We start from the raw sequence: 48,847 nt of genomic DNA, 5'->3' as shown, positions 1-48,847 counted from the left end.
GTTGCTTATACAGGAGCCCTCTGCCTCGCGGAGCACGTTTCAGCAATGTAAGGGTAAAGCGCAGAAGAAGTGCGCATCTATAGAGAATTAAATAATAAGCGTGCGGAAGGAATCAGAATATAGGGCAGGTCGGCATAAAATCCCGAACTTGGATTTTGTGCCGGAAGTTGCTTATACAGGAGCCCTCTGCCTCGCGGAGCACGTTTCAGCAATGTAAGGGCAGTACGCAAATCGAACGTGCACTTTGAGCAAACGGAAAATAATCTCTAACGCCAAAAAAGTACCGCATCAACCAAAATATGTAACAAAAAATTGAACAACTAGTAATTTCCAACTGATCAACCCAGCCGCAAACACTAAGACGTCAATAATAAGCGCCAAAAATAAAAGTATCCTGTAAGCAAAAATCATCAGTCTAACAATTATCTCATTATATTTTAATAAAAACAATCGTGTTAGTCAAAATTCAGATACTGAAATATTGTTAATGACCACATCTTTGGCAATAACGTTGAAGAATATCACATCTCATTCCACAGAAAAAGGCCGAGAAGCCAAGTTCCCAGCCTTATCAATGTCATACTGTTTAGTTGTTATCTTTCCGAAACGGACTGTCGGTATCCGACATCGATGTATTGGCAATATCGGTCCGAACGACCAGCACGTCACAGGGTGCGTTTCGAGTGACAAAGTCAGTCACAGAACCGGTCAGTACCCGTTCCATGGCGGACATTCCGGTGGCGCCCATCATGACTAAGTCATTTTTATGATCCTTAATGAATTCCATGGCAATCACGGTTTTTGGATTACCGAAACGGATGTGGGTCGAAACATCCGTTAGCCCGTACTTTTCTTCAATTTGTTTGACGAGTGTTTCCAAATATTTGCGCGCATCGCCGACCAACTTATCAACGAGGTCGCTGGTCATCATGGAACCGAAGTAACTGGACGTTGAGCGTTGGGTATCAATAACGCTGAGCAGATCCAGGTGAGCGTCGTTTCGTTTCGCAACGGCCACGGCCTTAGCAAGCGCCAGTTCGGATAACGATGAGGTATCAAGCGGTACCAACACATTTTGGTATTTTAACATAGGAAAATCCCCTTCTCTTCGCGATTAAACGCGGCTTAGCACAATCTTGGTCGCCTGTGCCAAAACGTGTCCTTCGATAGCATCCCACAGTTCGTTGAGCCAGAAACCGTCTTTCAGCGGCAACCGATCGTCAAGGGCATAAACTGTGACGGTGTAACGGTGATCCTTGTCGGGCGGCAGCGGGCCAGTGTAATGGGTCCGGGAAATCTCGTCCGGATTATTGACCATGTGGCCGGCCTGAGAATTATTACCGTACGTCATTGGCACGGCTGGATCAAGACTGGCATTTTCAGGAATTTCAGTCAGTGACCCGTCGATGTTGGCGGCAACCCAGTGGATCCAGGTGAATCCCCCGACTGGAATGGCATCGTGGTCAATCATGGTAACAGCAAATGTTTTGGTGCCAGCTGGGACGTCGGTCAGCGTAATTGGAAATGACCGAGCGGGCCCCCCATCACGTTTGAATTCGTCGGCAGCGTGCTTCCCGTATTTATCGGGTAAGTAGCCGTTTGTAATTGGAATATCAATTTTCATAAGCACAACCCTCCAATGAATCTTTACTATATTATACAGCAAGAATGAATTAAACCGTAAGTAATTCAATTTTGTCTGAGATTCAGTTGATTAGATGGCGACAAACAGGGTATGCTAAAGTGAGCAGAAACAAATGAAGAACTGAGGGGACAAGTATGGAAACAACGACCATGGTGACCATTTTGCAACAGTTGATCCGAATTCAGTCGGTCAATGGAAACGAGGCCGAAGTAGCCCGCTACATTGCAGGGCTGTTTGCGCCGTACGGAAATCGGGCTGTGGTGGAGACGGTAACGTACGCACCCGGCCGCGATAACCTGGTCGTCACGATTGGCAATCAGGATGGGCCGCAATTGGGCTTTTCTGGACACATGGACGTGGTGGCACCCGGTGATTTAGCTGACTGGGATGGCGATCCGTTTGGCGGGGAGATCAAGGATGGCCGGTTGTACGGTCGGGGCGCTTCGGACATGAAGAGCGGTTTGGCAGCCCTTGTCATCACCATGCTGGAAATGCTGGAACAGGGTGAACCGACAACCGGCTCGATTCGGTTGCTGGCCACCGTCGGCGAAGAAACTGGTGAGTATGGGGCTGCACAACTGACGGATGCCGGTTACGCGGACTATTTGGCTGGTTTGGTGATTGCTGAACCCAGCGGAATGACGAAGCTGAGTTATATGTCACGCGGTGTGATCGACTACTACGTTGATTCTGTCGGTCGGTCGGCCCACAGCGCCAACCCGCAGAAGGGCATCAACGCTATCGACCACCTGCTGGCTTTTTATAATGAAGTCAATGCGTTAATGAAAACATTTGATAAGATGGATCCCGTTTTAGGCGGTCTGATTCACAGTGTCGACATGATTTCTGGAGGTGAGCAGATCAATAGTGTCCCCGATCACGCGAGATTGGCGGCAAATATCCGGACAACGCCTGCCTACCCAAACAAGGTCATTTATCAGGCACTAGAGGGGCTTATTGAGCATTTGAATCAACGGCCGGGGTTTCAGCTCAGCATCACGTACAGTTACCCAGAGGAGGCCATTCCGGGCCGTGTGGACGGACCAATGGTTAAACTGGCACAAAAAGTTGGCCACCGCGTTATGGGACGGCCAATTATGCCGGTCGGATCAGCAGGGGCGAACGATGGTGCGGAATTCAGGCGGGCTAAGCGACCGTTTGAAACAATCGTGATCGGTCCCGGCAGCAACACCTCACATGAAGCAAATGAATTTATCAGCGTAAAGCAATTTTTACTGAGTGTGCAATTTTATGAGCAGTTTGCTTTACGGTTTTTAGGGGAATAAAGTAATAATCGTGGTGATCTTCGTTTTCGAGGACTACCACTTTTTTTAACCAACCAAAAAACGCCCAAACCATTGTAGGCTTAGGCGTCGAATTAACCTGTTTCGGGGGTTTACTTTGTAAATTGTAACACGTAGTTACCCTGAGCATCGGAAGTAATCGTATAGGTGGAATATCCCACCTTTAACCATGAGGACTTCGTAGCTGAAGCCCACGCCTTCGCATCCGAGATGGAGGAGAAAGTGTGTGATGAGCTAAAGTTGTAGGATGAAGCATCGCTGTCTGTCGATGAGGAAGTCGATGCTGCTTTCGATGACTTTTTGGATGAAGATGTCGAAGATTTAGCAGTAGTATTTGATGAGGCCTTACTTTCTGACGAAGCTTTCTTTTTGCTTGCAGAACTGTTTTGCCCGCTGTCCTGAACATTTGATTCTGATGTTTGAGTGTCCGAACTTTGACGGCCTGAGGCTGGTGCCTCGCTAGTGCCGTCCTGACTAGTTGTATCTGATGAGTTGTTGCTATCGTGTGTCTGACTATCCGATGAAGTAGAAGCCTTATCGGAAGCGGATGAACTGTCACTGTCCTTTTTTGATGTATCATTTTTGCTGCTTGAAACTTGCGTTGTGTCGTCGTTTGTACCGACACTGGTCGAGCGATTAGCGAGCCAAACACCGATGCCGATAATAAGCGCTAAGATAACCAAGAAACTGACGAGGATCTTGCGGATCCGGTGCGGCTTCTTGGGACGTTTGCGGTTGGGACGCTTATTATTGTCCTCGGTGTTGAAATTGTAGCGTTGCATTCGCGATTGCGGTTCCTGATTATTCACGTGAAAAACCTCCAGTATCAAGAACGTGCGAGCTAACCCCACATGATATACTACTAAGCTTAAGCATACTTCATTTGCCCTAAAAGTTTAACCTTTTTTTCCTAATTTGTAAAATCAACTGCTGATGAAAGCGGGTATAATCAGCGTTTTACTGAATTATTAAATTTTCGGATTCGCACCGAAAATGGCGGCGATTTGAGATATTCGTTGGGTGAAGTCGGTTGGTTTTGAATACTGAAAATAGCGCCTAGTGGTCGGAGGCGGTATGCAACGAACGACTCGGCATGTACAATACAAAAACCTCAGAAAAGATCTGAGGTTTTTAAAGCATCATTGGTTTCAATGACGTACATATAAGGTGTAGGACAATTAAGCCTTGACTGCGTTGGTGATCAACCCGGCAACATAGTCGCCGAATTGACTAGTACCGAGAACGGTTGCGGTATCATCTTGGGCAAAGTCCTCGGTCACGTGGTGGGTGGCGATGGCTTGCTTAATGCCATCACGGATGAGGTCGGCAACCTGATGCCAACCGAGGTAATCAAACATCATGGCACCCGAGAGCATCAGTGAGGTTGGATTAAGCTTGTTTTGACCCGCAAACTGCGGTGCAGTACCGTGAGTGGCCTCAAAAACAGCGTGGCCGGTCTGGTAGTTGATATTACCGCCGGGGGCGATGCCGATGCCGCCAACTTGGGCAGCTAAAGCATCGGAAATGTAGTCGCCATTCAGGTTCATGGTAGCTACAATCTGGAAGTGGTCAGGGTAGAGGAGAGCTTGCTGAAAGAAGTTGTCGGTAATGACATCGTTGACAATGATCTTGCCAGCTTCCTTGGCCTCAGCCAGTTTTGCGTCGGCTGTTGCACTGCCTTCATCAGCCTTGATTCGGTCATATTCAGCCATAGTGAACGTTTCGTCATAGCTGTCGGCTAATTCATAGCCCCATTGTTTAAAGGCCCCCTCAGTCTTTTTCATGATGTTGCCTTTGTGGACCAGGGTCACAATGTGTTTATTGTTCGTTAGCGCGTAGTCTAAGGCCGCTTTCACCAAACGGGTGGAGCCTTCCTTGGAAATCGGCTTAATGGCATAAGCAGCTGTTTCTGGGAACCGGACCTTATCCAGCTGACCCTGTTTTGCTAAGAGGTCTTGCCATTCCTTAGCTTCTGGCGTGCCGCCCGGGGTGTCGATCCCGGCGTAGATGTCTTCGGTGTTTTCACGGAAAACGTCAATGTCGACTTTTTCAGGATGAACAACGGGTGACGGCGTCCCAGGATAGTAAGTGACGGGGCGGAAACAGGCGTAGAGATCGAGTTTTTGTCGGAGCGTAACGTTGATGGAACGGTGACCATGACCGATTGGGGTGGTCAGGGGTCCCTTGATACCAACGCGGTTTTCGCGCAGGGCAGTCAAGGTCTCATCAGGCAGCCATTGGCCCGTTTTTTTATGTGCAGTCTCTCCGGCCAGCAACGGCAGCCAGCTGACCGCCTTGTTGCCTTGAAAAGCTGTTTGAACAGCGGTGTCGAAGACTGTTTTGGCAGCACCCCAGATTTCTGGACCGATGCCGTCGCCTTCAATGAAAGGAATAATAGGATTATCGGGTACGTTAAGCTTCCCCGAATTGAACGTGATTTTGCTGGGTGTCATATGTTTGCCTCCGATTTCCAAAGTAGTGTTGGTTGGTGGGCCCGACGTATTCTGAGGATGGTCGGATCAAACAACCCTCGCGCTGTTGTTCTAAGATGTGGGCCAGCCAACCCGCTGTGCGGCAGGCCGCAAACAGCATGGTAAAGGTGGCTTTATCCAGACCTAAACAGTGGTAGATCAACGCCGTGTAGTAGTCGACGTTTGGATGCAGGTGTTTATTTTTGAGCATGTAATCGGCTAACGTGGCTTGCAAGTCATAGTAGTCGCTGTTGCCCGTTTGCGCAGCTAATTTTTCAGCGATGCCGCGAAGAATCTTCGCCCGGGGGTCGCCGTTTTTGTAGATTCGGTGACCGAAGCCCATCACTTTGTGACCGGCTGCGAGTTCTTGTTTGAGATACTCGGTCGGCGCTAATTCCTGTCCGCGAATCGTCTCCAACATATTGAAGACCCGTTCGTTGGCGCCACCGTGTAACGGCCCTTTCAGAGCACAAACGGCGGCGGTCAGGCATGAGTAATAGTCGGACTGTGTTGAGGCCACGACCCGCGCGGTGAAGGTGGACGCGTTAAATTCGTGTTCCGCGTGCAGGACCATCACGGTGTTAAACATCGCAGCTTGTTCATCGGTTGGTTCGTTACCGGAAAACAGGTACATGAAGTTTTTTGCAACGGACCAATCGGGCTGTGCGCGCAGCAATGGTTTGCCATCGCGAATCCGGATGATTGCTGCGATCGCCGTCAGCATTTTCCCGAGAATGGTCGGGGGATCATCGCGTTTGACGTTGTTAGTGGTGCCAAGCAACGAAACGGTGGTCCGAAGAATACTCATGGGATGCTGTGGTTCTTTCGCAATTTCATTCATTAATCGGAGTGTTTCGTCCGGCAGATTCATGTGGCCGACTAACGTGCGCTTGAAGTTGTGCAGCTCCTCTGGAGAGGGGAGGCGCGTGTACCACAGTAGGTAGACGACTTCTTCAAATGACGCGTTTGCCAGGTCTTCGATTCGGTAACCCGCGTAGGTTAGGATCGCATTTTTAGTTGAACTGATTTTTGTTTGGTCGACAACAACGCCGGCCAAGCCTTTTGGTAATGCCATTCAATCACCTCACAATGACTGACGACCGGAATTATCCGGCAAGTTTGTTTTGAACGATAAGCGGTAGAATCCCGCCGTGTTGGTAGTAGGTCCAGTCGGTTGGCGTATCGAAGCGGACATTGGTATCAAAGGTGGTCTTTTGATCGCCCTTAGTGGCTGTAACGTGGGCTGTTTGACCGTCTACGTTGATTTCAAAGGTTTCGGTACCATCGAGACCCAGCGTATCTGCGGTCTGACCAGGCAGGTATTCGAGGGGCATGACACCCATCATGACGAGGTTGGCGCGGTGGATCCGCTCGAAACTTTCAGCAATGATGGCTTTGACACCAAGGAGTTTGACACCCTTTGCTGCCCAGTCACGCGAAGAACCCATGCCATAATCTTTGCCGGCAAGAATAACCAGTGGCGTGTCGGATTGCTTGTAAGCTTCCGCAGCGTCGTAAATGGTCGTTTCCTTGTCGTCTGGTAAGTAGTTCGTGAACCCGCCAATTTTATCCGGTGACAGCTGGTTTTGCAGGCGGATGTTTGCCAGGGTTCCCCGAACCATGACTTCATGGTTCCCACGACGGGCACCATAGGAGTTAAATGACTTGATATCAACACCCTTGCTAAGCAGATACTTGCCTGCCGGCGTGCGGGCGCCGATAAAGCCGGCTGGTGAAATGTGGTCGGTAGTAATGGAACTGCCGAGTTTTGCCAAAACGCGCATGTTGGTGAAGTGCGGTTGTTCTGGTTGCGCAGCGTTGTGCGCAAATGGCGGTTCAGCGATGTAGGTCGACTTGTCGTCCCACTGATAGGTCTTAGTGGTTGGTGCTTCCAGTTTGTTCCAAGTGTCGTTTTGTTCGAGAATCGATGCGTAGTTTTCGGCAAACTGTTCCGGCTTAAGGTATTTTTGCGTCATGTCATCGATCGTTTGATCATCTGGCCAGAGGTCTTCCATATAAACCGCCTGACCGTTCTTGTCAGTGCCGACCGGTGTCGCTGTCAGATCAATATCACAGGTGCCGGCTAACGCGTAGACCACAACTAATGGCGGTGATGCCAAATAGGTATCCTTGACAAGCGGGTTGACCCGACCTTCGAAGTTCCGGTTGGCACTTTCAACAGCAGCCAGCGGATAGGCTTCTTTAGCGACCCGTTCTTGTAATTCGGGTTCAAGCTGACCAGAGTTTCCGATACAAGTGGTACAGCCGTAGCCGACCAAATTAAAGCCTAATTGGTCCATGTAACCTTGTAGACCGGCAGCTTTCAGGTATTCGGAAACGACCCGTGAGCCGGGGGCAAACGATGTTTTAACGTAAGCTGGAATCTTCAGGCCGAGTTCAACTGCTTTTTTAGCAATCAATCCAGCCGCAATCAGGACTTGCGGGTTAGAAGTGTTTGTACAGCTTGTGATAGCGGCAATGCCCAGTGAACCGGGACGCAGGTCAAAGTCTTGACCTGCAACGGTAACGGGGTAGGCTGGCATATCGCGGCGATCATCAAACTGCTTTGGCATCTCATCAAGCTTGATGGTGTCTTGCGGCCGGTTAGGACCGGCGACACTGCTGGTGACAGTGCCGAGGTCCAAGGCGTCGTCTTCTGTGTAGTGTTGTTGTTGCGTACCGTTATCATACAGTTGGTTGCGTTTTGCATAGGTGGTGACGAGATCAATCAATTCTTGGGGGCGGTTCGTCAATTTGAGATAGGCCAGTGTCTGGTCGTCAATTGGGAAGTAGCCGCAGGTCGCACCATATTCTGGGGCCATGTTGGCAATCGTTGCCCGGTAGGCAAGGGGCAGTGTGGCAAGTCCCTCACCGTAGAATTCAACGAATTTGCCGACAACGTTGTGCTCCCGCAGGAGGTGCGTCAGGGTCAGCGCCAAATCAGTGGCGGTCACTCCGGGCTGTAAACGACCGGTGAGTTTGACGCCCACCACTGCTGGCATTGTCATGTAGGATTTTTGTCTGAGCATGCTGGCTTCAGCCTCGATGCCGCCGACACCCCAGCCGAGGACGCCAAGACCATTGATCATGGTCGTATGGGAATCTGTGCCGACAAGGGTGTCTGGAAAGGCTAGGTAGGTCCCGTCAGCCTGTTTTTCGCTGCGGACAACTGATGCTAAGTATTCCAGGTTAACCTGGTGAATAATCCCAGTGTCAGGCGGAATGACCGTCAAATTCTTGAAACTATTTTGGGCCCACTTCAAAAAGGTGTACCGTTCTTTGTTGCGTGCGAATTCTTTTTTTACATTGTAGTCAAAAGCGTCATTAGAGCCGGCGTGGTCTACTTGAACAGAGTGGTCAACGACCAAGTGAACAGGGACTTCTGGGTTGATGCTTTCCACATCACCGCCAGCATCAGCCACAGCATCACGCATGGCGGCAAGGTCAACGATGGCAGGAACGCCAGTGAGATCTTGAAGAATGACCCGCTCTGGCTGGTGAGCAACGTCTTTGTCGTGGTTGTGATCCCAGTCGATAAAGGTTTCCAACGCTTTTTTGGTGTCGGGTTCCTGACTGGCCCGCCGAAGTGCTTCTTCTAAGAGAATGCGAATGGTATAGGGGTACGTGGTAATGTCTTGGCCACGATCGGTCAAGTAAGCTGCGATATCATAATATGTATACCGCTTACCATTTTGTTCAAAATCATGTTGATATGTTTGATCCATATAAAAACTCACCATCTTTCAAACTTTTTGAACCAACTGCAAAATAAGAAATAAATTAAATCTAGTATTTATTCTAATCAAATACTAATTAAGTTTAAATTTAGATGTTTTTACTTGCCTCGTCAAGACTTTTAATGAATTTTTATTTAAAAAGTGTTAGTTATTTCACTGTGATGTCACTTGAGTAATCGCGTCAAATCAGCTTAGAACCGGACAATTTGCGAAATAAAAAAGTTTTTTCAGAATTTAAATTTTTTTGTTGATTCCACGCAGATATTTATTTTATCTAGGCATCTTTCCCGTTACACCGCTAATCATTAACAGTTAATCCATTTTATGAATGCACTATTTGTTAGTGAGAAAAGCCGACCAATAATAACAAAATAATATATTTAAATTAGGATTTTATATAATGCATATTAATTATGAATATTCATTTTGTGTAAGTCATGGTCTCGTTACCAAATTGGTATAGAATTCAAAAAAACGTGAATATTCACTTTAATTATGAATATTTATCGTAAAATGAGGCTTATTTTATGACCAATTTAAAAAAACGACACCGAACCTCACAGGAGGACGATGCCGTTTTCATAGGTTTATATTTAGATAATCTGGCAGTGGACTGCCAGTTTGCGCCAAAATAAGTTGGGTTGAATACTTGACGTCAAAATGTAATTAAATTCGGTGTATTCATTTAGTTATTGAACTGGTAAACCTTGCTTTCGTAGGGTCGTAGTACTCTGGCCTGGTCGTCCGGATAGTTGCCGATCAAGAGGCTGTCGGCATGCTCTTGACCATAGTCACGGCTGACTTCATTAGCAGTAAAATTGCTAATTACAAGCAATGTTTGGCCATTATAGTGTCGTTTGTAAGCAAACACGTCACCGTCGTCTGGGTCAAGCAACTCAAAATCACCTAATTTAATCAAGTCGCTGTCATGACGTAACGCAATCAGTTTTTGATAATAGTAGAAAACTGAATCTTGATCGGCGAGGGCTTGTTTTGTGTTGATCTGCGGGTAGTTTGAATTCAGAGCAAACCACGGTTTAACGGTGGAGAAACCGGCGTTAGTCGAGTCATCCCACTGCATAGGTGTTCGGGCATTGTCCCGCGAAATGTGGGATAGATACTTCAACATCTTTTCGGGCGTGACCGCCTTTTCGTCATTCACGAGTGCTTGATAGGCATTGATCGATTCAAGATCTTCGTATTGATCAAGCGTCGAATAATGTACGTTGGTCATTCCAATCTCTTCGCCTTCGTAGACGTATGGTGTGCCTTGCATCATGTGCAGTGTGGTACCCAGCATTTTTGCTGAAATAACCCGGTATTGCGGATTATCGTTGCCAAACCTTGAGACCGTCCGCGGCTGGTCGTGGTTATTCCAGTAGAGGCTGTTCCAGCCCTTGCCGTCTAACGCAACCTGCCAGCGGGCAAAGGCTTGTTTGAGTTCTGGCAGCTTTACGGGGCTGGTCGTTCCACTTACCGAGTCGCGCGTCCGGGTTAGGAGATAGGTTCACGTGCTGAAACTGGAAAACCATGTTAAGTTCGGAACCATCCAAATTGGTGTAATGGGTGGCATCTTCTGGCGTTGATCCGGGCATTTCACCCACCGTCAAAATATCGGTGTACTGTGATAAAACTTCGCGATTCATTTCTTGCAGGTAGTCGTTTAATTTTGGACCGTCCGCAACGAGTGATTCGACGTTCCCATATTCGGCACCGGCAGCTTGCGGCGCATCCGGTAAATCGGCTGGTTTAGAAATCAAATTAATGACGTCCATCCGGAAACCATTGGCGCCCTTATCCAGCCAAAACTTCATGAGGCTGTAAACACTTTGCCGCACTTCAGGATTCTCCCAGTTCAGATCCGGTTGTCCTGGTGCGAACAGGTGCAGGTAGTACTGGCCGCGGGCAGGTACATAGGTCCAGGCTGAGCCGCTGAAGTAGGAGCCCCAGTTATTGGGTTCGTGACCGTCCACGGGATCACGCCAGATGTAGTAGTCAGCGAAGGCGTTGTCCTTACTTTTTTTGCTTTCCTGAAACCAACGGTGCTGATCAGAGGTGTGGTTCACAACGAGGTCCATCAGAAGTTTCATGCCGTTATCGTGCACCGCGTTCAGCAGAGCTTCAAAGTCAGTCATGTCACCATAAGCGGGCTGGATGGCTTCGTAGTCGGAAATATCGTAGCCATTATCTTTGTCCGGTGAACGATAAATTGGGTTGAGCCATAAAACGTCGACGCCCAGTTTTTTCAGGTAAGGCAACCGCTGCTGAATGCCCTTTAAATCACCGATGCCGTCGCTGTTGCTATCCTGAAAACTGCGCGGATAGATCTGGTAAACGACCTCGTCTTGAAATGAATGTGTTGCTGTCATAGTACGATCTCCCTTAAGTTAAATTAGTGTGTTGCAGATTTATCAAATTTTGAATGAACAATTTTAACTGAGGCGGCTGCCAGCAGGAGCGAGATTCCGCCGATGATGAACATTGCTGGCATGAATTCGTGAACCAGTGGAAACAGCCAGAAGCTGGCGACAGAGGCCACAATTTGCGGCAAACAGATGCTGCAGTTGAACAGTCCCAGATAGGAGCCTTCATTTTCACCGTTCAGTGCTTCGGTTAGTAATGAGAAGGGTTGCGTGTTCATGGTAATGTAGGTGATCCCAATCAGACAGAATGGCAGAATCAATAGGTATTTGTCGTGAATAAAGAAGATTGAGATGTACCCGATAGCACCAGCTACAAGGCCAAACTGATACCAGAATTTTCGGTGTTCTGGTTTGGTCCGCGCCTGAACCAGCATTCCCCAAATAACGGAAGCGATAGATTGCACGCAGGTGAGAACGCCGTACCAGTTTCCGGCAGCCTGATAACCGGCGGATGAGGCGTTGCTGGTGTGCCAGACGTTAATGGAAATGGCGCCGGTACTATAAGTCCAGAGGTAGAGAATCGCAAACCAAGTGAAGAATTGAACGACGGAGACTTCCCAGAAGACTTTAGGAGCCTTCTTTAAGAGTTCCCAGAGACTGGTCTTTGGCTGCTTTTCTGCTGTATCAATGTGGTGGTAGTCGGCGTAGGTCTTTGGATCGTATTCTCGGACTTGCGAAATGGTGTAAAGCGAGGTCAGCAGTAGTACTGCGGCTGCGAGGTAAAAGGCGATTTTAACCGTGGTTGGCACTTCACCCTTTGGGGCAACGTTGGCGACCCCCATAAAGGCTAAAACAAATGGCACCAAAGTTGCAAGCACACCACCCAAGTTGGAGAAGGATTGTTGCCATGACCAGGCGAGGTCCTTTTGGTCTTCGTTGACCATGTCGCCAATGACCATCTTGAACGGCTGCATACAAACGTTGGAGGAGACGTCCATAAACAACGTTGCGATGGCCGCAAACGTCAGGGCGGCCGCGGACCCGTAACCGAAGCCGAACGAGCCGGCATTTGGTAACAAGATTAAAACGATTGCCGCAATTGGTGCGCCAATCAGCAGGTATGGCATGCGGCGCCCAAATCGTTTCGACCAGGTCTTATCCGAATACTTGCCAATTAACGGTTGGATGACCATCCCAGCCAGTGGCGGCAGGATGAAAAAGAAGCCCAGCTTATTCGGGTCGGTCCCAATCGTTTGAAAGATCCGCCCCAGCTGTGATGATTGCAGTGAAAACGCCATGTTGACCCCGAAAAAGCCAAACGTCATGGCAAAAATTGTTGATAATTTCAGTGTCGGCAGCCCGTGTTCTTTAGGCTTCACGTCCGGCACATCAGAAGCGTTAGTGATAGGTTTTGCATTCATAAGGATGATGCCTCCCAAAATGTGTTCGTAACCGATTACATTTTCGATACTATCACGAAAAGTAAACGTTTACAATGCTTTTGAATCAACAACACAAACGTTTACATAGATAATCGACAGTTTTATGATAGAATGTAAGTAATGATTAACCGAAAAGGGGGCAGTCCTTTATGACAGTCACAATCAAGGACATTGCCGAAACCGCAAACGTATCCATCGCTACGGTCTCACGTGTTTTAGCCAACAAAGAGGGGTTTTATTCAGAAAAAACAGCTGCGAAAGTCCGTCAAGCTGCGGAAAAACTCGGCTACCGGAAAAACACGGCTGCGGTTGAGCTGGTCACACAACGCAGCAAGGTCATCGGCGTCATTGTTTCCGCGACCAAAACCAACTTCGCAAACGATATTATTGCAGGCATCCAAGATGAAGCGTTCAAACACAATCTGAGTGTCATCATCTTGTACGCGGGCGAGTCTGATCCTAATCAGCAGCACCGCGCTCTGCAGACAGTGATTGAGCGTTCTGTAATGGGCATTTTGATTCTTGCCATTCGGCCGGTTGACGACGACATCGCCATGCTGCGAGCAGCGAACATTCCACACCTTTTTTTGTCAACCTCATTTGATAGCCAGAATTTACCGTTTATTGCATCAGATGATTTTCGTATCGGGTACCAGGCGACTGACTTTTTGATCAAAAAAGGACACAAAAAAATTGGGATTGCTGCCATTGACCGCCACACCTACATTGGCACACAACGGGTCCTTGGCTATCAGCGCGCCATGGCGGACCATGATCTGCCAACTAAACCGGCGTGGATTCAGGATGGACACTTTACCTATGACGATGGTATTGAAGCGATGAAGACTTTTGGTGCTAAACCAGAACTGGACGCCGTTATTGGGACCAGTGACTTGGCAGCAATTGGTGTTATGAACCAAGCTGAAACGTTTGGACTGAACGTGCCCACTGATCTAGCTATCATGAGTATCGATGGCACGCAAATGGTCAAGATCGTTCGTCCACAGATCACCAGTGTGACCCAGTCGTTTTACGAAATGGGCAGTCGCGGCATGAAAATGATGCTGCAACGCGATATGACTAAATTTGAATCGCAGTACACGCCGTTTCGCATCGATGAGCGAGAGAGTACTTAATACCACTGGAAATTGGGCTCGAGATATTGTGGCATGCTATCCACGACCCGATATATCATAACTGAGCGCCATTTATTTGCGATTATCAGTCTAAAAAAAACAATCTTTTATTTTCGGGAGATGTTATTTTGAAGTTGAATCAATGGATGATATTAGGAGTATCTGGCGTGTTAATTGGGGCGGGTGCGCCGATTGGCGTGCATGCGAGTTCGCTGCCGGGATACGACTCGAGTTATTGGTTTAAATGGCGAACAAAACACGTCAGAAAATCAGTTTATGTGTATCAAATTAATCCAAGTACTTGGAAAATAAGGCAACGCAAAATTCTTTATAAAGGCACGAAGATACGGCTTTTTAATTCAGCTAACCTTAGTTGGACGATAAAAGCCTCGAAGCTGCATGCCACCCACGGTTACACTTGGGTTGTTAAAGGTCATTACAATACGAGTTGGCTTAGATAATGTTAACAGTGTGTGATTTTTCGTCGTTGCTGTTGCACCTATCTAACTAAGGTCAAAATTTTTGCTGACAATGCAGGATCTTATAGCCGCAAGCCGTCTTGCTGCCGTGCTAAATGACGAAATGCAACAACCCAATTCACCCTAGTTTACTGATTCGGTGCACATTGGAAATCATAGTGTTTGATTTGCTTGCCACACCTGACCGTAATCGTTAAAATTAACCTGTACTGATACACGCGTTCAACAAAATTCCGAAAGGTGGTTTTTGAACAATGCATAATGATATTCCTGATATTCCGTTAAATAATGGCAACACGATTCCGCAGTTGGGGCTTGGGGTGTTTCAAGTCGACAACGCGCAGGATACGAAAGATTCTATCAAGTGGGCGCTTGACGCCGGCTACCGTCACATTGACACTGCAAAGTTGTATGGTAACGAGCAGTGGGTGGGTGAAGCCATCCGCGAAAGCGGCATTCCGCGTGAGGATATTTTTGTAACCTCGAAGATCTGGAATGATGTTCGCGGTTATGATGAAACAAAGGCTGAATTTCAGGCTTCCCTCGACCGGTTGGGCCTTGATTACCTGGACCTGTATCTCATTCACTGGCCAGCACCCGGTTATGTTGATAACTGGAAAGCAATGGAAGACTTGTACAAAGCAGGCAAGATCAAGAACATTGGTGTGTCGAACTTTGTGCCCGCTCAGCTTGAAGACCTGATGAGCCAAACTGAAATTAAGCCAGCCGTTGACCAAATTGAAACGCATCCTTATTTCCAGCAAAAGGAACTGCACGCCTACCTTGAAAAACAGGGGATCGTGCACGAATCATGGAGCCCGCTGGGTGGCGGTCGCAACAACGCTATCAATGATCCGCTGATTCAAAAATTAGCCAAGGACCACGGCGTTACCCCGGCACAGGTTGTGTTGCGCTGGCATGTTGAACGCAACGAGGTGGTCATTCCAAAGTCCATTCATGAAGACCGTGTAAAGCAGAACCGTGATATCTTTGCGTTTGGTTTGGACGAAGCAGAAATGGCTGAAATTGCTAAACTGGACCAGGACAAACGGGTCGGTCCTGATCCGGAAGACCTTGCCTGGTTGAAAAAATCGCAAGAAAAATGAAGCATAGTGCATCGCGTTGGCCATTGGGCACAACGTGTATTGCACGGATAAAAAAGGCTGACCAACCGGTACGAATACCAGTTGTTCAGCCTTTTTACTTAGGAATGAATTGAAATCATGTTTGAAACAAATTAAGCCTTTAATACTTCAGCCAGGGCGGCGTCTAAAGGCACTAGATCGTGTCCCAAGATTTCTGACAGATCGGTTGACGTCTTGGCTAATTCGCCGTCAAGAATGAGTTGTTGAATCATCGTGACGACAGCGGCAGTGCCTTCGTCCAACCCAGCAGCTTGAAGCCCCTTGTTGAAGTCTTCAGTCGAAACGGCTTGGACGTCAAAGTTACCAGGCAAAGCGGCAGCCAGCTGTTTGTAGGTTAGCGGGGCGCCTGAGAATTCATAAATGTCCTTTTGGTTATCACTAGCCAAAACGGTGGCGGCGCCTTCTGCGTATTCGCGTTCCAAGGCCCAGCCAACCTGGCCGTCCCCACCAGCGTAAACGAATGGGCGGCCTGCTTGGGCACCCTTCAAGCTATCCAGTTCGTTTTCAAGATACCAGTTGTTGCGTAGAAATGAATGGGGAATGCCAGCATCTAGAATGGCTTTTTCGGTGGCCTTATGGTCAGCTGAAAGCGGCGACGTAGCGGTATCGGCGTGCGGGAAACTGGTGTAGGCAATGTAGCTCACACCGGCAGCCTTGGCAGCGTTGACGACGTTTTTATGTTGCTGTTCGCGGTCAACGGGGCCGCCCGGTTGCGAAGAAACGAACAGGAGCTTGTCAACGCCAGCAAGCGAAGCGGTCAGTTCGGCTTCGTTGTCGTAGTCGCCAGGACGGACAGTTACACCGGCGGGCACCAGTGCTTCAGCCTTTTTTGTGTTTCGTGCGAGCGCGATAATGTTTGTGGCGGGTACTAAACCAGCCAATGTTTTCAGAGCGGTTTGGCCAAAGTGGCCGGTGGCAGCAGTAACAGCGTATGTTGTCATAGATAAAAAACTTCCTTTATTTTTAATGTAGGTTGTTACTTTAATAGTAACTTGTGATATTAATTGTAACAGCAATTTTCGAAACGTCAACCATTAAATTAAAAAATACACCAAGAATTATCTCAAACAACAGATAATCCTTGGTGTATTCAGGTTCTTAGTTTAAAGTCGATGCGCGTTTTGCTAAATCATCAACCCGCGCAAAGAAAGCATCCTTATTGACGGTGGTCACCAGCGTGATTGGGCGGCCATCGGCGGTTTCAAAGGTCCGACCGGCACCCGGACCAGTCGTCAGGACATCACCGGTAACTTCCTTGGTTGTAACGACATCCGGGTACTCACTGGCGACTGTGTTCAACACGTCCCACAAATAGTAGGTCGAGTTGGTTTCAAAATGTTCCAGCGGCGGGACCAGCGCGTAACCCTGACCCATCAGGTCAATGGCAGCGTACCGACGCAGACCAGCCCAATGCTGCCGAGTAGCAGGTGTCAGTGGAATCTGGCGGGTCGATTCGAGGCCGACCATCTGAATTGGAATTGCGGTGGCAAATACCGTTTTAACGGCTTCTGGGTCCCAGTAGGCGTTCCACTCAACCGTGCCGTCTTGTTCGGGTTCCGCGACGTTGCCCACTTTATCCATGGTGCCGCCCATCCAGCACAGGCGGTCGATCTTATTCTCGATTGCTGGTTCGGCCTCTAAGGCTCGGGCCAGGTCAGTCAGCGGTCCAGTCATGACCAGCGTTGTCGGGCCATCGGCAGCCATGATTTTATCGACCATGTCCAAGTGGGCCGGCTTATCAGCAATCGTGGTCTTAACGGTGCCCCGTTCGTTCAAAATCGGGAAGGCATCAAATGAAAAGGTACTTAATCGCCACTCCTTTGGAAACTGGTTTACAGGGCGCGAATTGGACGCAGCCACCTGTAACGTATTGTCATGGCCAAACAGGTCAATGATCTTGCGGGATGCTGACACGGCCGGTTCAAGGTAGGAATCGGCACCGACAACGCCCACACCAGTTAGTTTGACGTCCGGCACCTGCATGAGCAACAGCAGGGAGACCAGGTCGTCAACGTTACCGTCGTGGTCTAAATACACGTTATGAATCATTATGAAACCTCCTTTAGTTGACCTCTATTATACCCATAAACCCGAATGATAACCACAAGAATGCGAAAAAATGTTTGTAATAGCACCGAAAACAAGGTTGAAATCGGTAAAATAAAAACGCATTGCTTGAAATTGCAACGCGTTGCAGTCATTGATTTACTTAAAGGGTGGAATCTCCTGTTCTTTTGCCTGCTTGATCAATTCATCTGATAGCCGGTTTAAAATGGCTAACGGCACTTGAACGATTGGACTGAAAATGTTTGGGTGATCCGGGTCAGGGACTTCAGCGGTGTTTTTTCGGTTAGGCACAATCGCCTCCAAATCACTGCGGTTCATCTGCAGCTTCTTAGCATAGTAAACGACTTCTTGGTAGGCCACGTTCTTAAAGTAGAAGTAGTAGGCGATCCCAGCCGCAGCGATGTACCAAAAGACGCTCCATGACCAGCCAATATCGGCCGGACGAAGGAGCTTGAAGATGATACAGATAACAACAAAAATGACGTACATTGCGATACTGAGCAACCGCCATTTCGTATGGTGAGTCATGCAATCAGTCCTTTATTTCTTGAATTTGTAACCGGTTAATATAATGACCAGTTTAATCGTTTGAAGGGCGCGTTTCAACTGGAATCTTGGGGTTTAGACAATGGTTCTGAGATTGGTAGTTTGAGCTTAGAGAGGTGCGCTTGATATGTTGATAGCCTTCTTGGACTGAATCTGTTGGTTTGTTGGGCTTTCTTGGCAACTGTGTGGAAACGAGTTAGAGGAAGCAGAGACCGGCCACGTCAGCATAATTAGTGACAAATCCAAGCCCAGAATTTCCCACTAATTGTGCTGACGTTCTGGTCTCTAACAGCTTTCTTTTACTCTCTTATTTGTCATCAGACCGGGAGCTAAATTCCGAACTGTTCTTTCTAGGTGACCTAGTGGAAACGAGTTCCACAAACCAAAGACTTGCACAGAAGCGGACTATTTTACAAAATCCAAGCCCGGGATTTTATATAATAGTCCGTTTCTGCTCCAGTCTTTAACCGGTTTGTTCCACTCTCTTATTTACAAAACTCTAATTCCCTTTTAATTGACCTTTCCCACCCCGGCATGTTACCCTGTTTATTGATTATTTGATAGTCAAATCAAGTAGTGTCTCATCTGAGTGTCAGGAAGTCGGTGGTTGCTGCGAACCGATCAGGGTGATGATTTCGAAATACTGATTATCAATCATACGGATAATAACTAGAACCGATATCATCTAGTGAGTGAGGGCCACAAGTGGGCTCTAAGTTGGGTGGTACCACGGTTTGCCAAATCGTCCCTGTTGCGAAAAAGTCGCAGCAGGGGCGTTTTTTTGTAGAGTGCGGAGCGAGGCGCTTAGAGGGCGGAGTGTAAGGCACCTTGTCCCGAAAAGTCCGGGCCTGACTTTTCGGGACAAGGTGCCTTACGCAGGAGCCCTCTGCCTCGCGGAGCACGTTTCAGCAATGTAATAATCAAAAAAGCAACACAATTCTTAGCAGCACAGCCAGAAAGCCAGCACACATTTCAACGGTTTTACCAGCGACAAAAGGCTGTTCAGCAAACGTTACAACATCACGCAGAAATCGAAACTCAACAAAGCAAACGACAGAAAAGGGGACATACAAGATGAAAGAAGCACCAAGAGTAAAGTTCGGCGAGGCTATCATGGTATTGCTGATGATGCTGGTCATTATGGGCGTCGGAGTGATTGGGTTTGGTATTAGCCCACAGATTCCAGTTTTACTAGTTATTGCGTTGGTCATGTTATGGGCGCGAATCAAACACTTTTCATGGGAGGAAATCCACAAGGGTATTACCGAAGGGGTTACGACTGGAATTGTACCGCTGTTTATCTTCATTTTGATTGGGGTGCTGATCAGTGTTTGGATTGCGGCCGGTATTATTCCATCATTGATGGTGGCCGGTTTTAAGATGCTGAGTGTGCAGTGGTTTGTGCCATCGGTATTTCTGGTTTGCGCTTTGATTGGTACGTCAATTGGGAGCGCCTTTACCACGATTTCAACGGTGGGAATCGCCCTGTTCGGTATGGGCACAACGATGAACCTGAATCCGGCACTGGTGGCCGGTGCAATCATCTCCGGTGCCATTTTCGGCGATAAGACGTCGCCGTTATCCGATTCAACTAACTTGGCCTCAGCCATTGCGGATGCCGACCTGTTTAAGCATATTAAGAACTTGATGTGGTCCACGATTCCGGCATTTTTGGTCTCATTGGTACTGTACGCGTTTCTCGGGCACAATACGTCGAGCGATACGCTGACCAAGGTGTCAACAACGGTAAACGTGCTCAACAGTCACTTCATGATCACGTGGTGGGCAGCGTTACCGATTTTGGCCATGTTTATCTGTGCCTTCTTGAAAATTCCGGCGATTGCGACGTTGATGATCAATATAGGCATCGGGGTGGTCATGATTTTCATTCACGACCCAGCCATGTTCGTTCAGAAGCTGGTGACGATGATGGAGAGCGGCTATGTCGCGCATACGGGTAACCAGTCTGTGGATACGCTGCTGAGCCGTGGCGGGATCACCTCGATGATGTCGACGGTCTCGCTGATTATTATGACGCTGTCACTGGGCGGCCTGTTAATGAAGTTTGATTTGATTCAGATTGCTATGGACCCGTTGGTGAAACGACTGAAAAGTGATGGCAGCTTGGTCACAGCCGGCGTCTTCGGCGGTATCGCCGTCAATTTATTCGTTGGGGAACAGTACTTATCGACCATTTTGCCGGGGAAAGCCTTCAAGGAGCCGTTCAACAAGCACGGGTTGGATAACTTGGCGCTGAGCCGGGTGTTGGAAGATGGCGGAACCGTCATCAACTACTTGGTGCCGTGGGGAGTGGCTAGTTCCTTTGCGGCTGGGACGTTAGGCGTGCCAACGCTAGCCTTTCTGCCATTCTGTTTCTTTAGTTTGTTGTCACCTGTGTTCTCAATTTTAAGCGGGTTTACAGGAATCGGTTTGAAACGATTACCACAGCAACCCGTAACAGAAGAAAGTTAACCTATAAAAAAGGACAGACCATTGCGCCTGTCCTTTTTTTATGGAATATGAATATTTTAAATGAGTCATCGAAACTGATGGCTGGACGAAAATAATGGCCAAGACGTTCTGACCATCGGCCTAGTGAAATGATACAGGCTAATCGTTACTATTAGTAATTATTTAAATAACAATGGCAACATTTTGCAATGCAGAAAACGCTTACTTTTGAGCAAAAGCCCTCGGTCAGGATAGGCTTTTAAACGTTGTATAAGTTAATTATAGTAAACATAATTTATTGATGATACGAGTAAGAAACTAAGCTTCAAAAAAAGCCTTATATAATAATAGAATACCATTTTAAAAGAATATTCATACATAAAATAATGCAAACACCCTATTTAAAATACTTATTTTTAGAATTGCTGATATCGTGCACAAACGTTGATATAAAAACGTTTCTAAGGGTTTTTCCTAATTCTGAATGCAGGCCACTCGAAAGCGCTTTTTTCGTGCTATATTGAGTTTGTAAACAAAACCAGTTAGGAGCGATTCATATGCTAAAAGAAGTTCACATGCCAAAATTAAGTCCCAAGTCAGATGATTATTTCTTCGGCAAATGGTTGAAGAACGTCGGCGACGAAGTTAAGGAAGGCGACGTTTTGTTTGAAGTGGAAACCGAAAAAGCCGTCAGCCAAGTTGAAAGCCAGGAAGCCGGCGTTTTGAAGGAACAGAACGTTGCTACGGGTGATGAGACAAAGGTTGATGATTTGGTGGCAACTATAGAAACAAAGTAGAGTGCGGAGCGAGGCGCTTAGAGGGCGGAGCGTAAGGCACCTGGCCCAAAAAGTCCGGGCCTGACTTTTTGGGCCAGGTGCCTTACGCAGGAGCCCTCTGCCTCGCGGAGCACGTTTCGGCAAGGTTGCCAGGAAAAGTCCGGGCCTGACTTTTGGGGCCAGGTGCCTTATGCAGGAGCCCTCTGCCTCGCGGAGCACGTTTCGGCAAGGTTGCCAGGAAAAATCAACAAAACAGCCAACCAAATGACCACAAACTAATAAAAAACATCCTACTAAAAAACATCAATAACAGAATTTAAAACAACCCAAAACAGAGACGGCCCAACACCATCTCAGAAAGCAGAGTGACAAACATGGCAAAACACGAACACGCAAAAGTTGCAGTTGCCGCTACCAAGCCAACTTGGTTAAAGGTGACCTATGATCAAAAGAAAGTCGACAAGATGGAGGACATGCTGAAAGGCATGAAACTCAACACTGTCTGTGCCGAAGCAAACTGCCCCAACTTAGGGGAATGTTTCGGGAGCGGGACCGCGTCATTTATTATCCTTGGCCCTAACTGTACCCGGGCCTGTCGGTTCTGCGACATTCCTCACGGCAATCCGCAAGAAGTTGATTTATTCGAACCATTGCGGGTCGCCCAAGCAACCAAGAAATTGGAACTCAGTCACGTGGTGGTTACCAGTGTTGACCGGGACGACTTGCCTGATCTAGGTGCCGACCAATTTGTGCGCACCATCAATGCCATTCGCGAACTGAACCCAGATACAACGATTGAAGTGCTGACCCCTGATTTCCAAGGTCGGACAGATTGCTTGGACAAGGTTATCGCGGCCAAGCCTGACGTGTTTAACCACAACATGGAAACGGTGCGTTCAATTACACCTAAGGTCCGGAACCGGGCCACATACGACTGCTCACTTGGCGTCTTGAAGTACGTCAAGGAACACGCGCCTAAGGAAACCTACGTCAAGACCGGGATCATGCTTGGTTTAGGCGAAAAAGACGAAGAAGTTTACCAATTGATGGACGATCTGCGTGCCGTGGATGTTGACTTCTTGACCATTGGCCAGTACGTCCAACCAGGTCCAAAGAACTACCGGTTGCGTGAATGGGTCCCAATGGAACGGTATCAAAAGTATTATAAGGAAGCGATGAGCCGCGGCTTCAAGTTCGTTGCCAGCTCACCATTGGTACGGAGTTCATACAAAGCTAAGGAAGAGTTGGAGGCCGTTTATAACAAATGATCTATCTGCCAGTGACGTCGCGAGATGTGTATCATAACTTCGCACTGGAGTATGACCTGATGACCCATAATCGGTTCACGGAGCCGGTGTTCATGCTGTGGACGACGACGCCAACGGTGATGCTTGGCAAGTACCAGGATGCGTTTTCGGAGCTGAATCTAAACGAAGTAGACGCGCACGGTCTCACGGTGGTCCGCCGGTATTCGGGTGGCGGTACCATCTATACGGATGAAGGCGGGTGCCAGTTTACCCTGATCATGCCGGATCAAGCCAACGATTTGGACTTCTCAGAAGGCTTGGCGCTCATTCAAAAAGCGCTGGTTGCTGTGGGAATCCACGCCTCCACTGATAGCCGCAATGATTTAGTCGTTGACGGCCTCAAGGTATCCGGGAGTGCCCAGTATGAGGAACCCGGCTATAAGCTGCACCATGGCAGTTTACTATTTGATTCCGATATGGCCGCCATGGCCAGCGTCCTTCGGGTCGACCCGGTTAAACAAAAGGCTAAGCACATTCATTCAGTTCACCAGCGGACGATCAATCTTAAGGTACAAAAACCGGAATGGACCGCTGACCAATTTCGCCAAGGCATCATTGAGGCCGTTGTGACGGCTAATCACTGTCGTACGGTGACCCTGACAGCTGAGGATGAAACGCGAATCGATGCTATTGCCAAAGCACGGTTTGCGGATCCCGCCGTGATTTACGGGAACCGGCAAACGTTTCAAACGACCCATAAGCGCTACATCAAGGGTGGCGGGCTCGTTCAGATTGATTACAGTTTGGCGGACGACCATTTATCGGCGGTGAAACTTTCAGGGGACTTCTTTAGCAACCTGGATGCCGTCCAGTTCGATAGAGCGTTGCTGGGTCAGCCATATCAACGTGGCACGGTGACCCAGACGATTGCCAAACAGCTGACCCGTACACCGATTTTAGGCATCGATGCTGAGCAGCTCAGTGCGGTATTATTTGAAGAGTAAGAGATAGGTATCGCTGCAGTCATGCGGTGATACCTTTTTCTATGGACGCAAAAAACGGCCCGGCTGTGGGTCGCTTTTTGTGTTCATTGCCATTTGGATTAATCGGGATAGTCGCCCTTGATCTTAAAGAACGACCCGCGAATCGTTCCTGCGAGTTTGGAGCGCTGGCGGGCAAATTTGAACTTGCCTTCAAAGACATCCGGAATCGCCATGCCGTCAGAGAGCTTGAAGCCAACGGCCCATTTGCCACCATCTGCTAAAGTGTAGAGCACGTTGATTGATAACCCATTCTCGTAGAAAACGTAGGTCCAGCGCACCCCGTCAACAACAAAATCCGAAACTTCCAGCGGTTTGTACGGCAGCACCATGTCACGTTCCTGAAGAATCGTGTTGACCCGGTCAAGCAATTCAGGATGGTCACCAGCAGGCTCAGTGACGTATTCATGTTGATACTTGTTCCAAAAATAACGCGCTTCATTCGCTCGAAGCCCAGCGAGGGCATCAACAACTGGAGAGGATTCTAAACCAGTCGTTTCCACAGTTTTAAAATTAACTTTATAGCTCATCGAGATTGCTCCTTAACGGATGCGAACTAACCGCATCCTTAAATTTAAGATATGAAATCGCCTTATTATACTGCTGAAAGAACTGAGCGGTTAGAATAATCGGTATTAATAGTAAAAACTTGCCAAAATTGGCAATGTTAATTTAGCGTTGACGCCACTTCAAATTTGATTATGTACGAAATATTTGTTTTACCGTGCAGTGCTGACGACAAATGCTGAGAAATCACTTGTATTAAGGATGACAGGCGGTCGAGTGTGACTTCTCTACAAACGCGTTTCAGCTGCATTTTGATATTTTAGAAGTGTTGGCAATTGGCTCAAAGTGAGCGGCATTGCAGAATGAACCTGAAATCAAAATCTGCGCCAAATTACCGCCAATCATTGCGTATAAAAGACACAAAAAATTGCAGGAATATTGACGGAATACCGTTATGACAGTTATTCCAAGGAATAATGGAATACCCAAAGGAAGGAATTCACTAATCATAGGGGAAAACGCAATGATAGCGCTATTTCAGAGATAGGGGAAATGCCTAATTCTTTTTGAACTGCCAGCAGACTATAATTTATTTATGTAAAGAATAAAGCCCGTTTAATCGCCTTTAATGTCGTATTCTAACAGGGATTATGAGAAAATTATGATTCTTGGGAATATTTAATTGGGCTTGATAATGTTCGTTAAAAGAGTAATTTAAAGATAATCACTTTCAGTGGAGGATGATAGATAATGGCTACTTTGGAAATTAAAGATTTACATGTTGAAGTTGAAGACGAAGAGAAACAAACGAAACGTGAAATTTTAACGGGTGTGAACCTGTCGATGAAGACCGGCGAAATTCATGCCATCATGGGCCCCAACGGGACTGGGAAATCAACCCTGTCGCAAACGATTATGGGCCAGCCAGCCTATCACGTCACGAAAGGCGATATTCTGTTAAACGGTGAAAGCATCATTAAAATGCCCGTTGACGAACGTGCCCGAAAAGGCCTGTTCCTCGGGATGCAATACCCCGCTGAAATCCAGGGGGTCACTAACGCTGAATTCTTACGGGCTGCAATGAACGCTCGCCGGCCACAAGATAACCAGATCTCCGTTATGGCCTTCTTGAAGGAACTCGATAAGAACTTGGAATTGTTGGATATGAGCCAAGAGATGACGGAACGTTACCTCAACGAAGGTTTTTCTGGCGGTGAAAAGAAACGGAACGAAATTTTACAACTACTGATGATCAAGCCATCTTTCGCACTACTTGATGAAATTGATTCAGGACTTGATATCGATGCCCTCAAAGTCGTTTCAAAAGGGGTCAATTCCCTGCGCGGCGACGACTTTGGCTCACTGATCATTACCCACTATCAACGCCTGTTAAATTACATTGTGCCTGACGTTGTACACGTCATGATGGGCGGCAGAATTGTCAAAACCGGTGATGCTGACCTGGCTCAGAAACTGGAAGACGAAGGGTACGCTGGTTTGCGTGACGAACTTGGCCTGGACGTTAACCTCGTTGACGAAGACTAAGGAGGCCCATTATGACAGAAGCAGTTCAAAACTATGAAACACTCAAAACCGATGTGGCGAGTGCAGCAAAGGCCCACAACGAACCGCAGTGGCTCGTTGACCACCGGGTGGCCGCTATCGATGACCTCGTTGACCTTGGCTTTCCCAACATGCAACGATTCCAGTACAGCGACTGGACACTGACACCAACCGACGAACCGCTAGAATTCAAGGATTCTGACAAGTCGTTAGCAGATAGTGTGCCGTTCGCTGATGACCGGATCCAATTTGTGCAAGCCGGCCAAACAACCGTTGCGGTGAACTTACCCGACGATTTAAAACAGCAAGGGGTTATCTTGACCGACCTCTTTACGGCGCTGCACGACCACGCCGAACTCGTTGAAAAATACCTGTTCCGCGAAATTAAACTCGGCGAAGACCGGTTAACCAGTTACCACGCCGCCTACCTGAATTCGGGACTTTTCCTGTATGTGCCGAAGGGCGTTGTGATCGACAAACCGATTGAAGCTTACCTGATTCAGGACAGCACCCGCAAGCAGCCCATGGTTTCCCACGTGTTGATCGTGGCAGACAACGATTCAAAGTTCTCCTATATTCAACACATGGCAACGGTTGGTGACGTCGCTAACGCCGCCAGCGCTGCCGTTGAAATGGTTGCCAAGCCAAACAGTGAAGTCCATTTTTCATCCCTTGATGAACTGGGCGAAAACACCACGTCATATCTGAAGCGTCGGGCCAACATTGGCGATAACGCAACCGTTGACTGGGCCATTGGCTTGATGAATGACGGAAAAACGGTTGGCGACTTCGACTCCGAATTGATCGGTAAGAGTTCTAAAGCCGATTCCAAAGTCATTGCGGTGACTTCCGGCGAACAACGGGAAGGTATTAACAACCGGGTCACGAACCATGGGAAGCGCTCAACTGGGTTTATCCTCCAACGGGGCGTGCTTTTAAAGAAGTCTGAACTAGTCTTTAACGGAATCGGCGACATCATTCACGGTGCTTCCGGCGCTAACGCTGAGCAGGAAAACCGGGTGCTGATGATGTCCAACGAAGCCCACGGGGACGCTAACCCGATCCTCTTAATTGATGAAAACGATGTGTTGGCCGGCCACGCTGCCAGTGTGGGTCAGGTCGACCAGGAACAAATGTACTACTTGATGAGCCGCGGAATCGCAAGACCAACCGCACAACGGATGGTCATTCGCGGATTCTTAAGCGCCGTTATCGGTGCCGTGCCGCTCCCAGAAGTGCGTCAACAAATGATCGATATTCTCGAAAGGAAGCTTGAAGATGGCCAACAACTTGAGTAAGTACGCGTCAGATTTTCCAGTGTTAAATCAAAAGGTAAACGATGAACGGCTCGTCTATTTAGACAACGCCGCCACCGCTCAGCGTCCCAATCAGGTTGTTGAGTCGTTAGTTCATTTCTATCAAAACGATAACGCCAACGTGCTTCGTGGTGTCCATACCCTGGCAGAACGTGCCACCGCTGAATACGAAGAAGCCCGGCGGAAGATACAACATTTTATCAACGCACCGGAACCAGAAGAAATCATTTACACTAAGGGCTGTACTGACGGGTTAAACCTCGTGGCCAGCACCTATGGTGAAGCCAATGTGAAGGCCGGCGACGAGATCGTCATTTCCATCATGGAACACCATAGTAACTTGATCCCTTGGCAGCAATTGGCCATTAAGAAGCACGCAACCTTGAAGTACATTCACCTCAAAGACGATGGCGAACTCGATTTGGAAGAAGCTAAAACGCTGATTACTGACAAGACCAAGATCGTTGCCGTGGCTCATGCCAGCAACGTGCTCGGCACTATCAGTCCCATTAAGGAACTGGCCGCCATTGCCCACCAGCACGGCGCAGTCTTTGTCGGTGACGGTGCCCAATCCGTACCGCACATGGCCATTGACGTGCAGGACCTCGACGTTGATTTCTACGCTTTCTCCGGCCATAAGATGATGGGGCCGACTGGGATCGGTATTTTATACGGCAAGCGCGAACTGCTTGAAGCAATGCCACCCTACCAGTACGGTGGTGAAATGATTGGCTTCGTCCACCAGTTTGAAAGTACCTGGGCCGAACTGCCTTACAAGTTTGAAGCCGGGACACAAAACATTGCTGGCGCAATCGGTTTAGGGACAGCCGTTGACTACCTCGAAAATATCGGGATGGATAACGTGCAGGCTCACGAACAGGAACTGGTCAACTACCTGTTGCCGAAACTTGAAGCGCTGGACGGTGTGACCGTTTATGGACCACAAGATCCTGCTAAACACACGGGCGTTATCGCGTTTAACCTTGATAACCTGCACCCCCACGACGTTGCGACTGCCTTAGATATGGAAGGCATCGCCGTTCGGGCCGGTCACCACTGTGCCCAACCTTTAATGGCCTACTTAGGACTGACCGCCACTGCCCGTGCCAGCCTGTATATTTACAACACCGAGGCAGATGCTGACAAGTTACTCAGTGCAATTCAGGAAACAAAGGAGTTCTTTAATCATGGGACTGTCAAAGCTTAATAGTCTGTATCGCGAGGTCATCCTGGATCACTCGGATCACCCGCACAATAAGCATTTACTCGATCACGCGGATAAGACCATTACCCTGAAAAACCCGACTTGCGGCGACGTGATCAACTTGGAAATTGAACTAACTGATGATGATAAAATTAAAAACATCGGCTTCACCGGCGAAGGCTGCACGATCAGCCAGTCTTCCGCCAGTATGATGACCGATGCCGTTAAGGGAAAGTCAAAGGAAGACGCCCTGCACATGGCCAAAACGTTTTCTGATATGGTCATTGGCAAGAAACACTCCCAGGAAGATCTGGATCAACTTGAGGATGCTGCGATTCTGTCTTCCATCATGAGTTTCCCTGCGCGAATCAAGTGTGCCACACTGTCATGGTGGGCTCTGCAACGGGCTTTACTTGGCGAAGAGGGCACCCAGACAACGGAGAAGGAGGATTAACGAATGAGCGAAATACCTGATAGTGTTAAAAACGACCAAGATTACGAATACGGGTTCCACGATGACGTGAAACCAGAATTTACAACGGGGCGTGGTCTGACCGAAGACATCGTTCGTGAAATTTCTGCCGAGAAGAAGGAACCACAGTGGATGCTGGACTACCGGTTAAACGCCTACAAGATCTACAAGGAAATGCCATACCCGTCATACGGGCCTGACTTGACTAAACTGGATCTGAAAAACATGCGTTACTACCAAAAAATGACCGATAAAAAGTACCGTGACTGGAACGATGTGCCCGATGATATCAAAAAGACCTTCGACCGGTTAGGGGTGCCGGAAGCTGAACGAAAGTATTTAGCTGGCTCCTCAGCACAATACGAGTCCGAAGTGGTTTACCACAACATGAAGGATGATTTTGACAAGCTGGGTATCATTTTCACCGATACGGATACCGCGTTGCGTGAATACCCAGAGTTATTCAAGAAGTGGTTCGGTAAACTGGTTAAGCCATTCGACAACAAGTTCGCTGCGTTGAACGGTGCCGTCTGGTCAGGCGGGTCATTCATTTACGTGCCTAAGGGTGTTCAAACAAAGACGCCAATTCAATCATACTTCCGGTTGAACTCAGAAAACTCAGGCCAGTTCGAACGGACCCTGATCATCGTTGATGAGGGCGCTCGCGTGGACTACGTTGAAGGTTGTACCGCACCAAACTACTCGTCAGATAGTTTGCACGCTGCGGTTGTTGAAGTGAACGTGGAGCGTGACGCATACTGCCGTTACACCACGATTCAAAACTGGTCGGATAACGTGTACAGTCTGGAAACCAAGCGGGCAGCCGCTGAAGAAAACGCCACGATGGAATGGGTCGACGGGAACCTCGGTTCAAAAGTCACCATGAAGTATCCAAGCGTTTATCTAAACGGCCGCGGCGCCCACGGCACAATGTTGTCGATTGCCGTCGCAAGTAACGGAATCCACCAAGATTCCGGTGCGCGGATGATCCACAACGCGCCAAACACCTCGAGTTCCATCGTATCAAAGTCAATCGCCAAAACGGGTGGGTCGACTGATTACCGTGGGACGGTGCGTTTTACGGACAAGTCGGACGGCTCAAAGGCCCACGTGGAGTGTGACACGATCATCATGGATGACCAGTCATCGTCAGACACGATTCCGTATAACGAAATCTACAACGGCAATGTGGCGATGGAACATGAGGCCAGAGTCTCAAAAATTTCAGAGGAACAACTCTACTACTTGATGAGCCGTGGCATTTCAGAAGCAAAAGCAACCGAAATGATCATCATGGGCTTCGTGGAACCATTTACCAAGCAGTTACCGATGGAATATGCGGTTGAGTTGAACCGGCTGATTAGTTTTGAGATGGAGGGGTCTATAGGCTAGAGTGCGGAGCAAGGCGTTTTGAGGGCGGAGCGTAAGTAACTTTCGGCATAAAATCCCGGTTTTGGATTTTGTGCCGGAAGTTGCTTACGCAGGAGCCCTCAGCCTTGCGGAGCACGTTTCAGCAATGTAAAAGCACCGCACGTCGCAAGGACAACTCAGGCAATCAAAAGCACAATCCCGGTTTTGGATTTTGTGCCGGAAGTTGCTTACGCAGGAGCCCTCAGCCTTGCGGAGCACGTTTCGGCAATGTAAAAGCACCGCACGTCGCAAGGACAACTCAGGCAATCAGAAGCACAATCCCGTGGATTTTGTGCCGGAAGTTGCTTACGCAGGAGCCCACAGCTTTTTGAAGCACGTTTCAGCTCAAGAACATTCGAACGCCAACCCAAAGGGGCTTAGCCGCAAATGTCCAACAGCAAGAAACGCGACCTCATTCGCAACGTAACTTAGCTTAGCAATACGTTGCAATACCCCAAATGTTTCAAATTAAATAAGCCACAATAAAAATCCTGTCTCACCGACAAACTGGTGAACAGGATTTTTAATTTTTCCAACATTTGTCACCCTCGATAATTAATCCCTACAAACGTTTGAAGGACGCTTGTGCGCACCGTTAAAACAATACCCAGAATTAACGAAAAATGTGTACCTGAGTGAATTCCTGGCCGCAAATTGAAGGTGGGTCATTAAAACGCTATTCACGTAGCAACAGCCATTTTTAGCAGTATTTTGGAGCAGCTTACGTGCTGTTGTTGGTACTATAATTCCATAATGCAACAAAACAGTGTGCATACAAAAAGGACCAGTCAAGAAATCAACCAGTCCCTTATTTCCCATTTAGGAATAATAGTCACATTACGCTGCGTTACTTGCTTTCAACAATGCGTCAGTAAAAGCATCTAAGTGCTTCTTATCCTCATCATCGGCCTGTAAATTAATAAACAGCGGTTCGGCTCCGCGAGTGGCGCCGGTACCGGCAATTTGCTTATCAAAATAGGTGACAGCTTTGCAGTAGTCATCGCCGTAGAAGGTATCGCCGGACCCGGTAACACCGAAGACTTTACCAGTGAGGTCAAGGTCTTGGATATCCTCGTAGAAGTCCATCCCTTCATCAGGAAGTTCACCTTCGCCGTCGGTATAAGGCACGATAACGATTAGGTCGTCGTCTTCCAGATCCTCGGCATCGGCCTGTGAGATTTCAGTTAGTTCAGGGTCGAGACCCTTATCTTTCAGCTGTTGAACAACGATTTCAGCGACTTCTTCGTTGTTTCCAGTAAGTGACGCGTAAATGACGGATGCATTCATCAATATCAACACCTTTCAGTATAAAAGTATATCATTTTTATGTTTTTTGCTTAATAAGGGAAATGACTAATTCCACTAGGAATATTTTCGTGGCATAATTAGGGTATTGAAAGAATATTTTTTAACTTGAAGACGATTCTGAAGGAATTGTCGGCTGAACCGAAAATTGAATTGAAAAATAACGGAGGGGTACAACATGGCAGACGAAGAATTAGGTAAGGATTTTTCACCCATTGAAAATAATGTCCTGACAGCACTTGAGGATGTGATCGATCCTGAACTTGGTATCGACATGGTCAATCTCGGTTTGATTTACGACATTAATGTGGACGATAACGGCAGTTGTGTGGTGACCATGACCCTGACAACCATGGGCTGTCCGCTGGGCGATTTGTTAAATGAGCAGATTACTCAAGCTGTTGTCTCTGTTGAAGGCGTGAAGGCTTGTGATATCAACCTTGTCTGGGAACCAGCATGGGATATGGATCGGCTGAGCCGGTTCGCAAAGGTCGCCCTGGGCATTCACGGATAATGATAGGAATGGATGATTAAGATGAACATAAAGAAATTTGTTGACCGCAGGAAAGAATTGCGGATTTCACAGGTCAAAATGTGTGAGGGTATCTGCACGCAGTCAACGTTAAGCAAGTTTGAATCCAGCGGCCGGGTGCCGTCGTTGGTGATACTGACGCAACTATGTACCCGAATTGGGCTGACCATTGATGACCTGAACTCGGATGAAATTTCGTCGACCAATCAGATTCAAAAACAGCTGGACACGGCGGAACGCCAACTCGCAATGGGTGACTACCAAACGGTGTTGCAGACGATTTCGGCCATTGATGAAGAACAGATCAGCCCAATCCCGCTGCGGATTCAATTTTATTACCTGCGCGGGATGCTGAATGCTCTGATCAACCGAGCGCCAGAGGTCGTTTTATATGATTTTTCTCAAATTTTAAACGATTTGGATGAACGCCATGATACTATCTTTTCTCAGTTGGCGTACGTGGGATCCGGCCTGACCTATATCCGAAAACAACAGTTTGAGCGGGCACAATTTTATTTCTGCAAAGTGAACGACTTTATCAAAACACAACTCGAAAAGCCCCAATCGGACGATGACCCGCGGCGCGATGATTTACGCCTGTTGACACTGATTTTTTACACGGCTTACTACTACGCCCTGCAGGATCAGTTAAAAACGAGCGACGAATTGATTGATACGGGGATGAATCTCTGTTCCATCAAACACGTGACATACTATTTGCCACGGCTGAAATTTCTGGCAGCGGAAAACGCCATTCGCGAGAAGAAGGAAAAGGACCACGTTGAGGGTCTGATGATAGAAGCGCGCGTTTTCGCTCATCTGAATAAGAATCAGATTATTACCGTCAAACTGGCGGCATTACGGAATCGGTATGCGAAGGGCTTGGATTTGAAAGATTTATTGCCATAGGTCCTTGCAAAGACGCTGCATCTATCCAAGGAATAGAATATTCTCGTTATCTAATTTACACGTGCAACAAACGGTAGATTTTCAACTATATAAGCGTCTCTAGTTACAAATCCAAGTTGGAATTTTTACTAGGGACGCTTGTATTTTGGTACAGAATCGCTTTTTTCTGCTTTTTCTGTGATCGGTAAAATTTTTTCATGTGGCTTTCTAGGCCACCAAGTGGAAACGAGTTACACAAACCAAAGACTTGCACAGAAACGGACTATTTTACAAAATCCAAATTCGGGATTTTATAAAATAGTCCGCTTCTGCTCCAGTCTTTAACCGGTTTGTTCCACTTTGTTTCCTATGATTAGTTAATTTTTCAGTTTTCAGGACTATTTCTAGGCCACCTAGTCGAAACGAGTTCCAGGAAGCAGAGACCGGCCACGAAAGCGCAGTTAGTGAGAAATCCAAGCCCAGGATTTCACACTAACCGCACTTTCGTTCTGGTCTCTAACCGCTTCCTTCCACTCTCTTAAATATCAATCAAATGATGATGCACCGCATACCTAATAAGATCCGCTCTGGAATGCAGTTTTAGTTTATGCATAATACTAGCTTTGTGCGCCTCGACCGTTTTCGTTGAGATAAACAATTCGGCAGCAATCTCCTTATTGGAATAGCCCAGCGTCACTAGCGGCAAGACATCGCGTTCCCGTTTTGAGAGGGCGTTATAGCTTTTTAGCGAGACGTTAACGTCGCCGGAATTGATCTGTTCCAAGTCAGTTTTTGAAATCTTGATATTCTTATCAATGTAAGTGTCACCATTTGACAATGCCGTCAGTGCGTGCAGCAACTCGTCATCAGAGGAGCTCTTGAGCACGTAGGACATGGCGCCGTTGTGGATCGCCTGATTGATGTATTCTTGCTCTTCATGCATGGACAGAATCAGAATGCGCACGTTCGGAAACTGGTCGTGGATCCGCTGGGTAGTAATCAGCCCGGATTCACCAGGCGGCATACTGAGGTCCATCACCAGGATGTCAATGTCGCCGCGTTCAACGCGCAGGTAAGTATCGGTACCGTTGGCAGCCTGGTCGACCACTTTAAAGTTCGGCTGTTCGCCAATCAGTGACGATAACCCATACCGCACAACGGCGTGGTCGTCGGCAATCAAAACGTTGTACATGCTGATTCCTCCTAATTTGATTTGTGGTGCGTGGTTTGCTGGTTCTTGGTTATTTGTGTTTGCTGACCATTCGTTTTTCTGTAAAAACGGTTCGATAGTTAGAGATTAAGGCAGTGGTGGTTGACAACCTAGTACGCTGTAGTCTTGAATCCAGAGGCTAAGTCAACTGCTACCTAAATCTTCAAAATCCCTCCAGGAACTCAAACTAATCCAGTGCCACCGGAAACTTGACGGTGACCATGGTGCCGTTGCCTGGTTCGGACTTGATGCTAAAGGTACCATTGAGGGCTTTAACGCGTTCGTTCATGTTCATGAGGCCCATGGAACGTCCGTTGAATTCTTGGTGTTCGGGAACTGTGAAACCCTTGCCGTCGTCCATGACTTCGAGGGTGACGAAGTGGTTATGGGAAACGAGCAAGAGGTCGATTTCATGCGGTTCGGCGTGTTTTAACGCGTTGTGAATGGCCTCTTGGGCGATGCGGTAAAGCACGTTTTGTGTTTCGGGACTAAGGACATCAGTTTTTGCGCTGCCGCTGACAGAAATGGTAATGCCGGTGGCTTCCTCTGAACGTTCTGCAAGGACACGCAGAGCCGGAATGAGGCCAAAATTATCGAGAACGGATGGCCGAATATCCAGTGCCATGCCTTTGACTTCGGCTAGAGTATCGTTAAGTTGTTTTTCAATACCTGCGGTGAGTTCCTCAGCTTCCGTTTGGGAGAGGTGGTCTTTGGCTAAGCGCCGAACGCCCATAATGGCGGAATACATACTCTGCGCAATACTATCGTGAAGATCCTCCGAAATTGTTTTGCGTTCCTTTTCCTGCGCCTCAGAGACATACCGGGACAATTCACGTTGTTCGGCCATTTGATCCATCCGGTCAATCGTGCCGCGGCTTTTCAGCGTTAACGAAAACACCTTTGTGGGGACATCGATCACATGGTAGATCAAAAAATAGTTGAGCGGATGGCGTTTGTCATTAGCGAGAGTGATGGGAATGGAAATTTCGTGCATCAGGTTGCGGATCGAACAACTGAAACAGTCATCGGTGGGCGCAAATTTTTGCTTAACGGCAGCGTCAGCGACCTGAACCAAATAGTTGGGCGCAAAATGCAGCTCTTCCTGAAGGTCCTTGGCCAATTTGTTGCTGACGAGTAACGTGTCATCCTGGAAGAGGTAGATGGCATCGCTTGCTTCATCAAAATAGTTTTCAATCCAATTTTGGGTAGTTGGCATGCCACCATCTCCAATCTTTACGAACCATATCGGTCATGATTTGTCGCATCTTGACAATGAAAAAAGGTGGACAAAACCGATATTTCTCCTTAATCATAACATTTTTATATCGTAATGAAAGCGTTTTTCACGATATTCATCACGAAAGAAAAACTATTTTTTTGGGCAACTGTTACATGTTTCCAAAATACATGAAAATAAAGGCCATACACTAATGATACCGTTATAACAGTGTTTCACATCTAAACGCATTATAATTACGAATGATTACAATAAGAAAGTGCGATAAAAATGAGATTAATTATGACGTGTTACGACTTATTTTCAAAATATATTTGTGAATTGTATCACGATAAACAAAATCACAAAAAAATCATGCGTGACTAATGTGCAATTTAGATACACAAATGGCATGATTAAAAGTTGTTTGTTTAGAATATTTGACTACTGGGGACAGCTAACGGCAAACATTTTTGATAGTCGCAAATGAAGTCCTTGGGCTGATTATCATCGAGTTGCAGGTAGTCCTGGAATTCCTGCTTCGAGGTCCAAAAGTGGGCGATGGTGTAAAAATCAGAGCTCGGGGTGGCCACAAATCGATTTTGTGAACTAGCGAGATTAACGAGAACCCGATTCTCAATTTTGCTATAGTAGGAATCTAATAATAGGTATTCATTTTTCGTAGGGTACTGGCAAACACCGGCAAAAATATCGTTGAGCACATCCCGTTGTTCAAAAGCGGTCTTGTTGGTGACAACAGTGACCGTTGGAAAGACGCTGAATTCGTCAGCCAGACGCTGATAGTTTGCAGTGTTCGAGCTGATCAGAATCTGGTCGCACAACATGACGAGATTATGGACCGCCACAATAGTATTTTCAACAATCTGGTCAACGTTTTTAACTGGTGTATTTGTGGTTAAAATCAGGCCAATCATGCAATCCTCCCCCTTAATGAAAATGTTCACGTTTGTTATTTTAATTGCAGTATAGCAGATACCAGCAAGTTAAGGCATTAGGGAAAAGGCCAATTTGTCTGGCTCATCACGCGGCTAGTTGCTAGATACTTGACCAAGCGGGAGCAATATGATATTCTGCGTTTTGAAGTCAAGTAACTGGAAGGGGTGTCTTTTTGAGCGAAGTTCGTCTGTAATTCTTAATTAATTAACGTCCGTTAAAGATGATAAAACAGTCATCTTATTTGCGTGACGCTTCTCAAGAAGACAGATTAGCTTTGCTTGAAGACATGCTTAATTATTTAAGATGATCATTCAGCAAGCTGTAGGTGGCCCGAGCGCGACTTGCAGTTTTTTAGTGCCGTTTTTCTTGAAAGCGTCAAAGGGAGAAAACTGATGGATCAAACTACGCTGGATAAATTACAGTATGAAGATTTAAAAAAACTTGTGAAGGAGTATTGTGTGAGTGACTATGGGCGTCGACTCGTTGATGAATTGACCCCATCAAGTGACATTCAGACAGTCAAAAAAACATTAACTGAAACAAATGAAGCGCGTCGTATTCTGGAAACGGGTAAGACGATTCCGTTCATTGGCAGTGCCAACATCAAAACAATGTTGACGAAACTCAATCAATCAACCGTCTTTCAACCGGATGAATTAATCGAAATGGCCGACTTTCTACGTGGCTGCCGTAAAATTAGGGCATTGATCACCGCTGAAAAGACACTGGCACCAAAACTAGTGGCGATGATCGACCAAATGGCGAGTTATCCAGAGATTGAATCAAAGCTCTATGACGATATCCGCAACCACCAAGTGGATTCTTCAGCCAGCGGCAAATTACGCAAGGTGAGAAGACATCTTGAAATGACGGAACAAAAGATCAAGGACCAACTGTCTCGTTTCCTTTCTGCCAGCGGGAATCAGCGGTATATTCAGGATGCCGTCATCAGTCTGAAGGATGACCGGTTTGCGATTCCAATCAAGGCAAACTATAAGAATCAGGTCAGCGGGTCGATCGTTGGTAGTTCAGCCAAGGGCACAACCGTCTTTATCGAACCGGCCGCTGTCGGTAAACTCAGCAGCGAGCGTGACCAGCTGCGTGGAGAAGAGTCGGTTATTGTCTATCAAATTTTGGCTAAACTAACCAATCTGGTTGCCGAAAAACAAACTCAGATCAGTCAGAATATTCGAATTATCGGCGAACTCGACTTTATTTTTGCCAAGGGGAAATACAGCAAGGCCATTAACGGTATCACACCTGCGCTAAACACGGAAGACCGGATCAAACTGGTTCAGTGCCCGCACCCATTATTATCAGCTGACGCTGTGCCGTTAGACTTTACGATTGGTGACCGGTACCGCAGCTTAATTATTACGGGTCCTAACGCCGGTGGGAAAACGGTGACGCTGAAAACGGTCGGTCTCGTCACGTTGGCAGTCATGTCTGGGTTCCAAATCAGGGCCGAGAAGGGCACGACCATCGCTATCTTCAATAACGTTTTCGCAGATATTGGCGATGACCAGAGCCTGACCAACGCACTGAGTACCTTTTCTTCCCACATTCGCAACCTCTCAAACATTTTGGAAAACACTGGTACGAGGACGCTGTTGCTGTTAGATGAGATCGGCAGCGGGACAGAGCCTAACGAAGGTGCAGCCATTGCGATTACGCTTCTGCAGGCGTACTACAAGAAGGGCGCGATTACGATTGCAACCACCCACTACGGTGAAATTAAAGATTACGCCCAAAATCATCCCGACTTCATTAACGCCGCGATGCAGTTTGATGTAAAAAACTTGCGCCCGCTTTATCAGCTCGTAATTGGTGAATCAGGCGACAGCAACGCGTTTTGGATCGCGCACAAGATGGCTATTCCAGAAAACTTAATCGCGCAGGCAAAGGGCTATTTGCGTCACGAACCGTACGATTACACAAAAATCGCCCCAGAATTGTTGCCAGTGCACCATGAGGCCAAGGCAGCAAAGAACAACGCATTAGCAAAGGGTGACCGTGTCTTGTTCAACGGCGGCACCCTAGAGGGACTAGTGTACCGAATCGATCAGGGAACGGACAAGGTCGTGGTGTACAGCAGCGGCAAGATGTTGACCATGCCAGGAAAACAGCTCAAGCTAAAAATGGCAGCAAGTGAGTTATATCCTGAAGGGTATGATTTGAATCAGTTGTTTAGGTAACAGAGAGCGGAGCAAGGCGTTTTGAGGGCGGAGCAGAAGCGACTCTGGGCAGAAAAGTCCGGGCCTGACTTTTTTGCCCAGAGTCGCTTCTGCAGTAGCCCTCAGCCTTGCGGAGCTCGTTTCGGCTATGTGACTTAAACCCACGTCGCAAGCACCACACAGGCAAAGAAAACGCGAAAAGTCCGGGCCTGACTTTTTTGCCCAGAGTCGCTTCTGCAGTAGCCCTCAGCCTTGCGGAGCTCGTTTCGGCTATGTGACTTAAACCCACGTCGCAAGTACCACAAAGGCAAAGAAAACGCGAAAAGCCCGGGCCTGACTTTTTTGCCCAGAGTCGCTTCTGCAGTAGCCCTCAGCCTTGCGGAGCTCGTTTCGGCTATGTGACTTAAACCCACGTCGCAAGCACCACACAGGCAAAGAAAACGCGAAAAGTCCGGGCCTGACTTTTTGGCTCAGAGTCAGTTAAGCAGGAGCAGCTTCCAGCGACCGATACGGTCACGAAACCTCAACCCAAGTAAAAACCAAATCCTCAAGCAACCACACAAAAAGTGCATAAAACAAAAAGCGACCCCCTCCAAAAATCCATTCAAGATTTTCAGAGGGAAGTCGCTTTTTTGACCAAAACTCGATCAATTATTTATCGTTATAGTAAGAACGCGGCACGCCGTAACGTGACCGACCCAGTGTTCGCTGTAACCACGGCACGAACCAGTAATCCAGTCCGAAACTTCTCCCGGACCCGTTCATCAGCGCGATGGCGACGAATAGTACCCAGCAGGTTGCCCAGGAGTGCAGGAAGAAGAAAAAGCCGATTGCGACGAGCAAGCTTGCCGTCCAGGTGCCAAGGCCAAAGAAGATGAGGCAGCCGAGAATGATTTCCCAGATACCGATACCCGAGTGGCCGATGACCAGCCAGCTGATATCACCCTGGAATTTATCCAACCCGTCGATGAACAAGCCCAACCCAAAGGCTAATCGCAGCGGCACCGTCCATAAAACGTTGGATCGGCGAGCGGTATGGTAACCAAACACAGTCCGGCCGTTGTCGATCCGGAAGAATTCGTCCATCAGATACTTCCACATGAAATAAAGGGAGCCAATTCGTTTGAAGTACAGGAAGTTTGACCCGTGCTTCATGATGGTCGCAATCCAGCCCCGAACCCGTTTGCCACCGAAGACTTGGGCGATCCCGTAGCGGGAACCGAAGGAAACGGTAAAGCCCATATTCTTGTCGGTAAATTCAGTGTAGTTCTGGTCACCATTAATGTCAGCAGCAATGTTTGCGGCTGACACGCTGGCTTCGTTTTCAGCTTCTTGAGCGGTCTGCGGTACGGCCCGTTCTGCGCCTTCAGCGGTGGCGTTGGCGTCATCACCGGCAACGTAGACACTCTTGTCTTCCAAGCCGTCAGCTTGCAGATACTTATTCACAACTAACCGGCCGCCACGACCAGCATCAATGCCGAATTCGTCAGCGGTGTGGTTGGTCTTAACCCCGGCGGTCCAAATTAAGGTGTAAGTTTTGATTGGATCTTGTTCCTTAATTTCAACACTGTCGGCATTAACCTTGGTGATCGCGGATGAAGTGCGGATATCAACGCCGTTCTTCTTAAGGTAAGCTTCTTCATGCGCAGCGTTCGTCCGATCCAACATGTTAGTGATGGTTGGTGCGGCTTCGACCAAAATAATCTTGATTTCGCTTGGATCAAGTTTGTTTTGCGCAGCTAAAGTCTTCTTGTAGTCGATGAGTTCACCAACGGTTTCAGCGCCGGTAAACCCGGACCCACAGATGACCAGTGTTAGCTTCGCGGCCCGTTTCTCCGGATCACGTTCAACGGCACCTTCGCGCACGATGGTGTTGATGTGGTCACGAAGTTGGATCGCATCTTCCATGGACCACAGCGTAAACCCGTTTTCCTTAACACCTGGTGTGCCAAAGTCGTTGGGTTCGCCACCCATACTAATCAGCAGACTGTCGAACGGATAGGTGCCAAACTCACCGTGAACTTCCTTGGCATCAGTGTCGATGGACTGAATCGTATCAGTGACCAACTTAACGTTTTGCTGCTTGCTAAATAATCGCTGTAAATCATATTGCACTGCGTCGGGCTGCACCCGCTCAGTGGCTACTTCGTGTAACTGTGTTAAATAGGTGAAATAAGAATGCCGATCGATCAATGTGATACTGACGTCGTTGTTGCCTTTGAATCGTTTCGCTAATTTCTTGGTGGCAAGAACACCTGCAAACCCCGCCCCAATAACAACGATGTTTTTACTCATAATTAACCCCTCCAAACGTTATATACACGTGTAATTTAAAAGATATTATTATAATTGCATAATTCCTTATATTGTAATTATAGTAAGCGGTTTCGATAAAGTCTAATAAAAGGAATGTGAAGTTTAGAGCGTGAGAAAAGGCGAGAGGGGGCGGAGCCTAAGCGACGTCTGTTATTAAGACCTGGGCCTGGTCTTAATAACAGACGTCGCTTAGGCAGTAGCCCCCTGCCTTTCCGAACGCGTTTAGTCTCAAGGACATAAGCAAGCCGTTGTTTAAGGGGCTTTAGCAAATAAAAAATCAGAAAAATGACTATGATTAGCCACCAACATAAAATGAGTAGGGTTAATCCGCAATAATAATAGGGCGCAAGTTGCCAAAAACTGTTCCAAACTTCAGCGCCGCAAGTAAACACCCCATTCCCGCCACCAACAGTTGCACCAAAAAAGCGTCCCCTCCAGGCAATCACCCAGAGAAGAACGCTATTTCAATCACGACTCAAATCGAAGGCCGTAATCCTCTATCCAACGCATCGACAATGTAGGTGACCTGCTCATCAACATCACGGGCAGGCAGTCCCAAAAAGGCCCGGTAGAGCGCGCCAAGAAAATTCGAAACGATGATCTGAAAGACCATATCATTGGGAATATCGGCGATTAAATGTTTAGCCTTCAGCTGAGTAATGGCCGGTCCAAAAATGCTTTCGATCGACTTAGCGCCCGTACCAACCAAATTTATACGCAGTTCGGGATGGTATAGGATGGCTTCCATCATCACTTTAATGACCGATAGATTACCCATGACGAAGTGCATCCGGTCGCTGACAACGTTGGTTAGAAATTCCCGCAAGGTGTTGACGGGCAGATTAACCCGCGTTTTGCCGAAATCGTTTGCCATTCGCGGCAGAATCGAGTCGCGAAACGGCTCGATGATCGCAACCAGCAATTCTTGCTTATTTGCGTACCGTTTGTAGACCGTTCCTTCAGCGACACCGGCTTTTTCGGCAATGTCGGCAGTTGTGGTGTTGGCGAACCCCTTTTCTGCAAATAACGATAAACTGGCCTCCAAAATTTGTTTCTGTTTTTCCGTCAGGTTTCGATTTTCTGTCATGGCCTCTTTAAAATAGGTACTGATTGCTGTTGGTTCGTTCATGCTAGACCCTCCGATAACGTTTCATACCGACAATATTTAAAATTGTAAACCCGATGATGAACGCAATCAAGATGAGAAGGTTTGGCGTGATCGATGCCAGGTCAGCCCCCTTGGTGGCCACGTTGGTCAGCGATGTTGCCCCGTAGTACAGTGGGAAGATGTGGGCCAGCCATTGCAGCCAGGTGGCCATCCCGCTGAGGGGTACTAAACCTGAGAAGAGAATTTGTGGAATGATGACGATTGGGATGAATTGAATCATCTGGAATTCCGAATTAGCAAACGTTGAGATAAAGATCCCCATACTGAGGGCGACGAGGGCCAGGCATAGGTTGATCAGTACCAGCAACCAGAAATTCCCGACGATTTTGACTTGGAAAACGTTGAAGGCAAACCACACCAGCAGTAAGGTTTGCAGTACGGCGAAGATGCCGTACCCCGTCAAATAACCAATAATGATCTCAGACCGCCTGATTGGCGTTGCCAGCAGTCGTGACAGGGTTCCAGTAGTCCGTTCGTGCAGGAGCGAGATGCCTGAAATAAGGAAGACAAACAGGAACACAAAGAACCCTAAGAGAATCGGTAAGAACTGGATGAAGAAGTTTGATTTCGAAGTCCCGTACAGATAGTGCGAGGACGTTGTGTAGTTCTTTGGTGCTTGCTGACTGGTCTTGCTCTTTGAAGTTGGCATCTGTGAGGCGAGTTGCGGACTGGCCTTAACAAGCTTTTGCAAAATGGCCTGTTGCTGTTTCAGGGCCGCTGCCTGCTTCGTTGTGGCAGCCTTGAGGGCGGCAAACTTCAACTTGATAGTCCCTTGCTGCAAGGATTGTTTGATGATAGTAGATTTGCTTGGTTCACTATTTTGATAAGTGATAGTGAGTTTGTTGCCGGATTGCTTAATGACACCGGCGATGTTGTCACGGCGAATAACGTGTTTTGCATTGATATTCTTACCGTAGTGGTGAATCTTGATGTGTTTATTGTCGACAGCTTTGACCAATGATGAATCAACGTTGCTGACACCCAAAGTGGCGTTTGTTGTGCTGTTTGAATTAAAGAGAAAATACATCAGGCTCAAAATCAGTAGGGGCGCCAAGAACATGAGCGCCAGGGTCCGCTTATCCCGAAACATTTCTGTGATAATCCGTTTAACGATTGCTAGAATTCTCATCTTGAAGCCTCCCCGCTTTTAAGAATACGTCTTCAACAGTGTTCACTTGATACTCTTGCTTCAGGGCCTTTGGCGAACCCGCAGCCAGGGTGATGCCTTCACGGATGAGGGCGAGCCGGTCACAGCGTTCCGCTTCATCCATAACGTGAGTGGTGATCAGTACTGATTTACCCTGTTCCTTGAGTGAGTAAAGTTCAGCCCAAATCTGCTGACGCAGTTCCGGGTCGATCCCAACGGTCGGTTCGTCGAGAATCAGGACGTCTGGGTCTTGAATCATGGCGATGGCGAGAGATAAACGACGCTTCATCCCGCCGGAATAGTTATTGATTCGCTTGCCCAAATCATCAGTCAGGTTGACCACGTCGGCAGCGTGGGCAATCGCTTTGTCGAGCTTGCTGCCCGTGACACCCATCAACTGACCGAAAAATTTGAGATTTTCTTTTCCGGATAAGTTGTCGTAGAGGGCATCACTTTGGGCCATGTAGCCAATTTTTGTCATGACAGCACGGTTGGGCATCTTCGTACCAAGAACGGCGACCTCTCCTTCGTTGGTCGATTCCATTCCCATAATAATTTTGACGAGTGTCGTTTTCCCAGCACCGGAAGGGCCAATGAGACCGACGATTTCGCCGGGTATTAAGTCCAGCGACACACCGTTCAGGACGGTTTTGTTACTGTAGATTTTTTTGATGTTTGTTGCGTGAATAACAGTATCCATAATTTCACCCTCTAAATTAGTGAGTGAGTTTTCACTCACTTTATGATTGTCTTAAGGTTAACTCATTTTGTAAGGGCTGTCAATTATTTGTTTTTAAGAAGTGCTTTTCTTCAGGCAATAAAAAAGCACCGCCGTGAGGGCAGTGCTTTGATGAACTATATAGTAGTCCACTATTTTTGGGTCACACTGGTGCTGTGAGAAGGAAAAATTGAGGCTCAGAAAGCGACAATATTTTCCACCGCCATGCTAGTAGCTATCCCCATTCATTACCGAATTCTTAACGATCACGTAGTCCACAAGCCGAATGTCGCTCAGCTTGTCGCCACCAGCGTAGGAAATGGACGACTGAAGGTCTTCTTGCATTTCTTCCAACGTGTCAGCGATGTCACCGCGGTATGGAACCAGCATTTGCTTGCCTTCGACGTTGCGATAGGCACCTTTTTGCGTCTCTGAGGCGGAACCCCAGTACTGTTTGTAGGTCTTATCGTTAATTTTGATGACGCTGCCGGGTGATTGTTGATGACCCGCGAGCAGGGAACCAATCATGACCATGCTGGCACCGAAACGAATTGATTTTGCGATGTCACCGTTGTAGCGGATTCCACCGTCAGCGATGATGGGCTTCTTGGCTGCCTTAGCGCAGAGCCGAATGGCAGCGAGTTGCCAACCGCCAGTCCCAAAGCCAGTCTTCAGCTTGGTGATGCAGGCCTTACCAGGGCCAATGCCGACCTTGGTTGCGTCCGCACCTGCGTTTTCGAGTTCGCGAACCGCTTCCGGTGTCCCAACGTTCCCGGCAATCACGAAACTGTCAGGTAACAGGGACTTGATCTGTTGAATCATGCGGATCACAGAGTTGGCGTGACCATGGGCGATGTCGATGGTGATGTATTCAGGCACATCGTTGGCGTCGGCTAATTCTTGAATGAAGTCGAGTTCTTCCTGTTTAACACCAACACTGATCGATGCAAACAAGTTTTTCTCGTGCATCATTTTGACGAAACCATGACGCTTTTCCGGTTGGAACCGGTGCATCACGTAGAAATACTCGTGTTCGGCCATCCAAATGGCGAGGTCGTCATTGATAACGGTCTCCATGTTGGCGGGCACAACGGGAATCTTAAATGTTTTTGGGCCAAACTTTACCGACGTGTCGGCTTGTGAACGACTGTCGATAATGCACTTGTTTGGCACGAGTTGAATATCTTCATAATCAAATACTTCTGACGGAATCATCATAGGTCAATCTCCTTTTTATGCTCAGTATAAAACCGAGACATGCTGGTTTTGGGCATAACATAACCCTCAAAGTTTAGTCGAAAGTTCAAACCAGAATATCAGGCCTGCTTGCTACACTCTGGGGGTCACGAGTTCAAATTTAACTATTAGTGGGTTGCTTCCTTGGCATCAGTATCTTGCCAAGCATCAATTAAAACGTTGGTCTGGGTACGATCTGGGCCAACTGAGAAGGTGGCGATGTCGACACCGACTAACTCAGATAACCGGGTGAGATAGTTTTGCGCGTTGACGGGCAGGTCTTCAAACTTACGCACGCCGGTGATATCTTCGTCCCAGCCAGGGAATTCTTCGTAGATCGGCTTGCAACGATAGATTTCTTTCAAATTAGCAGGGTAGTGGTAAATCGTTTCGCCGTCTAATTCATACGCTTTAGCAATCTTCAACGTCTTCAGACCGGTTAAGACATCCAGACAGTTCACTGAAAGGTGAGTCAAGCCTGAAACCCGTTTCGTGTGACGGAGAACAACACTGTCGAACCAGCCGATTCGACGAGGCCGCTTTGTCACGGTCCCATATTCGTGGCCGGCTTCACGGATGAAGTCGCCGGTTTCGTTAGTTAATTCAGTTGGGAAAGGACCGTCGCCGACACGTGATGTGTAGGCTTTGCAGGCACCAACAACTTCGTCAATTTTCGAAGGACCAACACCGGCACCAATGGTCACACCACCGGCAACGGGGTTAGAAGAGGTGACAAATGGATAAGTCCCGTGGTCGATATCAAGCATGACACCTTGGGCGCCTTCAAACAGCACGTGTTTGCCGGCATCAATGGCATCGTTGATGACAACCGAGCTATCGGTCACATATTCTTTGAATTCTTGACCATATTCATAGTATGTTTCAAAAATATCGTCAAACTTCAGTGGTTCGTGGTCGTATAACTTGGTGATCAATTGGTTCTTTTCTTCCAAGTTTTGACGTAGTTTTTCTTCAAACGTTTCTTTATCTAATAAATCAGCGACCCGGATCCCAATTCGTTCGGCCTTATCCATGTAGGCTGGGCCGATACCCTTGTTGGTAGTCCCGATTTTGTTGGTTTTAGTTTGTTCTTGTAATTGATCAATGAGAATGTGGTAAGGCAAAATAACGTGTGCCCGGTTGGAAATCCGTAGATTGTCAGTTGATACGTTGCGGTCGTGTAAGTAACGCAATTCAGTGACCAACGACTTTGGGTTCAGTACGACACCATTACCGATGACGCTTACTTTGTCAGAATAGAAGATCCCTGATGGGATGAGATGGAGCTTGTAAGTCTCACCCTTGAACACGATGGTATGACCTGCGTTGTCTCCACCTTGGTACCGTGCGACGACGTCAGCTTTCTTGCTGAGAAAATCAGTGATCTTCCCTTTACCTTCATCGCCCCATTGACTCCCTACAACTACTATTGATGACATATGAACACCTCATAATCTTAAATTGCTTAGGCTGTAAAACACGAACAACCCAGCAAGAAATAGTATATCAAGTTCGGGAACTAAAAGCAACCAAAAACCGAATTATTTTTAAAATAAGCTTTGTTAAAGTTCTTTATGAAAACGCTAAAAGTGGTTACTTCCTTTATATATGTCGTGAATAATTGGAAAATGGCTTTCATTTTGATTTCAGATTGGTGGTGAAACTTTCGGTCGTTTATGTTATGATTTAACCATCAATTACCGAATATTTTGTTTTAATGTTCGGAATTTACTAAAACCAGAAATGAGGATAACTATGCTCGAAAGATACACACGTCCAGAGATGGCAAATATTTGGTCACTACACAATCAGTATCAATCCTGGTTGGAAGTTGAAATCGCGGTGGATGAAGCCTGGGCTAAGCTCGGTGAGATCCCCCAAGAAGACGTCGACAAGATCAACGCAAAGGCAACCTTTGATGACGACCGGATCGCAGAAATTGAATCCGTAACGCACCATGACGTTGTGGCGTTTACACGTGATGTATCAGAATCCCTTGGTGAAGAGCGCAAGTGGATCCACTATGGGATGACCAGTACCGATATCGTTGATACGGCACAGGGTTATCGGTTAAAGCAAGCAAACAAAATTTTAAGAGCAGACCTGCTGCACTTAAAGGAAGTTATTCGTAAACAAGCACTGAAATATAAGGATACTGTCATGATTGGCCGGACCCACGGGGTTCAGGCTGAACCAACGACTTTTGGCTACAAGATTGCGCGCTGGTATTCAGAAATCAACCGTGACATTAAACGTTTTGACGAGGCTGCTGCCGGCGTTGAAGCAGGGAAAATCAGCGGCGCCGTTGGGACGTTTGCCAACGTGCCACCATACGTTGAAAAATACGTTTGCGACAAGTTAGGTATTCGGGCTCAGGAAATCGCCAGCCAAGTGTTGCCGCGTGACCTGCACGCCGACTACATCGCAACCCTGGCCTTGATTGGGACAAGTTTGGAAGAATTTGCGACTGAAATTCGCTCCCTGCAACGGTCTGAAATTCACGAAGTTGAAGAACATTTCAACAAGGGTCAAAAGGGCTCGTCAGCAATGCCGCATAAGCGTAACCCAATTGGTTCTGAAAACGTTACTGGGTTGGCTCGAGTCCTGCGCGGCCACGTTCAAACAGCCTACGAAGACGTTTCCCTATGGCATGAACGCGATATTTCACATTCTTCAGCAGAACGGATCATCCTGCCAGATTCAACAGCAATCTTAGATTACATGCTGCACCGGTTTGCTAACATCTTGGAAAACCTGACCGTCTTCCCAGACCGGATGAAGGAAAACATGAACCTGACTTATGGCCTGATTTACAGTCAGCGGGTGATGTTAAAACTCATCGACTCTGGTTTGACACGTGAAGCAGCTTACGATTTGGTTCAACCGTTGACGGCAAAGTCTTGGGATGAGCACAAACAATTCCGGCCGCTGGTTGAGGGTAATGAAACGATTACGTCGCATTTGTCAGAAGATGAAATCAACGATGCATTTGATTACCACTATCACATTCGCCACGTGGATGAAATTTTCAAGCGGATCGGCCTTGAATAGTCGTTATGTGGTGTCATCTAACGTCAAAAATTAAGTGAACTCGCGGAAGCCTTGAGAGGGGCTTCTTTTTTTGACGCAAGTTGTATGTATTCGCCAAGGAGCTAAGTTTGTCGACCGCATCGCTGAAAGTGACAGAGGTGCCAGACTTGACCGCCGTTTGGTCACATCCCACAAAAAAATCCCCCTTCGGCACATGCTCCGAAGCAGGGATTTTTTTATTTGGATTAGGATATTGTGGTTGCCATTCTCATGAAATGGCAGTTAGAGGAATAGGATTGGATCTTCTTCAGTAGGAGGAAGTTGATCCATCATGCTGAAGGCGACAGTACAAGAGGGGGGAGGACTGTCGACCTTCTTTTAGAAAGTAAATCAGGGGAGTATATAGCAAGTAAGTTTGTTCTTTGCTTTGCTATGATTTAAATATACCTGAAATTTGTGACGAAAGTGTGACTAAAAAAAGTTATATTCATGAACTAAAAGTTAACAAAAGGTAAACATACAAAACACTGTTCTGGAGATACAAGCAAAAAAAATCCCCCCTCGGCACATGCTCCGAAGCGGGAATTTTTTTTATTTGGATTAGGATATTGTGGTTGCCATTCACTACG

General features: G+C 47.5%; 38 protein-coding genes and 1 pseudogene. 17 read left to right on the top strand and 22 right to left on the bottom strand.

Features of this window, described 5'->3' with window-relative positions; translation table 11 throughout:
• Positions 1-586: 586 nt before the first annotated feature.
• Complete coding sequence (locus FC82_RS16065) at positions 587-1,090, bottom strand: universal stress protein (protein WP_056997494.1); 504 nt, start codon at positions 1,088-1,090, stop codon at positions 587-589.
• 24 nt (positions 1,091-1,114) lie between these two features.
• On the bottom strand, positions 1,115-1,624 hold the full coding sequence (locus FC82_RS16060) for a YbhB/YbcL family Raf kinase inhibitor-like protein (protein ID WP_054761042.1): 510 nt from the start codon (positions 1,622-1,624) through the stop codon (positions 1,115-1,117).
• Between the two features lie 155 nt (positions 1,625-1,779).
• Here FC82_RS16060 and FC82_RS16055 point away from each other — a divergent pair, with 155 nt between their 5' ends.
• Positions 1,780-2,931, top strand: coding sequence for an ArgE/DapE family deacylase (locus FC82_RS16055; RefSeq protein WP_054761044.1), 1,152 nt, complete (start codon positions 1,780-1,782; stop codon positions 2,929-2,931).
• Positions 2,932-3,041: 110 nt separating this feature from the next.
• Here FC82_RS16055 and FC82_RS16050 read toward each other — a convergent pair whose 3' ends face one another.
• The 6 genes and pseudogenes from FC82_RS16050 to FC82_RS16025 all read right to left on the bottom strand — a co-directional run bounded on the left by FC82_RS16050 (position 3,042) and on the right by FC82_RS16025 (position 12,941).
• Positions 3,042-3,758, bottom strand: a complete 717-nt coding sequence (locus tag FC82_RS16050) for a hypothetical protein (RefSeq protein ID WP_056997493.1) — start codon at positions 3,756-3,758, stop codon at positions 3,042-3,044.
• 369 nt (positions 3,759-4,127) lie between these two features.
• A complete protein-coding gene (icd, locus tag FC82_RS16045; RefSeq protein WP_056997492.1) occupies positions 4,128-5,402 on the bottom strand; it encodes an NADP-dependent isocitrate dehydrogenase in 1,275 nt (424 codons plus the stop codon).
• Positions 5,362-6,495 carry a citrate/2-methylcitrate synthase gene (locus FC82_RS16040; RefSeq protein WP_054761048.1) on the bottom strand — a complete coding sequence of 378 codons (1,134 nt, stop codon included), beginning with the start codon at positions 6,493-6,495 and terminating at the stop codon, positions 5,362-5,364. Before FC82_RS16040 ends, icd begins: the two co-directional genes overlap by 41 nt.
• A 31-nt stretch (positions 6,496-6,526) precedes the next feature.
• Complete coding sequence (gene acnA, locus FC82_RS16035; protein ID WP_056997518.1) at positions 6,527-9,145, bottom strand: aconitate hydratase AcnA; 2,619 nt, start codon at positions 9,143-9,145, stop codon at positions 6,527-6,529.
• A 697-nt stretch (positions 9,146-9,842) separates the two neighbouring features.
• Positions 9,843-11,526, bottom strand: a pseudogene (locus FC82_RS16030) (glycoside hydrolase family 13 protein).
• Positions 11,527-11,549: 23 nt separating this feature from the next.
• Positions 11,550-12,941 (bottom strand): SLC45 family MFS transporter, encoded by a 1,392-nt coding sequence (locus tag FC82_RS16025; protein ID WP_054761050.1) that lies wholly within the window; start codon positions 12,939-12,941, stop codon positions 11,550-11,552.
• A 170-nt stretch (positions 12,942-13,111) separates the two neighbouring features.
• On the opposite strand from FC82_RS16025, the gene FC82_RS16020 reads away from it, so the two are divergent.
• From FC82_RS16020 to FC82_RS16010, 3 genes are all read left to right on the top strand, one after another.
• Positions 13,112-14,098 carry a LacI family DNA-binding transcriptional regulator gene (locus FC82_RS16020; protein WP_056997491.1) on the top strand — a complete coding sequence of 329 codons (987 nt, stop codon included), beginning with the start codon at positions 13,112-13,114 and terminating at the stop codon, positions 14,096-14,098.
• Between the two features lie 128 nt (positions 14,099-14,226).
• Positions 14,227-14,559 carry a hypothetical protein gene (locus FC82_RS16015; protein ID WP_056997490.1) on the top strand — a complete coding sequence of 111 codons (333 nt, stop codon included), beginning with the start codon at positions 14,227-14,229 and terminating at the stop codon, positions 14,557-14,559.
• Positions 14,560-14,831: 272 nt separating this feature from the next.
• Entirely contained in the window at positions 14,832-15,683 is an 852-nt protein-coding gene (locus FC82_RS16010; RefSeq protein ID WP_054761054.1) for an aldo/keto reductase, read from the top strand.
• Positions 15,684-15,814: 131 nt separating this feature from the next.
• On the opposite strand, the gene FC82_RS16005 is transcribed toward FC82_RS16010, so the two are convergent.
• The 3 genes from FC82_RS16005 to FC82_RS15995 form a co-directional block, all read right to left on the bottom strand.
• Positions 15,815-16,663: an NAD(P)H-binding protein gene (locus FC82_RS16005; RefSeq protein WP_056997489.1), complete on the bottom strand. Its 849-nt coding sequence runs from the start codon at positions 16,661-16,663 to the stop codon at positions 15,815-15,817.
• Positions 16,664-16,820: 157 nt separating this feature from the next.
• Positions 16,821-17,768 (bottom strand): nucleoside hydrolase, encoded by a 948-nt coding sequence (locus FC82_RS16000; RefSeq protein ID WP_054761064.1) that lies wholly within the window; start codon positions 17,766-17,768, stop codon positions 16,821-16,823.
• Between the two features lie 159 nt (positions 17,769-17,927).
• Positions 17,928-18,317: a hypothetical protein gene (locus FC82_RS15995; protein ID WP_056997488.1), complete on the bottom strand. Its 390-nt coding sequence runs from the start codon at positions 18,315-18,317 to the stop codon at positions 17,928-17,930.
• 1,092 nt (positions 18,318-19,409) lie between these two features.
• Here FC82_RS15995 and nhaC point away from each other — a divergent pair.
• From nhaC to FC82_RS15975, 4 genes are all read left to right on the top strand, one after another.
• Positions 19,410-20,807 carry a Na+/H+ antiporter NhaC gene (gene nhaC / locus FC82_RS15990; protein ID WP_056997487.1) on the top strand — a complete coding sequence of 466 codons (1,398 nt, stop codon included), beginning with the start codon at positions 19,410-19,412 and terminating at the stop codon, positions 20,805-20,807.
• A 536-nt stretch (positions 20,808-21,343) separates the two neighbouring features.
• Entirely contained in the window at positions 21,344-21,583 is a 240-nt protein-coding gene (locus FC82_RS15985; protein ID WP_054761058.1) for a lipoyl domain-containing protein, read from the top strand.
• A gap of 353 nt (positions 21,584-21,936) precedes the next feature.
• Complete coding sequence (gene lipA, locus FC82_RS15980; protein ID WP_054762524.1) at positions 21,937-22,830, top strand: lipoyl synthase; 894 nt, start codon at positions 21,937-21,939, stop codon at positions 22,828-22,830.
• Positions 22,827-23,813 (top strand): lipoate--protein ligase, encoded by a 987-nt coding sequence (locus FC82_RS15975; RefSeq protein WP_054762526.1) that lies wholly within the window; start codon positions 22,827-22,829, stop codon positions 23,811-23,813. The genes lipA and FC82_RS15975 overlap by 4 nt, the downstream gene beginning before the upstream one ends.
• A gap of 98 nt (positions 23,814-23,911) precedes the next feature.
• Here FC82_RS15975 and FC82_RS15970 read toward each other — a convergent pair whose 3' ends face one another.
• On the bottom strand, positions 23,912-24,379 hold the full coding sequence (locus tag FC82_RS15970) for a hypothetical protein (protein ID WP_054762527.1): 468 nt from the start codon (positions 24,377-24,379) through the stop codon (positions 23,912-23,914).
• Between the two features lie 727 nt (positions 24,380-25,106).
• On the opposite strand from FC82_RS15970, the gene sufC reads away from it, so the two are divergent.
• The 5 genes from sufC to sufB are packed head-to-tail and all read left to right on the top strand — an operon-like array spanning position 25,107 to position 30,303.
• Entirely contained in the window at positions 25,107-25,901 is a 795-nt protein-coding gene (gene sufC, locus FC82_RS15965; RefSeq protein ID WP_056997486.1) for a Fe-S cluster assembly ATPase SufC, read from the top strand.
• A gap of 11 nt (positions 25,902-25,912) precedes the next feature.
• Complete coding sequence (sufD, locus tag FC82_RS15960) at positions 25,913-27,217, top strand: Fe-S cluster assembly protein SufD (RefSeq protein ID WP_056997485.1); 1,305 nt, start codon at positions 25,913-25,915, stop codon at positions 27,215-27,217.
• On the top strand, positions 27,198-28,442 hold the full coding sequence (locus FC82_RS15955; protein ID WP_054762529.1) for a cysteine desulfurase: 1,245 nt from the start codon (positions 27,198-27,200) through the stop codon (positions 28,440-28,442). Before sufD ends, FC82_RS15955 begins: the two co-directional genes overlap by 20 nt.
• Positions 28,423-28,893: a Fe-S cluster assembly sulfur transfer protein SufU gene (gene sufU / locus FC82_RS15950; protein WP_054762531.1), complete on the top strand. Its 471-nt coding sequence runs from the start codon at positions 28,423-28,425 to the stop codon at positions 28,891-28,893. Before FC82_RS15955 ends, sufU begins: the two co-directional genes overlap by 20 nt.
• 3 nt (positions 28,894-28,896) lie before the next feature.
• Entirely contained in the window at positions 28,897-30,303 is a 1,407-nt protein-coding gene (sufB, locus tag FC82_RS15945) for a Fe-S cluster assembly protein SufB (protein WP_056997484.1), read from the top strand.
• A gap of 855 nt (positions 30,304-31,158) precedes the next feature.
• Here sufB and FC82_RS15940 read toward each other — a convergent pair.
• Positions 31,159-31,611, bottom strand: a complete 453-nt coding sequence (locus FC82_RS15940) for a flavodoxin (RefSeq protein ID WP_328585551.1) — start codon at positions 31,609-31,611, stop codon at positions 31,159-31,161.
• 193 nt (positions 31,612-31,804) lie between these two features.
• Between FC82_RS15940 and FC82_RS15935 the strand changes: the two genes are divergently transcribed.
• Complete coding sequence (locus FC82_RS15935) at positions 31,805-32,140, top strand: metal-sulfur cluster assembly factor (protein ID WP_054762535.1); 336 nt, start codon at positions 31,805-31,807, stop codon at positions 32,138-32,140.
• A gap of 21 nt (positions 32,141-32,161) precedes the next feature.
• On the top strand, positions 32,162-33,067 hold the full coding sequence (locus FC82_RS15930) for a helix-turn-helix domain-containing protein (protein ID WP_056997482.1): 906 nt from the start codon (positions 32,162-32,164) through the stop codon (positions 33,065-33,067).
• A 517-nt stretch (positions 33,068-33,584) separates the two neighbouring features.
• On the opposite strand, the gene FC82_RS15925 is transcribed toward FC82_RS15930, so the two are convergent.
• From FC82_RS15925 to FC82_RS15915, 3 genes are all read right to left on the bottom strand, one after another.
• Complete coding sequence (locus FC82_RS15925) at positions 33,585-34,238, bottom strand: response regulator (protein ID WP_054762537.1); 654 nt, start codon at positions 34,236-34,238, stop codon at positions 33,585-33,587.
• A 205-nt stretch (positions 34,239-34,443) separates the two neighbouring features.
• Positions 34,444-35,472, bottom strand: coding sequence for a sensor histidine kinase (locus tag FC82_RS15920; RefSeq protein WP_056997481.1), 1,029 nt, complete (start codon positions 35,470-35,472; stop codon positions 34,444-34,446).
• Between the two features lie 431 nt (positions 35,473-35,903).
• Complete coding sequence (locus FC82_RS15915; RefSeq protein ID WP_054762538.1) at positions 35,904-36,407, bottom strand: hypothetical protein; 504 nt, start codon at positions 36,405-36,407, stop codon at positions 35,904-35,906.
• Between the two features lie 414 nt (positions 36,408-36,821).
• On the opposite strand from FC82_RS15915, the gene FC82_RS15910 reads away from it, so the two are divergent.
• A complete protein-coding gene (locus FC82_RS15910; RefSeq protein ID WP_082620409.1) occupies positions 36,822-38,624 on the top strand; it encodes an endonuclease MutS2 in 1,803 nt (600 codons plus the stop codon).
• A gap of 630 nt (positions 38,625-39,254) precedes the next feature.
• Here the strand turns inward: FC82_RS15910 and FC82_RS15905 are convergent.
• The 6 genes from FC82_RS15905 to FC82_RS15880 form a co-directional block, all read right to left on the bottom strand.
• A complete protein-coding gene (locus tag FC82_RS15905; protein WP_056997480.1) occupies positions 39,255-40,898 on the bottom strand; it encodes an FAD-dependent oxidoreductase in 1,644 nt (547 codons plus the stop codon).
• A gap of 496 nt (positions 40,899-41,394) precedes the next feature.
• Positions 41,395-42,048, bottom strand: a complete 654-nt coding sequence (locus tag FC82_RS15900; RefSeq protein ID WP_054762769.1) for a TetR/AcrR family transcriptional regulator — start codon at positions 42,046-42,048, stop codon at positions 41,395-41,397.
• A 1-nt stretch (position 42,049) separates the two neighbouring features.
• Positions 42,050-43,216: an ABC transporter permease gene (locus FC82_RS15895; RefSeq protein WP_054762771.1), complete on the bottom strand. Its 1,167-nt coding sequence runs from the start codon at positions 43,214-43,216 to the stop codon at positions 42,050-42,052.
• Positions 43,194-43,937, bottom strand: coding sequence for an ABC transporter ATP-binding protein (locus FC82_RS15890; protein WP_412778484.1), 744 nt, complete (start codon positions 43,935-43,937; stop codon positions 43,194-43,196). Before FC82_RS15890 ends, FC82_RS15895 begins: the two co-directional genes overlap by 23 nt.
• 243 nt (positions 43,938-44,180) lie before the next feature.
• Positions 44,181-45,167 (bottom strand): GMP reductase, encoded by a 987-nt coding sequence (locus FC82_RS15885; protein WP_056997517.1) that lies wholly within the window; start codon positions 45,165-45,167, stop codon positions 44,181-44,183.
• 149 nt (positions 45,168-45,316) lie between these two features.
• Positions 45,317-46,627 (bottom strand): adenylosuccinate synthase, encoded by a 1,311-nt coding sequence (locus tag FC82_RS15880; RefSeq protein WP_054762773.1) that lies wholly within the window; start codon positions 46,625-46,627, stop codon positions 45,317-45,319.
• A 316-nt stretch (positions 46,628-46,943) separates the two neighbouring features.
• Here FC82_RS15880 and purB point away from each other — a divergent pair, with 316 nt between their 5' ends.
• Positions 46,944-48,239 (top strand): adenylosuccinate lyase, encoded by a 1,296-nt coding sequence (gene purB, locus FC82_RS15875; protein WP_054762775.1) that lies wholly within the window; start codon positions 46,944-46,946, stop codon positions 48,237-48,239.
• Positions 48,240-48,847: the final 608 nt, after the last annotated feature.

Origin of the sequence: Secundilactobacillus collinoides DSM 20515 = JCM 1123, assembly GCF_001435975.1 — a bacterium.
Taxonomy (GTDB): Bacteria; Bacillota; Bacilli; order Lactobacillales; family Lactobacillaceae; genus Secundilactobacillus; species Secundilactobacillus collinoides.
The sequence above is the reverse complement of the archived record's forward strand: the minus strand, read 5'-3'. Positions and strand labels throughout refer to the sequence as shown.

Excerpts from the sequence above, each read along its gene's own strand:
- FC82_RS16065 (WP_056997494.1), bottom strand. The coding sequence starts at position 1,090 with ATGTTAAAATACCAAAATGTGTTGGTACCGCTTGATACCTCATCGTTA.
- FC82_RS16060 (WP_054761042.1), bottom strand. The coding sequence starts at position 1,624 with ATGAAAATTGATATTCCAATTACAAACGGCTACTTACCCGATAAATAC.
- FC82_RS16055 (WP_054761044.1), top strand. The coding sequence starts at position 1,780 with ATGGAAACAACGACCATGGTGACCATTTTGCAACAGTTGATCCGAATT.
- icd (WP_056997492.1), bottom strand. The coding sequence starts at position 5,402 with ATGACACCCAGCAAAATCACGTTCAATTCGGGGAAGCTTAACGTACCC.
- FC82_RS16040 (WP_054761048.1), bottom strand. The coding sequence starts at position 6,495 with ATGGCATTACCAAAAGGCTTGGCCGGCGTTGTTGTCGACCAAACAAAA.
- acnA (WP_056997518.1), bottom strand. The coding sequence starts at position 9,145 with ATGGATCAAACATATCAACATGATTTTGAACAAAATGGTAAGCGGTAT.
- FC82_RS16025 (WP_054761050.1), bottom strand. The coding sequence starts at position 12,941 with ATGAATGCAAAACCTATCACTAACGCTTCTGATGTGCCGGACGTGAAG.
- FC82_RS16020 (WP_056997491.1), top strand. The coding sequence starts at position 13,112 with ATGACAGTCACAATCAAGGACATTGCCGAAACCGCAAACGTATCCATC.
- FC82_RS16010 (WP_054761054.1), top strand. The coding sequence starts at position 14,832 with ATGCATAATGATATTCCTGATATTCCGTTAAATAATGGCAACACGATT.
- FC82_RS16005 (WP_056997489.1), bottom strand. The coding sequence starts at position 16,663 with ATGACAACATACGCTGTTACTGCTGCCACCGGCCACTTTGGCCAAACC.
- FC82_RS15995 (WP_056997488.1), bottom strand. The coding sequence starts at position 18,317 with ATGACTCACCATACGAAATGGCGGTTGCTCAGTATCGCAATGTACGTC.
- nhaC (WP_056997487.1), top strand. The coding sequence starts at position 19,410 with ATGAAAGAAGCACCAAGAGTAAAGTTCGGCGAGGCTATCATGGTATTG.
- FC82_RS15985 (WP_054761058.1), top strand. The coding sequence starts at position 21,344 with ATGCTAAAAGAAGTTCACATGCCAAAATTAAGTCCCAAGTCAGATGAT.
- lipA (WP_054762524.1), top strand. The coding sequence starts at position 21,937 with ATGGCAAAACACGAACACGCAAAAGTTGCAGTTGCCGCTACCAAGCCA.
- FC82_RS15975 (WP_054762526.1), top strand. The coding sequence starts at position 22,827 with ATGATCTATCTGCCAGTGACGTCGCGAGATGTGTATCATAACTTCGCA.
- FC82_RS15970 (WP_054762527.1), bottom strand. The coding sequence starts at position 24,379 with ATGAGCTATAAAGTTAATTTTAAAACTGTGGAAACGACTGGTTTAGAA.
- sufC (WP_056997486.1), top strand. The coding sequence starts at position 25,107 with ATGGCTACTTTGGAAATTAAAGATTTACATGTTGAAGTTGAAGACGAA.
- sufD (WP_056997485.1), top strand. The coding sequence starts at position 25,913 with ATGACAGAAGCAGTTCAAAACTATGAAACACTCAAAACCGATGTGGCG.
- FC82_RS15955 (WP_054762529.1), top strand. The coding sequence starts at position 27,198 with ATGGCCAACAACTTGAGTAAGTACGCGTCAGATTTTCCAGTGTTAAAT.
- sufU (WP_054762531.1), top strand. The coding sequence starts at position 28,423 with ATGGGACTGTCAAAGCTTAATAGTCTGTATCGCGAGGTCATCCTGGAT.
- sufB (WP_056997484.1), top strand. The coding sequence starts at position 28,897 with ATGAGCGAAATACCTGATAGTGTTAAAAACGACCAAGATTACGAATAC.
- FC82_RS15935 (WP_054762535.1), top strand. The coding sequence starts at position 31,805 with ATGGCAGACGAAGAATTAGGTAAGGATTTTTCACCCATTGAAAATAAT.
- FC82_RS15930 (WP_056997482.1), top strand. The coding sequence starts at position 32,162 with ATGAACATAAAGAAATTTGTTGACCGCAGGAAAGAATTGCGGATTTCA.
- FC82_RS15925 (WP_054762537.1), bottom strand. The coding sequence starts at position 34,238 with ATGTACAACGTTTTGATTGCCGACGACCACGCCGTTGTGCGGTATGGG.
- FC82_RS15920 (WP_056997481.1), bottom strand. The coding sequence starts at position 35,472 with ATGCCAACTACCCAAAATTGGATTGAAAACTATTTTGATGAAGCAAGC.
- FC82_RS15915 (WP_054762538.1), bottom strand. The coding sequence starts at position 36,407 with ATGATTGGCCTGATTTTAACCACAAATACACCAGTTAAAAACGTTGAC.
- FC82_RS15910 (WP_082620409.1), top strand. The coding sequence starts at position 36,822 with ATGGATCAAACTACGCTGGATAAATTACAGTATGAAGATTTAAAAAAA.
- FC82_RS15905 (WP_056997480.1), bottom strand. The coding sequence starts at position 40,898 with ATGAGTAAAAACATCGTTGTTATTGGGGCGGGGTTTGCAGGTGTTCTT.
- FC82_RS15900 (WP_054762769.1), bottom strand. The coding sequence starts at position 42,048 with ATGAACGAACCAACAGCAATCAGTACCTATTTTAAAGAGGCCATGACA.
- FC82_RS15895 (WP_054762771.1), bottom strand. The coding sequence starts at position 43,216 with ATGAGAATTCTAGCAATCGTTAAACGGATTATCACAGAAATGTTTCGG.
- FC82_RS15885 (WP_056997517.1), bottom strand. The coding sequence starts at position 45,167 with ATGATTCCGTCAGAAGTATTTGATTATGAAGATATTCAACTCGTGCCA.
- FC82_RS15880 (WP_054762773.1), bottom strand. The coding sequence starts at position 46,627 with ATGTCATCAATAGTAGTTGTAGGGAGTCAATGGGGCGATGAAGGTAAA.
- purB (WP_054762775.1), top strand. The coding sequence starts at position 46,944 with ATGCTCGAAAGATACACACGTCCAGAGATGGCAAATATTTGGTCACTA.